The sequence below is a fragment of the Gleimia sp. 6138-11-ORH1 genome, from assembly GCF_024814355.1.
In the GTDB taxonomy this organism is placed as follows: Bacteria; Actinomycetota; Actinomycetes; order Actinomycetales; family Actinomycetaceae; genus Gleimia.
The window spans coordinates 171,525-229,195 of sequence record NZ_JANUXV010000002.1; the positions used below are offsets into that span (position 1 = coordinate 171,525).

Here is a 57,671-nt window from a genome sequence, read left to right on the forward strand (position 1 = left end):
TGCGACCAAATAAACCGTGGGGAAATACTTTTCCCGATTCCACGAATCAGCCGCCGTAAATAAATTCGGTACCTGCGGAGCATCCAGCTCCATTCCAGATTCCCAGACCGCGCGGATTGAAAGAAACTTATTCCCCGAAGTGAAGTGGAACTGGAATGGAACATTATTGATATAAGCCAACCCCGAGTTTTCAACCGTTTCTAAAGTGGCATCGAGTTTAGCTACCTGAGCACCAATACGCTCTAAAGTTACCGGACTAATCGGATCATTATTTTCTACGCAAGCTAAGTGCATTTCAGTGATTCCTCCAAGTAACCAGTTCCGGTGTTGCCCGATCTAAATCTTGAAATAAACCCATAATCATCGTTAAAGCAGTCTCGTAAAAAGACGCTAACTGACATTCAGTTGCCCCTTGGCTAACGATTAGATTAACTTCAGCTCCCACCGAAAAACGCTGGTAGTTATCCATTGGCAGCATATAGGCTTTTGGGCCGGAACGATGTAGGTTACACTCTTGCACTAAGCTAACCAACGCTGCGAAAGAATCATCGTCAGTGGAGATCCCCCGCCATTGCCCTCTGATCTGTAAAATGTTCTGATTATTTTGGTTAATGAAAATAACCCCGGATTCAGTGGGGTAAACCAGTTCGTTTTCGTGTTCTCTAAAGTCAAGATCAAAGTCGGTGCCAGCTAAAGAGTTCAGAAAACTCTCAAGGCGCTGACGGTCTACTGTAGAAGGTGGGTTCACTTGCCTGGTTCTTTCTTGGTCAGCAGAAATCAGTACGCTTATTCGAGTTTAGTCCAGTTTTCCAGTTAGTGCGCGCGCAAGACAGAAAAGCAGTGTTATGGTTAGGTGAAAAGCAATATCTTTATGCTAACTAGAGGTGGTTTTCGTGAGTGAACCAAACAGGTCTTTACCGAAAATGGCGGTAGAACAACAGAAAAACCGGTTTCAAGCTACCTCAGCAGCAGAATCCTCAGCGGCAGACCGCTCTCCCCTGTGGATAGATTTAGGGCCGGCAGACTGGCGTCGCCCGGTGCGCGTACTCTCATTTATTGCCACCACTATAGTTCTCATTTTAGTGGTGCGTTTTAGCTTAACTTCAGTCTTAGGGCAGGCTTTAGATCAGCTGGTTTTAGAACAGGCTAAATTTGCTTTCCCGCAGGCACGTACCTTAGCTTGGCCCATTGCGCGTTCAATTTCCGTGTTGGGAATAGTCTTTATTACCTGCGTGACTTTCTTAATAGCGATTGTGAAAAAACGCTTAGCTTTAGGGCTTCGGATGATCCTCTTGGTAGTTGGCGCTAACTTTTCCACCCAAGTCGTTAAACATTTCCTCCTTGACCGCCCCTACCTGGGAGTAGGGTTTGATCTACCAAATTCTCTTCCCTCCGGTCACGTCACCGTGGCGCTTTGCGTCGCAATAGCTTTAACAGTGGTTTCCCCACAGAAAATCCGTGTTCCTGTGGCCTTTTTAGGGATTGCTTTTGCTGCGGCGGTTTCTCTCAGCGTGGTTCTTTTGGGGTGGCACCGCCCCTCAGATGTGGTGGCAGCTGTTTTAATCACTTTCTGGTGGGCACTTATTTTGGTTCCTCATGAGCGCCCGCAGGGATTTGGAAATCGCATAAACACTTGGTTTTTAGTATTTAATTTAATAACTTTAGGGACTTTTTTAGCACTCGGTTGGTATCTCTTAGAAGATTTACGTAGCCTGGTTGCCCTGTTAGTATCTTTGCCGCGCGGGCCAGGAGAAGTTACCGAGGCCGGTATTCCGCTGGTAGTTTTCCAAGAATACGATTGGCTGGTGCATCTTTTTGCAATAAGTTCCTTAGTGGCTCTGATCGCTTTGGTAGGGTTTGTTATTCATTTTGTAGTGCTATTGGAATCAGGAAATAAAAACAAACACTATATCTAGTGACACGCCAAGGCAGATACCACTACATCTAGTTTTGCGGTAGTAAGGTTAGAAACCGTTACGGGAAGTTAAAGCCGACGCCCTCGGCCACCCTCCCCACCCGAAAACGAAACTAACCCAAGGAACTCACCATGAGCAAAACCCCTACCACAATCGACGTAATCTCCACCGTAGATGACTACCTCACCCGCTCCGACTGGCGCGTAAACGCCAACGCCAACCAAGACTACAGCCTGGGCGGACTAATCCTAAACAGTAGCGGAAAAATCATCGCCAACTACTGGCTCAACCAGGTGTACTCCCCCGCCGCCGGCACCGCCCACCGCGAAGGCGACATTCACATCCACGACCTAGATATGTTCGCTGGATACTGCGCCGGCTGGTCACTAAAACAACTCATTCAACAGGGCTTCAACGGCGTCTCGGGCGCAATCGCCGCCAACCCACCCCGCCACTTCAGCTCCGCCTGCGGGCAAATGGTGAACTTCCTGGGCACCTTACAAAACGAATGGGCAGGCGCCCAAGCCTTCTCATCAGTAGACACCTACCTGGCCCCCTTCGTCCGCCTAGATAAACTAACCTTCACCCAGGTAAAACAACACCTACAAGAAATGGTTTTCAACCTCAACGTCCCCTCACGCTGGGGATCACAATGCCCCTTCACCAACTTCACCTTCGACTGGACATGCCCCGCAGATTTAGCTGACGAACACCCCCTAATTGGTGACGAGCTATGCGACTTCACCTACGGAGATCTGCAACCTGAAATGGACCTAATTAACCGCGCTTTCATTGCCGTCATGTCTGAAGGGGACGCAGACGGCCGCGTATTCACTTTCCCAATCCCCACCTACAACATCACCCCAGACTTTAACTGGGAAGGCGAAAATGTGGACGCACTTTTTGCCATGACCGCAAAATACGGGCTTCCCTACTTCCAAAACTTCCTTAACTCAGACCTTGACCCCGGCATGATTCGCTCCATGTGCTGCCGCCTCCAACTGGATTTAAGAGAACTTCTCAAACGCGGCAACGGCTTATTTGGCTCTGCCGAACAAACCGGCTCAATCGGAGTAGTCACCCTCAACCTAGCGCGCCTGGGCTACCTCTACGCCGGCAACGAAACTGCTCTCTTACAGCGTTTAGATGAACTAATTAACTTAGCTTCTGAAACGCTTGAAACCAAACGCACAGTCATTGCCCACCACTTAGAAAACGGCTTATTCCCCTATTCAAAACGCTATTTAGGAACCTTAAATAACCACTTTTCCACTATCGGCGTAAACGGAATGAATGAGCTGATCCTCAACTTCACCGGTGGCGAATATGATTTAACTGACCACCGCGGACACAAACTAGCAATCCGGCTGATGGATCACATTAGAAACCGGATGATCGATTTACAAGAAGCCACCGGCAATCTCTATAACCTGGAAGCTACCCCCGCAGAGGGAACCACCTATCGTTTCGCTAAAGAGGATGCGAAACGCTTCCCTGGGATTATTCAAGCCGGAGTTGAAACCGCACCCTATTACACGAACTCTACCCAGCTTCCAGTCGGTTACACTGACGACCCATTCGAAGCTCTCACTTTGCAAGAGGAACTACAGGGCAAATACACCGGAGGAACAGTCCTTCACCTTTACATGGGGCAGCAGATTTCTTCACCGACTGCCTGCAAAACCTTGGTGAAACGGGCGCTATCAAACTTCAAGATCCCCTACATTACCATTACTCCCACCTTCTCTGTCTGCCCCGCACACGGCTATTTAAGTGGCGAATTTACTCACTGTCCTAAGTGCGCTGCCGCTGGTGAGCAAACTGAATGTGAAATTTGGACGCGAGTAATGGGCTATTTCCGCCCCTTAAAGTCCTTTAATATCGGCAAAAAATCCGAGTTCGCTGAGCGGGTGTCTTTCCGCGAACCAGTGCTTGCCTAACTGTATGCAACGGTAAGACTATGCTACAAATTGCGGGGATCCAGCCCCTTTCAACGGTGGACTGGCCAGGGAAACTGGTTTTAACAGTTTTCTGCCAGGGGTGCCCCTGGGCGTGCGTGTACTGTCAGAATCATCAGATTTTGGATCCGCGCACGCCCGGCCAAGTGCCCTGGGCGGATGTCTTGGATTTACTCAAAAAACGAGTTGGCCTTTTAGATGGGGTGGTTTTTTCCGGCGGGGAAGCCTGCCGGCAAGCAGCCCCTCTCCTGTCCGCCATGCAGCAGGTGAAAGACATGGGTTTTGCGGTGGGATTGCACACTGCGGGAGCATTCCCACGAGTATTAGAAACCGCTTTAAACTCAAATTTAGTGGACTGGGTGGGGTTGGATATTAAAGCGCCAGCCAGTTCCTATCCGCAGGTAGTTGGTAAGGCTGGTGGTAATCGCGCTTGGGAGAGTTTAGAAATTTTGCTCGAGGGCGCTCAACGGAACCTCTCTAGCTTATTCGACTACGAAGTGCGTTTAACTGTTTTCCCGCAGATGCCTTTTGACCCTGCGGAAGTGGTACGTACTTGCGCGAAAATGCAAGTACGTACCTTAGTGATTCAAAAAGCCCATTCGCAGGGGGCTTTACCTAAGTTCGCTAACACTTTCACGAGTTGGGATGCGCAGTACGAAAAAATAAAAGAAAACCTATCTCAAATCACGGACGTAAAACTGCTTTTTCGCTGACTTCCGCAGCTGAATTTTGCTTCTTTCCGAAGAAATCAGTATGCTGAAATTCCGGTCGAGCGTTTCGACGCGCCCTTCGGAAAGATCGGATTCTAATGAGCGATAACGCACTCAAATCAGGCATTTTTAAAGCCTTCACTTGGAAAGTTCACGGCGACGGTAAAAGCATCACTCCCGGAAGCGTAGTTTTACCTCATGAAAGACTCTCATGGCCTCGTACCATCGGAATTGGCAGTCAGCATGTCATTGCGATGTTCGGGGCTACTTTTTTGGTTCCCCTCCAAACCGGGTTCCCCGCAACTACCACACTATTCTTCACGGCGATTGGCACATTACTCTTCATCCTTATCACAGCCGGACGTTTACCCTCTTACCTGGGGTCTTCTTTCGCGCTAATCGCCCCGATTATTTTAGTTTCTAATTCCCTCGGCCCCAGCTACGCTTTAGGCGGCGTGGTAATGACCGGCTTGGCTTTAGCTGCGATTGGGCTGATTGTTCATTTCGCCGGGGTCCGCTGGATTGACGCGGCCATGCCCCCCATTGTGACTGGGGCGATTGTTGCTTTAATCGGCTTCAATTTAGCTCCTGTAGCTTGGATTAACGTCCAAGCAGGTCCGGTAACTGCCTTAGTTACCATCCTTTCGATCCTCTTATTCACCGTTCTTTTCAAAGGTTTAATTGGGCGTCTTTCGATTCTCTTTGGAGTTTTGATTGGCTTTGCCACCGCTATTTTCCGTCAAGAAGTTGATTGGTCTAAGGTTGCTGAAGCCCCTTGGTTTGGGCTTCCCCAGTTCCAAACCCCCCAATTTTCCATCTCTGTTTTAGGCTTATTCATTCCGGTAGTTTTCGTACTTGTAGCTGAAAACGTTGGCCACGTAAAATCGGTAGCTGCAATGACCGGACAAAACCTGGACGACATCACTGGACGGGCTCTTTTCGCTGACGGTTTGGCTACTGCGGTGGCCGGTTCCGGTGGTGGTTCTGGTACTACCACCTATGCGGAAAACATTGGCGTGATGGCAGCTACCCGCGTTTATTCAACTGCCGCTTATGTAATCGCCGCCCTATTCGCCTTAGGTCTTTCTATGCTCCCTAAATTCGGAGCAATCATTCAAGCCATTCCCCCGGGGGTACTGGGCGGGGCTGCCACAGTCCTATACGGCATGATCGGTATGTTGGGCGTTCGTATTTGGGTGCAAAATAGAGTTGATTTTGCAGATCCAGTCAACCTAAATACCGCTGCAGTTGCCATGGTTGTTGCAATCGCAGACTTCACTTGGAAGCCAGGCAACTTAGAATTTAAAGGAATCGCGATTGGTTCAGCCGCAGCTATTGTGGTTTACCACGTGATGCGGACACTTTCTAAACTACGCGGAACTAACTTAGAAGCTGCTTCCCCAGCTTCCGCACCAGCTGGTTCAGAGTTAGAACGTGAACCTTACGCGCAGCGAAAAGCCTAGTTTAAGACATTAAATTCCGCCCAGGTGCCAGTTCACTTGGGCGGAATTATTTTTTGCCGTTAAATTAAAGGTAGTAAGGAGTTAATTATGAAGATTGTTTCAACCAAACCCAAAAAATGGTTTCCACAGCAAGAAGTAAAGGTTAAACCGCATTTTCGTGGTTGGCAGCACGCTGTGGCAGTTCCCCTATCCCTGGCAACTGCGATTGTCCTCACCGTTTTAGCTCCCACTACGGCAACCCGCTGGGCATCTTTTGTTTACTTAGCTACTTCCCTGCTACTTTTTGGGATTTCGGCAATCTACCATCGTTTTTATTGGGAACCCAGTTGGGAAAAGTTCTGGCGCCGTTTAGACCACGCCAATATATTCTTACTGATTGCCGGAACCTACACACCTATTTGCGTCGCGCTACTGGCCCCTGCAGATAGTAAGTTCATTTTAAGTTTAGTGTGGGTAGCTACTATTCTTGGGGTAGTTTTCTCTGTCTTTTGGCCCCACGCACCCCGCTGGCTAATTTCTATTCTCTACATCGCTTTAGGGTGGGTTGGCATCTGGTATCTGCCGCAGCTTTGGGCTTCCGGCGGAGCTAAAGTAGTTATTCTAGTGGCTATCGGCGGCCTGCTCTACACTATCGGAGCAGTAGTCTACGCACTAAAGTGGCCCGACCCTTCACCGAAATGGTTCGGCTTCCACGAAATCTTCCACGCCTTCACAGTTTTAGCGTGGGTCTGTCAGTGCATTGCCGTGTTTTTCGCGGTTCTTTCCGTACCTGTCACCCTTTAACGACAGTCTTTAGGCGACTAAATGTTTTGAGGTATAAAGGATCCCCCGCGCACCCGTCAGAGCTATCCTATCCTTGCTGCCTTCCGGCCCTGGGGAGGTTCAGAAGATGACGTCACACGAGGGATCTTTTATAGAATACACCGTTTTCCAAAAAACCTGTAGTCGAAGCTAAAGTATCTACTTTTACCGGTAAACCTCTGTACCTACTCAAGGTCTTTCGGATTTAACGGTAGGCACTTCGGGTAGCTTTCTAAAATCACGTTTTCTTGGGCAACTAACTTCTTTAGTTCTTCCGCTGATTTCATTTCGCTAAAGGCGTCGCCCACAATCACGTGTAATGGCCCCACTACATTTGGGTCGTAAACAACGTGGGAGTTTTCAAAAAGTCTTGCCACTGAATATGCTTGAGCCAACTGTTTACCGTTAGTAACAATCCGCACACCGCCAAAGAAGGTGCCACTGTAGTTCGCTTTTTCTTGGAAATCTAAGCCAACCCCTTGTAAAGCACTGCCAACTTGGTCCGCTAAGCCCGGACGGGAAGTACCATTAAAAACCTTAATCGGAACTCCCTCTAAGGGGACTACTGCAGTATCTTTTGGAATACAGACTATGCTTCCAGGTTCTGCAAAACGCTGCACTTTATTGAAAGTATTGTAGTAGGGAAACTTAATAAATCCGACTAAGATAAGCACTGCCACCAGGGAAGTAATCCCCATGAAAGCGACGATCAGGTTAAAAACCTTACCTTGGCGACGCTGTCTGCGTTTGCGATACATCTGTCTTGGCGTTATTTCTGAGCCCATAAACAACCTTGGTTAGCACTTAAAATATACAGAATTAACTGTAACCTATTTTTTCATCACATAGCAGTGAATATAAAAGTGGGGATCCACTTTAACTCTCCCTTTTAAAGTGAATCCCCACACCAGTAAATATATCAAAGATGCTTTTATGAGAAAAATTATTTTCGGTGCCTTCCATCACTTTATTTCAAAATTCGCGCTAATTCCCGCCCGACTGCGCGAAATTACATTGAAATCATATATAACTTCGCGTATAAACACCCATACTTCAGTGTCTTCAGCAACGCAGTCAAGCAGTTTCACACCATTTAAATCAGCCAATAACGCCGCTTCTTCACACGCTAAAACCAGCGCTTCTTCCCTCCCATAATACTCTTTTAAAATCTGAGCAGCCCCCAAAGCAACCGCATCTGCCTTAACCTGCAGCACCTGTTTTTGCTGCCCCATAAAACCACTGAAAACTACCGTAGTTGCCACAATCAGTAATAAAGCAATCGTAGCAAGCTGAGAAATTGACGCACTTCCCGTTTCCACCGACAAATTATTTTCTTTCAAGACGTGTCACCACTTTACAGCTAACTGGCATCCAGTTAGAAAACCTATGTTGTAAAGTGGCTGTAACCTGCACATATCCTCCGGTAAGAAACTCAGAATTTAGCGTGTAATCATTAGTAAACGGGTAGGCTTCCTCTACCGCTATAGCTCTGCCCACCTGCCCCGCCACCACACAGGTGTTAGCACGTAATCCCACAATTGAAATCACTGCGATTAAGAAAACTGCAATGGCAACCACAGCGGGAATCGTCAATGCCGTTTCAGCAGTCACCATTCCCGCTGCCTGCAGATTCGCCTGCTCTACTTCTTCTTCTGGTTGCATTTTGATCCTGCTGGAAAACTTAACTGTACAAATTAAAAAGCTACGCCCAGAGCGTTTTCGATAATATTTAACAGCAGTTGCCGCACTCTATCAGAACGAATAATTGCCAATAAAAGCCCCGCAAAAGCTACAGCTGTAACAATCCCCACCGCATACTCAGCAGTCACTAAACCAGCTTCGCGCAGTTCCACAGAATCTACTTTTCTTTGGTTAAGGGAGTTTTTAGTTTCTCCTTCCATTTCAGCGAAAAACTTTTCTTCTTCTAACTTATGAGTTTCCATATCTCCTCCAAATTCATTTATTCCAGCAGGTATTTTTAGTTTCAACAAAATCTGTGAAGGTAACTATCCCGCCCTCGGAAAAATGTGGAAAAGTCGCTTCACTGCCACCTTGGGGACAAAAGTTCAATAAAAGACCCCCAACTCACCCCATAAAAAACGCACCGGCAACCGGCACCACCCCTAAAAACACAAAAGCCGGTAAAAAACACAAGCCCAACGGCAACGCCAACCACACCGCCAAACGCTGCGTGGCAACCTGCACCCGCTGTTCTCTTTCTTTACGAAGCCGCTGCGCAACTACCTCTAACCCCGCCACCGGATCAGCCCCGCGAATCCACGCCGGCAACAAAGCCAACCCCAAATGCCGCACTAAAGCACATTCTTGCGAATATAAGAAACCCTGCACCTCTGCCGCAGGCGCCCCCAACAAAAACAAACGCGCCACCACCTCTAAACCCGGATAAAGACAACTACGCCCCACCGTCTCTAAACTACGCGGCACCGCCAAACCAGCTTGCAGACAAGCCGCCAACAGACGAACCGCCACCACCGGATCAACTCCTAACTGCTTCGCCCCCGTAAGATTACGCACCAAATGCCGCACCCATAAACGCCCCGCCCCCCAAAAGGAAATCCCACCTATAAGAATCAATCCACCCAGCAACGAAGAAAAGAAAAACCCCACCGGATCCGCCCCCAGCAAATAAGCTGCCACCAAACCCAACCAAGGAAGAAAACCCAGTAGCCGAGCCGTTGCCTGCGGGCCAGCTTGCGCCACCTCTAAAAGGCGAGCAGCTTCTTCAGTATCTTCTAAAGAACCCACTATCGCTTCCAAGCTGTCAGCTAACCCAACCCCCATCTCTTCACTTAAAGACACCGCAGCTCTTACCGAGGGCGCAACCGCAGCAAACTCCGGTAAATCAAAGACAGATTGCCCCTCTTTAAAACCAAAGTCCGCTTTAAAACCAAAGTCCGCGAGCACTGCCGCCCAAGCATCCGGAACACTCATCCCAGCTCTTAAACAAGCTGCAACCGTAGTCACCAAATAGGCTGGAGCCACATCTGGAATAATCAGAGTTTGAGCTGGTTCTTCAGCGTCTTTAAGCCAGCGGCTTTTAACTATTTTTTGTGAATTTTTCCGTTGCAGATAGCCGGTAAAAATCAGCGTTGCGAAACTTGCAGCCCCTAAACTTAACCAGAAGATCACAGTTTTACTCCCGAAGGATTTAATCTTGCTAATAGTTCTTCCCAAGCAGACGGGTTCACTAAACCTGCCTGTGAATCCCACACCAAAGTTGCTGTTAAATCCCCTTGTTGGGTGCGCGTCGGTAAAGCTATTTGTGTTACCTGGCGAAGATTTTTAACTCGATTTACGTGTATGAAAGCGTCCAATCCGGCAACTGTTTGCGCCGCGATACTGGCGGAGCTTAGATTCGCTAAAGTTCCCAAAGCTTCCAGCCGGGCGGGTACATCGAGCGCCGAATTAGCGTGGATAGTTCCCCAGCTACCTTGATGCCCGGTGTTTAACGCCGCTAATAAATCGCGGATTTCTGCTCCGCGGCATTCCCCGAGCACAATCCGATCTGGGCGCATCCGCAAAGAGGTTTGTACCAGTTGCGATAGAGTTACTTCACCTTGTCCTTGCACATTTGCCTGTTTCGCCAAAAGGGTTACCACATGCGGATGATTGGGATTTAACTCAGGTACTTCTTCAATGACGATGATTCTTTGCTGCGGGCAGATTTCACTTAGGATCGCGGCCAGTAAGGTGGTTTTTCCACTTCCGGTGGCTCCACTGATTAAAGTCGAAGCTCGAGCTTCAATCAGTTGTTTCACCAACTTATAAGCTGGGTTAGGTAAGCTACCTTGAAAGTGTAGTTGTTCTAAGGAAAAACTCAGCGATCTTTTGGTGCGTAAAGAGATTAGTACACTTTGCGGAGCTAACGGAGAGATAACTGCATTCAGCCTGGTTCCATCTGGTAAAGTCCCATCCGCAATCGGTTTTGCTTCATCTAATCTGGTTCCCGCTACGGCTGCTAAGCGCACTGCCAGTTCACGAACTTGGGAAATTGTTAAGTCCAGGGGCGGAAGCTCCCTAAGGGCACCAGCTTTTTCTATAAAGAGCGTCTGCCCGTTAATCAGCACATCGGTAATCTGCGGATCTTCTAAAAGGGCGGCTATCTGACTTCCAGGGCCAGCCAAAAGTGCTTCCAACTCAACTAGGTTTTGTTCTAAATGCTGTCTGGAGCTGAAAATCGACTCCCCCATATTCAGTGCGTATCCTGCACTGTTTCCTTCGCTGAGGGCGGTGCGTGAACTACTATTTAACAGCATCTTTTCTCTCCAGTAGGTTTCTTAGTTCTTTCCAGCTGGTGATAAGTGTTAGGTTCCATTTTTGTTGTAGCTGTTCCACAGTTAAACAGCGCCTGCACATTTGGAAAAACAGTGGAAGTAGTTTTAGCCGCTTAAACAACCTACAGTAACCGTGTTTTGTAGTGGCAACTACTAACTGGGCGTCACTTTCTTTAGCTAAGTGAATAGTTGCGGCACTTAAACGTCCCGCATCTACCACTACCGGCGCCTGGGTTGCTAAAGTTCTGAGGATTTTAGCCAATTTATCTGCCGGGGCAGTTTTAAAGAAATCTGCGTCGATAACTACCTCTCCAGTGGGTAGTCTTTGCGGGATGAAATCTACCGCGGTTTCTTCTCCCTGCCAGGTAACTGTCGTGAAGGGAATTCTTAAACGCTCACTAAAACTTGGATCTTCAAGCAGATTAACGCGAATTAATCGGGTAGCTTCACGATTAGTTTGTGAGTTAGTAAATGAAGTTAAACGCGGGTGTGTAACAAGGCGGGTTACTCCACTTTTCCCAGTTACTCCCACCACGATTACCAGAGGGTTTATTGCTTTAGCTGCTTCAGGTGTACTGGCACAAAATGAGGTGCTCAGTTGGTAGAGTAAGTCCTCATCGCCGGGTATTTTTAAGTCTATTTCTAAACGCAGCACCCGCAGCTGTGGGTGTTTTAACGTTAGTTCCTGGTCAGTTATCAGCAGATCGACTTCACTAGTTACCGTTTTATAAGAGTCTAAACTGCGGGGATTTTTGGTTTGTTCCCAAACTTCTTGATCCCAGATTTTAGGTTGGAGGTTATATAGGTGAAGCCGGCTGGTAAGTAGATTCGCTGTTTCTTCTTGGCTAATCGCTAAATAGATGGTCATTTTTAGATTCAAGCATAGCTTTAGCAATGCTCCACCTGTATCTAAAAGCAACTGTGGATTATTTTCCTTAACTTTTACCTGTGCACAGTCTTAGAACGTTTTAGGAATCTTAAAGCATTTTGCAAGCACCTAAAGCGTCTCAGGCATTCGTCCCGCCTGCACCGCTTTTATTAAATCCTCAGTAGCTGGAAAACTCGCCAATAAGATGTCTGCCCACAGGGACAGCCAGGCAACCACTACTTCCTCACTATTAAAAGCTAACTTAGGTTCTAAAGCTTTCCCAGCTTCACTTTTTAACAGATTCACAATTTCCTGCACCTGCGGGAAATACCTATTCCAACCCACTCCAAATTGCAAACACCCCGTAGGTTCAAGCCCGCTAATAACTAACTGTTGGCGAATAAAAGTAAGCACCACCGGCAAATTCGCAGTTGTGAAAATCGGTGCTTGTAAGGCTTGTGCCAACTGTAATCCCAAACGCCAAAAAAGTGGTACCTCAGCGATTTTTCCCACGAATGCAAACTCTTGGAAATGACGACTCAGGGGAATACCCACCTCAGTTTTATCCAAAGGAAGTTGCGCAACAGCTAACTTATGAGCAGTTCCCAAAAAAGCTGGTAGCGCTAAAGGCTGCGCTGCCGGGGCTTTACCAACTACAGCTAAAACTCCCCCACTCTTTTCTCGCCGCGGATTAAGCGGAGGCCAAAACTGGCTAACCCACAACTGTAAACGCCAATAGTTATAACCAATCTGCATTTCCACAGATTTAACGTCCGCTTCTGCCTGTAAAGAGTCCGCCCTTAACTGAGCTAAGTCCAAGCGAACGCCCTCGGAAAATGCAATATCTTTTGCCAAGTGTAAATTGGTTTCCGCCCGCACTAACTCTGCGTTGCGCCGCAGCCCCTCTGCGAAACGCAACTTCCCCGCCAACTGATTAAACTGCTCTAAACGGGTTTGCAACTGCGATTTTTCTAAAAACTCAACCATTTCTCACCTAAACACTACTGTCTTAGCCCCTAGCTTCTCTGATAACGGTACAGTATTTTGTATGGAGCTAACGCGCGGAACCAGCCTTGAAAAGAAAAAAGCAAATATTGACTACCCCGGGTTGGGAATCTTCCTCACCTTTCCCATCGCACTGTATCTGATCTTCAATTCAGTTGCTCTTTTGACAGAAACCGGGGCTTTAGGAACTCCACTGGCCAGCCCAGCAGGTCACTTTTCCCTTTTAGTTGCCACCTTACTATTTGCAGCTATCTCATATTTACGCCGGCTCACTGACCTAAGCCTACTAATCATGACTTTTTGGACGGGGCTATTTGCTTTCCTCAGTCTGCTAGTCACCGTGTTTTCTTGGTCAAATCCAACTGATTTATCAATCACTTTCGGAAACATAATGATTTTGCTTAGTTGGAACCAACTGCCCCTTTTATTTCTGCTGATTGTGTTAGCCACCGTCAGCCCCCGAAAAGCTCCCAGAAGAAAAGCCTCCAGAGCTGCCCCGCCAAAACGCCTCTTTTCAACTTTCCAATCTTTCGCTCTGACCTTTTCATTAGGGTTAGTTTTATTTGGAATACTCTATCTCTTAGCCCCCCGCTCTTCGGCTCCACTAATCACCCGACACTACTTCCAACTGATTAACCTCAGCTTCTGGCAAATCGGTTTCCTACTATTAGCCGGTTGTTTAGTTTTTATCCTCGCTTGCCTCACCACCCGTTACCCGTTTACAAGTCACCTGAGCATTTGGGGGTCTTTAGTTTTACCCGGGTTGATTGTCTGCCCGCTCTACCTCACCTTATCTGGAGTATCAATCACCCCAAATCACCCGAATTTGATTGCGTTTTCATTTACGCTCCCCGTTGTGGGGGCTTTGGGAATATCCATCTCAGCTTTAGGTGCAATGCAGTCAGTCTACGGGCGTTAATAAAGCAAACTTGGCTTTAAGCGGATAAAACTACTAATAATCCAATCTTTTTCGGCAAGCCTCCCGCAGTTATCTAAGTTTTTTACTAAGTTTATTATTAGCCAATAAGGAGGTCTTCATGTCAGATGAAAAGCGCGACGAACTTGTCGAAAAAGAACTTAACACCCCTGAAACAGCTACGGAAGAAACTGCTAACTGGGATTTAGGTACCCCCGAAGCAGAAGTAGCTGCCACCGATCTGCTCTCTCCGGCAGTTGAAGAAGAAAACACTCAGCAAGAAAAAGCAGCAGATACGCCCGCTGAAGTAACCGAACCTGTTGTAGAACCTTCTACCAGTGGAGAAACCGCAGGAGAAGAATTAGCTGTCGATGCCCCCGTTTCCGAAACTCCAGTTGTGGAAGAGACAGTTTCTGAAGATGTTGTTTCTGAAGCTCCCTTGGCAGATGTTTTCTTATCCAAGGAAGAAAGCGACGCAGCTGACATTCCGCGTGATGTTTTGGCACTCCGCTCAATGCCGGATCCAGAACCCACCCGTCGCTCCTTCGATTTTTCTAAACTAAACGAAGCCGATACTAACGCTGAAACCGTAGAAAGCACCCCTGCAGCAGAAGAAACTGCCGCTTCCGGTGATAGTGCACCCACGGCAGAAACTCTAGTTATCGAAGAAGCCAGCCCAGTTGAAGCTGAAACTGAAGTTTCGCGGAAAGAAATTTTTGAACAGGCAAAGGCTGAAGCTGAAGAAGCTGTTTCTGCTTGGAAACCACGGGAAGACGACGCTCCTGTATCAGACAATACGGCTGCCCTGGTGTTATCAAATACGTCTGTTCCCCTTGTAGTTCCTTCCCGTTTAGGAGCACGCCTTTGGTCTTTCTTCATGACGTTGCTGGGAGCACCAGTTGTTTGGTACCTACTTTCTGATGGAGCGGCCCGCTTCACTTTAAGTGAAAACAGCCCTTACCAAACTGGGGTTTTAAATGTGGGCGCACTGGTCGAATTCGGTGCTGGCGTAATCCTGGCGGTAGTTATCTTAGGTTTCTTAGTGCGTTCTTCTTTGGGGGCACTATTTACCGGCCTGGTTCTTCTGACGATCGGCACAGTTTTCATTGCTATCCCCGGGCTTACTAAAGATTTCTTAGCTCCTGCAATCCAATGGCTGAAAGATTGGAATGACTTCGGTGCAAACGTAGCTCACCACATTAACTGGACCGGCTACACCGGCGCTATTTTCCTAGCTGGCCTGATGCTCTTTGTAATGGGGATTGTAGCGATTCTAGCGCGCCGTGATGGACGTAAAGAAACTGAAATTCGTAATCAGATTGAACGTTACGCTCCGCAGACGGCAAAGAAATAACTTCAATCTGCATAGCTAAGTTAAGCATTTAGCAACTTTTTGGGGGGGATGAACTTTAGTTCATCCCCCCCAACTTTAGCTCCGATTACACACACCCAACCGCCCAACTTTTTGTAGATTTTAAAAATTAGATTGGGCTTTTAGTGGGTTTCTTCGCTGGGGCAGATATCTGCCAGCGGGCATTTGCCGCACTGCGGGGTGCGCGCGTGGCAAATATTGCGTCCGTGTTCAATCATTCGGTGACAGAGTATGGTCCAATCATAGTTGGGCAATAAAGCGGCGATATCTTTTTCTATTGCCAAAGGTGTTTTTGCCTGACTCCATCCTAATCTGGTGGCGACTCGCCCCACGTGAGTATCGACAGTTATCGCAGGAATTCCAAAAGCGTTCCCTAAGACTACGTGAGCTGTTTTTCGCCCTACTCCCGGCAAGGTTTCTAATGCGGCGCGATCAACTGGTATTTCTGTCCCAAAGTTTACTACCAGCGCGTGAGATAACTCTTTGAGTTGTTGAGCCCGTTTATTTTGGAATCCTAAGACTCTGGTAATCCGCGCTAATTCTTCTATCGGCGCTGCCGCCATTGCTTCACTGGTGGGGTATTTGGCAAAAAGTTCGGGAGTTACTGTGTTTACTCTTTTATCGGTAGTTTGCGCACTTAAAACGGTGGCTACCAAAAGCTCAAAGGGGTTGCGGTATTCTAAGGCGCAGTGTGCATCTGGGTAGGTTTGTGCCAGCAGTTCAGCACCAAGGGCGGCGAGTTTCTGCTGTGCAGTCGCCGTAGTTCTTGAAGATTTTTTAGCTACCATGTTTTTTCTCTTCTGAGATTTGTCTCTTGTGCTGAGAGTTTCAGCTGGTTATAAAGCAATTTTCGGTAATTTTGGTTCGGAATGCGTAATTTTGTCCAAAAGTTCGCTAAGCTGGTGAGTGGTATCACAAGTTATGTGATTTTGTTGCCCTGCTTTTAGAAGTGGCAACTTAGCATATTTTAGTAGTAAGTAGAGATTGAGGTTATCGTGGAAGGCAATTACATTAGCCAAGTTCCTCTTTTTGAAGGTTTGGATGAGGAACAACAAGCATCTCTTCACGCCAAAATGGGACATAGCACCCTGCGTCGCGGTGAAGTTCTTTTTGAAGAGGGCGATCCAGGAACCCGCCTTTACATCATTACTGAAGGAAAGATTAAGCTGGGCCATACTTCTCCCGATGGCCGCGAGAATCTGCTTGCAGTATTGGGGCCGGGAGAAATTATTGGTGAATTGACGCTTTTCGATCCAGGGCCGCGTTCAACTACTGCCACTGCCGTTTCCCCAGTTACCTTGCTGTACTTAGATCACGCTGATTTGGTGACTACTTTGTACAACAATCCTTCGATGAGTAAGCATATGCTTCGCGCTTTGGCTCGTCGTATGCGTCGTACTAACGAGTCTTTAGCTGATTTGGTGTTCTCTGATGTTCCCGGTCGTGTAGCAAAAGCCCTGTTGGATTTGGCAGATCGGTTTGGCACTCAAACTGATGCGGGAATTCACGTTCCGCATGATTTAACTCAAGAGGAGTTGGCTCAGTTGGTGGGTGCTTCGCGTGAGACGGTAAATAAGTCTTTAGCTGATTTCGTTTCTCGTCGTTGGATTCAGTTGGAAGGCCGTGCAGTTACCTTGCTGGACGTGGATCGTTTGGCTCGGCGGGCACGCTAGTTCTGTTTTCTTTCCGAGGGCGGTTGGCTGAACTTTTTGTTTGCTAACCGCCCTCGGTTTTTGTGTTTTTTAGATTTATTTAAGTTGTTTGTAGCCGCGTTAGTTGTTTGCACGTCGTTTAGCTGTTGTAGTGGTAGGAAGCATAAAAATATCGCATACGAAAGCGCTTTCGTATGCGATATTTGTTTAGCTGTTATTCAGCGATTGGACGTTTCATGTAGGCTACCAGGTTGTCTGGGTTAGTTGGTGAAGGTACTACCTGTACCAGTTCCCAGCCGTCTTGACCCCATTGATCTAAAATCGCTTTAGTTACGTGTACCAGCAACGGTACTGTTGCGTATTCCCATTTTTGCATAGTTTTAGTTTAATCTACTTTAGGAATTCTGCCAGTTTTATTAGGCTCTAACGCGAGCGAGAACGTGTGGGATACGTGGTTCTCTGATTTCTAAAGCTAGTGGTTCTTCTGATTCTGTTAGCCATAGCCACCAGTTTTCTACGTCGGTGTAGTGTTTGAGCATGGCGCGTCTTTCTCTTTCGGTGAGTCCTCCCCAGACGCCGAAACGTACTTCGGATTCGAGGGCGTCAGCTAAACATTCCAGACGAACTTCACAGCTCATGCAGATGGAGCGAACTTGTCGTTGTTCTGCCCCTTGTACGAAAAGTGCGTCGGGTTTGTTTTGTGCGCAGAGTGCGCGCGCTGCCCAGCTTTGATCTGGATCTGCATTTGTGAAGCTCATGTTTACCCCGTTGTTAACTAGCTAAAATTAAAATGCTTATATCTGTGACGATACACACATACGCCCTAAAAAGCCAATTGAAAAGGATAATTTCAGGATTCTCTCAGCAACTTTAAGGGTACTTTCAGTTTCTTCAGGTGTTTTATAAGAAAAAACCAGTAATCTAGTATTATGTCGAAATCTAGCCATCGCAAAGTTCAGAAGAAACAGTACCTGACACTCATCGGTGCTTTTATAACTACCTCTGTGCTCTCAGGAATAGTAGCCGCTGGAATCGTTGCCCCCGCTGCCGCAGTAGTCGGAGTAACTGCAACCACCGCCCCGGAAGTTTTTGATAGCCTCCCCGCTGAATTTGAAGTGCTCCCACCTTCCGAAAAATCTACCATTCTCACTGCTGATGGAAAACTAATCGCCTCTTTCTACGCAGAAAACCGCATCGTTGTTCCCCTGGAAAACATCTCTGAAAACCTCCAAAAAGCAATCGTCGCGATTGAAGACAAACGCTTCTACGACCATAAGGGAATCGACCCTGACGGAATGGCTCGCGCTCTGGTGAATAACTTACAGAATCGTTCCACCCAGGGTGCTTCTACCCTCACACAACAGTTCGTGAAGAACACGCTTTTAGAAAACGGGTTACAAAAAGGTGACCAGAACCTAATCGACGAGGCAACTGAACAGACGCTAACTCGTAAACTCAAAGAACTGCGTTACGCCTTAGCTTTAGAACAGAAGTTGGACAAAAAACAGATTCTGGCTGGCTACTTAAATATCGCTCCCTTTGGACCTAACGTTTACGGAGCAGAAGCATCTTCTCAACGCTACTTCTCTCACTCTGCTACAGAGCTTTCCATCAGCGAAGCTGCACTTTTAGCGGGCCTAGTTAAATCCCCGGTTGAATATGACCCCCTCACTAACCCCGAAGCAGCTCAACAGCGACGCGACATTGTGCTTGATGAAATGCTCCGCCAAAATGTGATTACCGCTGAAGAACATGAAACCGCTAAGGGAACTGCGGTGGCTGACCTGCTCAAACCAAACCTGAAACCGCAAGGCTGTGGCGGTGCGGGTATCTACGCTTACTTCTGCGAGTACGTGATCCAAGATCTGCTTCGCAGCGACCAGCTGGGAGACACTATTGATGAGCGCCGCAGAAATCTTCAGCGCGGTGGCTACACCATTAAAACTACTATTGACTCACGTTTAGAAAACTTAGCTTACGAATCTGTCACTAACCGTGTTCCCGTGAACTTCCCTGATGACATTAAAGCCGTCATCGTTTCAACTGACCCACGTAATGGCCATATCAAAGCTATGGCACAAAATACGATTTACGAACCACCTAATGAAACCAACCCCGGCGCAACCTTTAACTCCCTTGCGGTGGGAAGAGAGCACGGCGGACAAAACGGTTTCGTTGCCGCTTCTACGTTAAAGCCCTTTACTCTCCTAGAGTTCTTCCGCAAAGGACATAGTGCCTGGGAACTTACCGGCGGGCGTAGTAAACAGTTCCGGTTCAACGAATTTAAAGCCTGCGGACAACCTCTCCAAAGCTCTGAAATTTGGGACGTGAACGAAGCCGGTTCCAAACCAGGTTCCTACAACGCGATTGGCGCTACCGTGAACTCAGTGAACCGTTCTTTCGCACATATGGCTACCCAGTTAGACCTGTGTGACATCATGAACGGAATGCGTGATCTGGGGATTAAACAACAAAACGGAGAAGCACATAATCCGAATCACCCCTCAAATCTGATTAACGCGGTAGCTCCCCCCCTGCAAATGTCCGGAGCTTACGGTGCTTTTGCGAACTCTGGGATTGTCTGCGAACCAATGGCAATTACGGAAGTGCTCGACAGAGATAAGAACCCGCTAGCGAAATTCGAACCCAAGTGCCGACAAGGAACTGACGAAGTTTCCGCTCGTAAGGTAACTACCGTATTAAACCGCACGGCAGCTTCCCCCTCATATTCAGCTGTACACATCGGGCGTCCTATCATTGCTAAGACCGGTACCGGTGAAGATAGCGCCAACCTATGGGTACTGGGCGGAACTCCGCAGTTAGTTACCGCCGCTTGGATTGGTCGTGAAGTTGAATCCTCTCGGACTCTTAACGGCATTACCCTTAATGGCGTTACCTATAATCCCGCTTACGGGATTAACGTAACTGCTCCGATGTGGCAAAACTATATGCTCAAAGCCCATGAGGGCGTAGAGGTCTTGGACTTCCAATACGGCGATATTGGGCAGCCTCCAAAACCAAAGCCAGAAAAAGCTCAGAAACCTAAAGACGATAAGAAGTCAGATGAAAAGAAATCTGATGAGAAGAAACCGTAAACTTGTTCCTTGGCTTAAGCCCCTTGCTGGCTTGGCTGTAGCTGGTTTAGGGGCTTTAGCTTGGACGCAGTTGGAACGCCGGTGGCCCGCTCTGCGCGAGTACACCATCGAAGTTCCTGGTTTAACTAATAGTTTCACCATTTTGCAAGTTGCTGACCCGCATTTTTACCCGGGGCAAGAATGGCTAGTGGCTTACTTTCATGAACTTGCCGAGTTGGACTTTGATTTCGTCGTAGCAACTGGCGACAATTTTGGTTCTTTAGAAGCGTTAGAAATGGTTGAAGCTGCTTTTGAACCGCTGTTGAAGAAACCCGGCGCGTTTGTTTTTGGCTCTAACGATTACTATTCCCCGTTAAAGAAATCGTGGACACGCTACCTGCGGAAAAATTCGCAGCCGCTGCAAACTGAGCGGACTGTCCCCGATCTGCCGTGGGAACAACTGTGCACGCTCTTTACTTCTGCCGGCTGGATTAACGCTAATAATGCTTCCGGAGTAGTTAAACTCCCCGCTACCGAAGTAGAAATTCGGGTGGTAGGAGTTGATGATCCGCATATTAAACGCGATCGTTTCCCAGCTGACTTCCCGCAGTTTTGGGAGCACCCAAACATTTTCAAACTGGGTTTAACGCACGCTCCCTATCAGCGTATTTTAAATGAGTTTGCTGCTGCTAAAGCTGATCTGGTGTTAGCGGGTCACACGCATGGCGGACAGCTTGCACTTCCCTTTATCGGTGCTTTGGTTACTAACTGTGATTTACCGCGTCAGTTAGCTAAGGGACTTTTCCTTTGGAAGCAGGCTGCTCATTTGCTTCCAGTTCACGTTAGTGCCGGATTGGGAACGTCCCCTTTTGCGCCGGTTAGGTTCGCCTGTCGTCCGGAGGCAACTTTATTACATCTGATACCTGAGTCCTAATCGTTTAGCAGCAACAGTGGTACACTTGTAAAGGCTTTCGGGGTATGGCGCAGCTTGGTAGCGCGCTTCGTTCGGGACGAAGAGGCCGTGGGTTCAAATCCCGCTACCCCGACCACTATTTCCGAGGGCGTTTTGCAACCTTTATCGTAATCTGAATCGTAGTTCAGTTTTCAAGTTTAGGTTTGCGGACGCCCTCGGATATTTTGTTTTCTCTTTAACTTCTTAACTGTTATTTCCCTGCCACCTGCTAAGTTGCCAAGTACAATGGAAGTACCTGGCTTGCCCAAGTCAGGTTGAGCGCAAGGAGGCGATCAGATGACTAAACGTACTATTTTAGTAGGGGTGGACGGTTCTTCCGAATCCTACAATGCAGTGGATTGGGCGGGTGCTTATGCACAGCATTACGGTGCTTCAGTACACGTGATTTGCACCTATGGGCTAGCTTCTTACACTTCTCCTTCCTTAGAACCTGGCTACGCGACTCTCAATGACGAGCAGCTCAGAGAAGCTGCTGAGCGTGCTGTAGCTGAAGGAGTAAGCCGACTACGCCCATTTAATGTTCCTGTTACCAGCTCCGTCGAAATTGGAGATGCTGCCGGGGTGTTGGTGGGACATTCCAGAGAAGTCGATATGGTAGTGGTTGGCTCTCGTGGGGGTGGCTCATTCCTAGACCGACTTTTAGGTTCCGTTTCAGCATCTCTACCAGTACATGCTGACTGTCCAGTAGTGGTTGTTCCAGAGCTTCTCACCGGCACTCCCTTTATGCCGTTGCGGCGGATTGTGGTGGGGGCTGACGGTTCCGAAGTTTCCACTAACGCGCTTCAAGCTGCAGTTGATGAAGCGATTAGCTGGGACGCTGAGCTAAGCGCAGTTTCTGCCCTGCCCTATTCCACCGGAGCTGGCATGTTCGCTTGGATGTTAGCAGCCGCAGACCGTGCTCTGTTACTTGATGAAATGCGAGCGGGGTTAGATAAGGCAATCACGGAAGCTCTGAAGGGAAGAGAGCTAAAAGTGAAGAAGCTGGTCATGGATGGTTCCCCCGCTGAGTTACTTACTGAGTTTTCAACTGCGGTTGATTTAATCGTCGTTGGGAACCGAGGGCGAAGCGGTATTCAAGGGATTATTTTAGGTTCCACCTCGCAAACTGTTTTAGAACACTCCACCTGTCCGGTAATGGTAGTTTCGTCTCGTAAACATGCTCGCACTGACGCTACCGATCCGGCGCAACCAAAGTGGGAACGCCGCTAAGTTGAGCTTGTTTTAGAGCTTTATAAGCGAAGTTTCCGGCAGAAACATTCAATACTTGCCGGAAACTTCGCTTACTGGTTGAGGTTATCGGCGCGTTGCCTGCACCTGCTATACTGGAAAACGACTTTTCTAGTTTTAGGAAAGTTAGATTGCCCTCGTAGCTCAGGGGATAGAGCACCGCTCTCCTAAAGCGGGTGTCGGACGTTCGAATCGTCTCGGGGGCACTTTCTAAATTTCGGTTGGTGAAGGACGATGTCTAAGACTTTTCATTCTTTTAAGCTCTACAATTTTCGCCTGATTTTCACTGCTGCTTTATTCTCTAGTATCGGAATGTGGTTGCAAATCTTTTCCCAAGATTGGCTGGTACTTACCCAATTAACTAATCGGGATATGACGCAAGTTGGCTTGATTACCGCAGTACAATTTTTACCGCAGCTTCTATTTGCACCTTTTTCAGGCGTAGTTGCCGACCGAGTTAATCGACGTCGTTTTCTTCAGTTTTGCCAAGCTACCGGCGGGATACTTTCACTCACCTTAGGTACGTTAATCGTGACTGGTTGGGTACAGCTTTGGCACGTGTATGTGATGGCCTTTTTAGTTGGTTCCCTGGGAGCTTTTGAAGGCCCCGCGCGAATGTCTTTCGTTTCTGAGGTAGTTCCAAAAACTTCCCTTCCTAATGCAGTTAGCCTGAACTCAACTGCATTCCATGCGGCCCGCATGGTGGGGCCAGCTTCAGCTGGGTTCATCATTGACTTTGCCGGCACCGGCTGGGTTTTCCTAATCGCAGGTTTGCTTTACACGATTCCGCCAGTGGCTTTCTTTTTCATTCGTGAAGCTGATTTGATTCCACGCACGGTGCTTCGCAAAGAAAAAGGACAGATTATCGAGGGATTCCGTTACGTCCGTCAGCGTCCAGAAATGCAAATCGTTCTTTTAGTGATTGCGGTAGTGGCTGGCCTGGGTTTAAACCTGCAAATGACGTCTGCTTTCATGGCAACTAACGTCTATGATAAAGCCGCTTCAGAGTATGGGATTTTTGGTAGTTTCATTGCTACCGGTGCGATTATTGGTTCGTTAGCTGCGGCTCGCCGGTCATCGTCGCGTCTGCGCACTGTGATTGTTGCTGCCGGTGTTTTCGGAGTAGCTGAAACTCTCTTAGCTTTAGCTCCCACTTTCACAACCTTTATTTTGTTGGCAATTCCGGTAGGTTTTAGTTCACTAACTCTACTTATTTCTGCGAATGTTTTTATGCAGCTAGCTGCTGAGGAGCATATTCGAGGGCGGGTACTGGCCCTTTACGGGATGATTTTCCTTGGAGTTTCCCCGGTTTGTTCTCCATTTATCGGCTGGGTAGCTACCTATTTTGGACCCCGCTGGTCAATTTTAGTCGGATCTCTTTCTTGTATTTTCATCTCTATTGTAGCTGCCCTTTGGGCATACCGGTTTAGAAAGAGTCAGGGGATTACTCCCAGACTATTTGACGTGTCCCCCTGGCGTCTTTACTCACGTGGTTAAGGGGTTTAGGCAGGTAGGTAACTAAAAGGAACTTTCTGTCTGCGGGGAAGCGTTTTCACGGGCTTAGTTTTCCGTTCCGCAAGCTGGGTTCTGGCGGGCTGGGTTCTGGCGGGCTGGGTTCTGGATGGGATTAGTTTCCCCGAGGGCTGTTTCTACTCTTTAAATGATAAAAGTTGTGGCTCTGAGCATTTTGCTCAGAGCCACAACTAATAAGAATACTGCGTACCCATTTTAGTTAGGGTAAATGTAGGTTACAGCTCCCTGTGCGGTAGTTGGATCAAAGAAACCGCGGTAGTCACCGATATTTGGGTTTCCGTTAAAGTTAGCTTCCATTACGCGAATGGAGTTAGCTGAATTAACTTCAACAACAACAGCAACGTGGTTGCCTGACCAAACTGCAATAGCACCAACCTGTGGGACGGTACCAACGCGGTAACCCTGTGCGGAGGCATTCCATGCCCAAGATGCTGCATTGCCCCAGTTATTACCAGCCCAAGGAGCTAAAGCTTTAGCGCCCCAGGTGCACTGACCCCATGGGTAAGCGTTGTGACCGTTATTTGCAGCCGGCTGAATAGAATAGTTAGCTGCCTGAGGGGTTCCCTCTGAAGCATTCTGATTTTCTAAAGCAACACGCTGGTGGTTACGGTTTGCGGCAATTTCGCGTTCGCGGCGTTCAGCTTCCTTTGCCCGTGCTTCTTCTGCTTCACGTTCTTTACGTTCGCGTTCAGCACGTTCTTCTTCTTCAACCTGATCCGGGGTAACTACTTCAACAGCTACCTGATCGGCAGATACCCACTGAAGATCAGCAGGTGCTTGAAGAGCGGGATTAGCTTCTGCCTGGAAAACAGCCTCAGTTACCAAAACTTCCTTAGAATCGTTCAGATCAAGGGAAGTTAGTTCCGCAGCATTGGCTACACCAGGTACAACTGCTGTCATAGCTACACCGGTTGCAGACAAAACTGCCAGAGAACGGACTGGGCTCATAGTGTTCGTCAAATCATGCAGCGGAGTCACTGGACGGCAAGCCCGACGGTGACGCGCCTTTGGTTTGGTGGAAATCACTCTATACTCCTTGTGGCCTACGAGGTAAGCTGTCGGGTTCAAGGTGGAGTACCTTGGTCTCTTACAAGACTTCACCCCAAGGGATAATCCCAAAGTTGGGTCCCCCGTACTCTAACATAAGTCTGTTTAACAACGATACCGTTAGAGTCTCAGCCAAATATCGATGTTAGTTCTACCTTTAGATGGAACCTATTCAATAGTATAACGATTTGGACACAGACGTCATACGTTTAAGCCGAATTATGAGACAAGTCAATTTACGCTTGCGATTAACACCACTAAAACCCTTGATTTTCCAGTATTTTCAACTAATCTTATTAAAAATTTCCACTAAAATAATCTCTTAAATAGCTAGGCGGACACCTCATTTTAGAGGTGTCCGCCTAGCCGAGAAGTTCCCAAAAGAGTTAAAGGAGCTACCAGCTTTAATGAGGCCCGCCTTGTTTTACAGCTTTAGCAAGGCGCCACTTTAACGAGTTACAAAAAAGTGAGCTTCCATCTCTTGAGGCAAGATAGCAACTTTTCGATCCTTAGACTCTTTAAGCTCCACCGAAATATCCGCAGAACCCTTTTGGAACGTCACGCAAATTTCACTTCCGGGACGCACTCCCATCGCCGCCAGCCCCTGCATAACTAACGAGTCAGCTTGGATTGGCTCCCCAATCCGAGCAATTTTAAGATTACAGATTGTTTGGGCGCCCTCGGCTGCTTCTTCACGTAACTTCGCAACGGAAACCCCAACAAAACCTCCCGCACTTGAAAGGGGGATAGGGTTACCGTAGGGATCATGCGTAACAGAATCAAGTAGTTTAAACAGTCGTTCCTCTACCGCGTCAGACATAACGTGTTCCCACCGGCAGGCCTCATCATGAGCTAAACGCCAATCTAAACCAATAATATCTACCAGCAAACGTTCTGCTAAACGGTGTTTGCGCATCACTTCAGTTGCCAACGCATACCCCACATCAGTGAGTTTAAGCCGACGGTCACTTTCAACGTGCACCAATCCGTCTCTTTCCATCCGGCTAATCGTTTGGGAAACTGTTGGCCCCGAGTGCCCCAGTCGCTCCACTATCCGCGCACGCATAGGAACAACATCAGCTTCCATTAGCTCGTAGATGGTTTTTAAATACATCTCAGTAGTATCAATTAGGTCACTCACGACTTTTGCCTCCAACTGATTTACTTGTCCTAACTAGTTCCACAATGCCATAAATTGATTCCTTTTCCAGCAGATATTTTTATGTTTCCAAAGGGCACCCCGATAACTTCTATCTTTTCCACAACGCATTTTTCTTTCACAAAGAATTTTCATTGTATTTTCAAGGTTTTTCACTAATGATGTACCTTCGTTTGGGGAGGGGCTTGTGTGGAGATTTCATTTTTCAGCTGCTGTTTTAAAGCACTTACCCCGTTAAATTTCCACTTACAAAAGCACAATAACGAAAGCTAGTCCTTACGAATAATGTTTAAGCTAGCTTATTTGTAGGCAAAATAAACTGCCGCGCTGGTTTCCCAGCGCGGCAGTAACCGACAGTGATTAAGCAGAAATTCCCAGTAAGAGAGTCTCAATAGGTTTCATCATGAAAAAGACCACGAAAAGAAGCCCGATCAGCCACATGAGTGGGTGAATCTTCGCGGCCCGTCCACGGGCTACCGTGGTAACGATGTAAGCAATGAAGCCGGCACCAATACCCACGGTGATTGAGTAAGCAAATGGCATGAATGCAATGGTGAGGAACGCTGGAATCGCGATTGCTGCGTCTTTCCAATCAATCTCTGCAACCTGCATCATCATTAGGAAGCCTACGAACACCAGAGCGGTTGAGGCAGCTTCAGATGGAATCATGGCAACTACTGGAGCAAATGGGATTGCCACGATAAATAGCGCGCCAGTCACGATTGAAGCTAAACCGGTGCGAGCGCCTTCACCTACGCCTGTAGCTGACTCAACGTAAGAGGTGTTAGATGATACGCCACCTAAACCACCGGCAACTGCTGAGAGGGAGTCCACCAGCAAGATGCGTTGGGTATGGGGTGGGTTACCATTTTCGTCCAATAGGTCACCCTCTTTACCGATAGCAACCATGGTACCCATGGTGTCAAAGAAGTCAGCCAGCATCAGAGTGAAAATCAAGAGGATAACTGCAACCACACCGAGTTTAGAGAAAGCTCCGAAGAAATCGATTGCTCCCAGGGTTGAAAAATCTGGGAAGCTCAGAACTGAGTCTTTTAGATGTGGCTCGGTAAGTCCCCAGCCAGTTGGGTTGGTGCCATCTGGCAGTTGCACTCCAAGAGGGTGGATTGCTTCAATAATGAAGCCGAGGGCGGTGGAAGAAAGAATACCGATTAGGATAGCCCCTTTTACCTGTCGCACGTACAGGAAAATGGTGACAAACAGACCAAAGACGAATACCAGGGCTGGCCAGCCAGCTAGGGAACCGCCGATTCCCAGTTCAACTGGAGTGCCCACACCCTTACGGATAATACCGGCATTTACCAGGCCAATCAGGGCAATAAATAAGCCGATACCTACTGAAATAGCTACTTTAAGCTGAGTAGGTACGGCGTTGAAAACTGCTTCACGGAAGCCGGTCAGTACCAGGACGGTAATCAGTACACCTTCCCAGAAGATTAGGCCCATAGCTTCTTGGAAAGTAAGATTTGAGCCCAGGACTAGGGTGAAGGCAACCATCGCGTTTAGGCCCATGCCGGCAGCTACTGCCAGCGGGTAGTTAGCGAAAACACCCATGGCAATGGACATGACTGCTGCGATTAAGGCGGTGCCTGCCGCGATAGCGGGAATAGACAGCTCAGTACCCTTGGTTGCGTTAGAGAGGATAATTGGGTTTAGAACTAAGATGTAAGCCATCGCGAAGAAGGTGACAATACCGCCACGTACTTCGCGTCCTACGGTAGAACCACGTTCAGTGATTCGGAAAAAAGCGTCTAAAGACGACCATTTCGTATGCTTGGTAGTTTCCACGACAGTAGGATGACAAATAATGACATCAGATTTCAATGTTGTGCCACATTGTGAACTCTCTACCTGAAAATATACTGAATAAGCTAGCGAAATTTTCTTAGAGCTGAGTCATTTCTAAATCTAGTTCATTTATCCGTGGAGGAGTGACTGGCCAGTCTGAACCTTGCTTAGCTACGTCCGTTTCTGAGTGTGCCCCGCAGCTGAAAGTGATCGGCACCAGCTTACCGTCCTCGGATGACCATTCGTTAGCACAAACTCCGAAATTATCTTTCAAAGGACCTTCGAGGGGAACCAAAAACCCGCAGGAAGAACAGGCGGAAGTTTGTTTCCGCAGTTTCGACTGGGTACGAGCAATTCGTTTCCAACGTAACGCGGTTTGCCCAATTCCTTTTGCAGACAGAGTCCTTAAACGCGAATAAGGCGGCACATCTGCTGGTTTACCGGCTTCTCGCAAGGTAGTGAGACGATCATCAACTGCCCTGTAGGGAAGAACATCATCAGGAGAAACGTCTCCGGGTTTCAACCGTTCTTCCCAAGGAATCCAAGCCGGCGCTAAAAGGGCTTGTTTACCGGGAAGTAAATCTATTTCACAAACGGTGACAACTTTAGAGCGGGGTGCGCGAGCTACGGTTACGACCCACTGCCAGCCTACATAACCGGGTTTTTCGCAATTGAAAAAATGGGTGTGTAACCGTTCGCCCTCAACTTTACCTCCCAGGTGAGCGCCTATTTCTGCCGCGGGCACCACTTCAGAGATTATTTCTAAAATCTGTTGCCGTGCCTGCGCTAAAACCTTATCGGCTTTAATTTGTTTTGGCTGCACACTTTCACGAGCTGTTTTACCTGCACTCGTGTCCGTAACTTCTTCACTCAACTGAGACTGCTTTTTTCTGGGCATTAGCCGTCACCTTTAGGCGTCAAAGTCATCAGCTACAGCTCTAAGTAGCTGCGCTATCTTATCTCCGTGTTCGGGGTATTTTCCACGGCGAAGCGAATCTGAGGACGCGTCTAATAGTTTAATTAGATCCTCTACAACGGTCACCATGTTTTGAGGTGAGCGTCGGCGTAGTTTTCGCAGTGAGGGTGCTTCTGGCACGATCGTTACGTGCAGAGCCTGCGGGCCGCGACGTCCATCAACCATTGAGAATTCAACGCGCGTACCATTTTTAATTGATTTTACGTCTGCTGGCAGCGCTGAAGCATGCAAGAACACGGATTCCCCTTCATCACTTTCGATGAAGCCGAACCCTTTTTCGACATCAAAAAACTTAATCTTACCGGTAGGCACTTTGCTCCTCCTGAGCCTCTACTTTTACATCTAGATTACCCTATGCCAAACAAGCATACCGTGCAAGTATGCAAACAGCAGTTATTGTTCTTTTTCTGGAACAAATGACAACCACCTATTAGTGGCACATAATTAGCTCATAACCTAAAAATAAGGTAGGCATTTATATGAAGTATCAACGTAGCTCACTCTTTTTATCTTTCTTAGTCGGACTATTCCTAACGTTAAGTTTACTTCCGGCTCAGGCAACTCGAAATATTATTATCAACGACCAGCTTACTGACCCCGAAGATTTCATAGGGATTCAGTACTCGCACCTGGTGCGTAAAAGCCTGGGTAAAGCCCAGGATAAAGGTGTGCAACTTTACTTTGTGGCCCTCCCAGTTATAGATGAACAACCTTTAACTACCTGGTGTGAAAATACTGCGCAAGCTTCCAATCTGCCCAACAATGCGCTTGTTTTTGCAATTGGGTATGAAAACCGCGTGTACGTCACCTGTAAAGGCTCTCAATTTCCAGTAGACGAGCAAGAAATTACTAAAGCGACCTCGCAGGCAATAAAAAAACTAAAAAATAATCCTCTGCAGCCTTCCGATTTAGCAGGGGCTTTTGATGCTTTCGCAATTTCTATTAGTGAAGGCGATATAAATGGTGCAGCCAGTTCCGCTAGCTCAGGTACTTCAACATCCTCAGGAAAAGTTACTTCTTTCATTAAGTACGGTGTGCTGGCTTCAGTTCCAGTAGCACTTTTTGCTTTCTTGAAGCTCCGCCGTAAACCGCGTCCCCATTCTGGTAGTCTTGCGTCTGTTAAAACTACTGAAGAACTGCTAAAGGAAACGGCTTCACAGCTGATGGAAACTGATAACTCCATTCGCGCTGCCGCGGACGATTTAGCGTTTGCCCAAGCACAGTTCGGACAGTTAGAAACTTCCGAGTTCGCTGAGGCTCTCACTGAAGCCCAAACCTATGTTTCTGATGCTTTTGTACTCCACAGTCAGCTGGTTGAGCAAACCGATCAACGTTTGAAACGCCAGCAGGCTACCCAGATTCTTGAACTGTTAGCAAAAGCAAATCAGGCCGTTGCAGATAAGGTGGAGCGTTTTAATAAGTTGCGCACGAATGGGGCCAATCTTCCGCAGACAATTACTGATTTGGAGTTGCAGATTAGTGAAGCTGAAGAAAAGAACCAGGTAGTTCGTGCAGAGATTGAAGCCTTACGCACCTTACATTCTGATGTAGTTTTACAGTCTTTATTTGATAATCCGCAAAATATTGACAATTTGTTAGCGGCTGCTAAGAATGCGCTGGAAGTAGCCAAAGCTGAGTTAGCGAAGCAGTCCACCTCTGGCGAACAGGCGGCCCTGCAGCAAGTTACTTTTGCGCAGCGTAGCTTCGGGCAGGCAATTTGGCAGATTAACGAGGTCATGTATGCTTCCCACGACTTGAATGAGGCGCCAACGCGGTTAGCTACCGCCATGTCATCTTTGGGTGCGGATATTCAAGATGCGCAGCGGTTGGCTCCTGGCCAAGCTGGCATACAGAGTTTAGTTACCTCTGCGCAAGAGGCTTTGACGCAGGCACAGCAGGCACTTTCGGGAGCTGGCGACGTGTTGGCAGCTTTAACTTCTTTACGTTTGGCCGAGGACGCTTTGGACGCGGCTTTAGCTCCTTTGCGCGCTGCCGATGAGCAAAGACAGCGCGCAGGTCAGCGGTTTAGTATTACCAACCAGGAAGTAACTGATTTGATCCGCCAAGCTGATGGTTATATTAACGCCCGCCGCGGGGGCGTCTCAGAACAGGCGCGAACTCATTTGGCCAACGCTGAGTTAGCGCAGCAACGTGCCGGACAACAATTACAGGCTTGTTTAAACGCTAATAAATTCGACCAGCAGTGTCTGGACGCTTGTTTTAACACTCTCTATCAGGCGAAAAGTTATGCGCAAGCGGCTTTATCAACTGCTTCTGAGAATGTGCGGACTTCCTATCAGCAGTACGGGCAACCGGGATACTCTCCTTCGTCTCCAAGAAACTCTCAGGCAGGGGGAATCGATCTGTTTTCGCTAATCATTGGTGGCATTCTTTCTTCCAGTGGTTCTAATCGAAGCAGTCATTCTTCTTCAAGTGGATCTGATTGGGATTTCTCTGGTGGGGGTTTTTCCGGTGGCGGATGGTCTTCCGGCAGTGGCGGATGGTCTTCTTCGTCCTCGGGAAGTTTCTAATTTTTCCGTTTTAGCGTAGTTATTAATTCTCGCTAGATAATGACATATGTCTTTTTCACCCCTACAATAAGAATAATTCGAGCGGGAGGATCCGCTCACTCCTTCAGAAAGGGATAAACATGGCAGAAAAACAATCTATCCTCGGTCGCATCACCCAGTTGGCTAAGGCAAATCTGAACGCGCTGTTAGACCGCGCTGAAGATCCACAAAAAATGCTAGACCAACTGGTCCGCGATTACACGAACTCTATTGTTGAAGCTGAAGAAGCAGTAGCGCAAACCGTTGGTAATCTTCGCCTTTCTGAAAAAGATTACGAAGAAGACCAAGCTGCAGTGCGCGAATGGGGCGCCAAAGCCGCTGCTGCGTCTCGTAAAGCTGAAGAAACTCGTGCAGCTGGGCGTGAAGATGAAGCAGCGAAATGGGATGCTTTAGCTCGCACTGCTTTGGCTAAGCAGCTTGATTTTGAAAAGGAAGTTCGCGACGCGGAACCTGTTTTGAAAGCACAGCGCGAAATCGTTGAAAAGCTAAAGAATGGTCTGAATTCTTCCCGCGCTAAGCTGGACCAGTTGAAGGATAAGCGCGATCAGCTGATTGCCCGTACTCGCACCGCTGAAGCTCAAGAGAAGCTGCACTCTACCGTTTCTTCTATTAACGTTCTAGATCCTGCTTCTGAACTTTCTCGTTTCGAGGATCGGGTTCGTCAGCAAGAAGCTCAAATCGCTGGCAAGCTAGAAATTGCGGCTGATTCTTTTGAAGCACGCTTTGAAGAACTAGAAGTTTCTGCAAACGACCTGGAAATTGAAGCACGCTTAGCTGCCTTGAAAAACCAGCAGTAATTAAAGTTTAGTAACTAAATAGTTTTCGCACCGTTTCTAACTTGAAACGGTGCGAAAACTTTAGGGTCTAGTTTTGCCCTCTCCCCTTTTGTTTTATCTGCGGTAAGTGGTCTGTAGACAAAAAGCCTGCGTGTTGCGCTTAATCTCTGCGCCTTAACTTTTTAAGAAACTACACGCTACTTCTAAGAACGTACTTTGGCTCCTGAAAAACGGACTTTTTCCAATACTTTTCGGGCAGTTCGGTCATCTACCACCAGGTCGGTGATGAGGCGCGCCCTTAAAGCCGCAATCAGAGGGATAGTTTTTGCCTCCCCCGCAACAATACAAAGACGCCTGGGGATCTTACGTAAAGTAGTTAAGTCAGGGCCGGAAGCGCGATCATTTATATCCAGGTCGGCAGAGCCGTCTTCACGTAAAAGAACAGTACAGACGTCGCCAACAACTCCTTCGGCGCGCAGCTGCGCAATCTCGTTAGGTTCAATGTAACCGGCTGAGTAGACGTGTGAGGGCATATCTCCGTCAAAGGCTCCCACTCCAAAGACAGCTAAATCAGCGTCCTCGATAGTATCTAGAACATAGCGGACGGAACGCTCACGCCAAAGCTGCGCTTTTGTAGCTGCGTAATCAAAGAAGGCGGGGACTGGGAAATGAATCATAGTAGCCCCGAATGCTTCCGCAGCTTGGGAAATGGTGGTGTCGATGTATCTTACTCCGGTGCCGGTGGATGAGCCGGCTCCGTTTAGCTGGACTACGGTTACTTCGGGGATCTCTACTGGCGGAAGATGTCTGGTGACTTCTGCCGTAGTATTTCCCCAGGCAACTGCCATAGTAGTTCCGGGTAGAACTAAATCTAAAAGTCTTTCAGCGGCAACTTTCGCAACGGAAGCTAACCGATTTACTCCGGTATCAAAATCTCTTACTCTGACAACGGTAGAGTTAATGCCGAAGATTCGATTCAGTTCTCCAGCTAAGGTGCCTCTTTCTCCCGGCGCGGGGGCAACTGAAATGCGCACCATACCGGTTTCGCGGGCGTAGGCAAGTAGACGCGAAACCGAGGAACGAGATACGCCCAGATGACGGGCAATGGTTTCCATCGTTTCGCCTTGTAGGTAATACATCGACGCTGCTTCGTGCGCGTCATTATCTCTAATGGTCACAATATATAGTGTGCCATGCACACATGACCAATTCCTACACAATTTCTCTCATCGGGCAAAATTCTCTTTAACAAATGCGCCACAATAGGTCTATTGGTATTCTTAACAGAGAACACCAGTTCAAAACTTCACACAAAAGTATGAATACTTTCCGTGGTTCACAATGATGCGGCCTAAGGATTCACTGTGAAGGTCTCGATAAACGCCGGAAATCCGGCTACACAAGGAAGTGACAACAATATGACTGAAAAGAAATATGTTCTTGCCATTGACCAGGGCACTACTTCTTCCCGCGCAATCGTTTTCGATCACGGCGGTAAGATCGTTTCCGTAGGTCAGTTGGAGCATGAGCAAATCTTCCCTAAGGCAGGTTGGGTAGAACACAACCCAGTAGAAATTTGGGATAACATTCGCGAAGCAGTCGCCCAGGCTCTTTCTAAAGCACAGATTAACCGCCACGACCTGGCAGCAGTTGGTATCACCAACCAGCGTGAAACCACCGTTGTATGGGATAAGAACACCGGCGAACCAGTCTACAACGCAATCGTATGGCAAGATACCCGTACTGCTGAAATCGTCCGCGAACTAGCAGGTTCCGAGGGCGCTGAAAAGTACAAGGAAATCTGTGGCCTGCCACTGGCAACCTACTTCTCTGGCCCAAAGATCAAGTGGATCCTCGACAATGTTGCAGGCGCACGTGAAAAGGCAGAAGCCGGCGACCTGCTCTTTGGTAACACCGACACCTGGACCCTTTGGAACCTAACCGGCGGCCCTAACGGTGGCGTACACGCAACTGACGTTTCTAACGCATCCCGCACTATGCTAATGGACCTAAAGACCCTGTCATGGCGTGAAGATATCTGCGCTGACATGGGTATTCCTATGTCTATGCTGCCAACTATTCGTTCTTCCTCTGAAGTTTACGGCTACGGACGTAAGAACGGACTGCTGGTTGATACCCCAATCTCAGGTATCCTAGGCGACCAGCAGGCAGCTACTTTCGGGCAGGCATGTTTCGAAAAGGGTATGGCTAAGAATACCTACGGCACCGGCTGCTTCATGTTGATGAACACCGGTGAAGAACCAGTTCAGTCTGAAAACGGCTTGCTCACCACCTTGTGCTACAAGATCGGTGAAGCTCCTGCTGTATACGCACTGGAAGGCTCTATCGCAGTTACCGGCTCTTTGGTACAGTGGCTCCGCGACAACCTGAAGATGTTCTCTTCCGCTCCGGAAATTGAAAGCCTGGCTCGTTCCGTTGATGACAACGGTGGCGTCTACTTCGTACCAGCTTTCTCAGGTCTCTTCGCTCCCTACTGGAAAGATGACGCCCGCGGCGCAATTGTTGGCCTCACCCGTTTCAACAACGCTGGCCACATCGCTCGCGCAACTTTGGAAGCTACCGCTTTCCAAACCCGCGAAGTATTGGACGCTATGAATGCTGACTCCGGCGTTGCACTCACCGAACTTCGTGTTGATGGCGGCATGATTGCGAACGAACTGCTCATGCAGTTCCAGGCAGATATCCTGGGCGTAGACGTAGTTGCTCCAGAAGTGGCAGAAACCACTGCACTCGGCGCAGCTTACGCAGCTGGTATCGCAGTTGGCTTCTGGCAGGGCGAACAGGACGTTATCGACAACTGGGCAGAAGGCAAGCGCTGGAGCCCATCCATGGACGCGGCAGAACGTGACCGCACCTACCGTCTGTGGAAGAAGGCTGTAACCCGCACCTTCGACTGGGTAGATGACGACGTACGTAACGCCTGATTAGTTTAACTAAAGGTGGGGGTGAGACTTTAAGTCTCACCCCCACCTTTATAGGCATTTAGTTAGCTTTATTGACGTTTAGTTAGCTTTATAAGCATTTAGTCAGCTTTATTGACGTTTAGTTAGCGGGAAAGTAATCGTCTCCCGAATTCCCTCGCCAGTTAAAGCCATCAAAAGACGGTCTAAGCCCATCCCCATACCACCGGTAGGTGGCATACCCTGCTCCATAGCTTCAAGGAAGTCCTCATCCAAAATCATAGCTTCGGGATCCCCATTAGCAGCCGCTAAAGCTTGTTCCTCAAAACGCTGCCGTTGAATCACAGGATCAACTAACTCAGAATATGCAGTTGCCAGTTCAAAACCGCGCACATACAAATCCCATTTTTCAACTCGGCCAGGTAAGCTGCGATGCTGACGCACCAGCGGAGAAGTATCTACCGGGTAGTCCCGCACAAAGGTAGGTAGGTAGAGGTGGTCGCCTACCAGAGCTTCAAAAATCTCTTCCGCAATCTTTCCAGCCACCGCATGATCGGCGTAGCCAATTTCTCTTTCGTCAGCAATCTGACGCAAACGCTCAATCGGAGTCATAGGACTAATTTCTTCACCCAAAGCCTCAGAAATACAGTCATAGAAAGAAATGCTGGCCCACTGTCCGGAAAGGTCATATTCAGAACCGTCGCTAAGAATAACCTTTTCCGTTCCGAAAGTATCGCGAGCTGCTTTTTGAATGAACTCCTGAGTACGCTTCGCCATAGTGTCATAAGTGCCGTAGGCTTCATAGGCTTCAAGCATAGTGAATTCTGGAGAATGAGAAGAATCCGCTCCTTCATTGCGGAAGTTACGGTTGATTTCAAAGACCTTCTCAACCCCACCCACTACAGCGCGCTTCAAGAAAAGCTCAGGGGCGATCCGTAAGAAAAGCTCCGTATCAAAAGCATTCATATGCGTCTTAAAAGGACGAGCCGCTGCCCCGCCGTGAATGTTCTGCAACATCGGAGTTTCAATTTCGATGAACCCTGCTTCATGGAAGTAATCACGTAAAGAACGCACTACCCCAGCGCGGAAACGCACCATTTCCCGAGCAGCTGGGCGAACAATCATATCCAAATAGCGGCGGCGGATACGGACTTCCTCAGAAAGAGTCATTTCCGTGCCGTCCTCGGCAACAAATGTCTTTGGAAGGGGACGGATTGCCTTAGCTGCCAACTTCCAAGCCGGAACCTCAGCGGTAGGAACCGCGAAAACAGAAAGTTCCCCGCGCTTAGAACGCATCACCGGCCCGTACACGAACAGATGGTCACCCAGATCAACGTCAGTCTTGAACGCTTTAAGAGAATCCAAACCAACTTCAGCTGCAGAAAGCATAATCTGAATCCGGTTTCCCTCACCGTCTTGTAAAACGACGAACTGTAGCTTACCAGAGCCACGTACCAGCATTACTCGCCCAGCAATCCCCACTGGTTCAGGTGATTTTTCGTCAATCACTAAATGCTGGTAATCAGCTACCACCTGTTTAATAGTAGTAGTCAGCGGCAGTTCTACCGGATAGGGGTCGTTTCCTTCAGCTAAGAGGCGAGCTCTTTTTTCAGCTCGGACTCGAATCTGTTCCGGCGCTTCATTATCAACGCCAGCTTGCACTAAGTTCTCTTTATTTTCCACGGTATCTATCCTAGCGTTCTTAACCTAACTTAGGAATTAGCGAAACAGTTTTCTAAACTGACCACCCTAAGTTAGCGAATTTTTCCTGCCGACTGTAAAGGCTCCGTCCCACCGGTTGCATCCGCCAGTTCAGCGGGAATAATCCCCGCCTGATTCCCCAAATGAAGTGGCTGGTTATTTTCATCAACTAAAACAACAGAGGGTTTAAACGTGCGGGCTAAGGAGTCTGGCACCTGCGCGTAAGCAATGATGATAGCAATGTCACCGGGATCAACTAAATGCGCGGCAGCTCCATTCAACTGTACGATTCCAGAACCTTCCTCACCGCGAATAGTATAGGTGGAGAGGCGGGCACCGTTGGTTACATTAACAATGTCTACTTTTTGCCCTTCAAGAATATTTGCAGCGTCTAAAAGCGCCCCGTCTACTGTAATAGAGCCAACGTAGTGCAAATCAGCACCGGTTACGGTAACGCGATGGATCTTCCCGATCATCATTTCGCGGGTAAATTCAGTCATTTATTTTACCTCTACTAAGTAGTTGTCGATTAGTCGGGTATTTCCCACTTTTGCAGCAATCGCCAGTACAGCAGGCCCCTGCGTTACCGGTTGGAAAGTTACTCCGTCTACCAATGCAATGTAATCTAACTTTAGGGTAGCTGGCGAATCGACAGCAGCAGATGCTTCAAAAATCACAGTTTCAGCGGCTTTCAGAATCGCTCCGGCTCCTTCTCCGGCTTCTGCCGCCTGCGCGCCAGCTTGTAAAGCAGCTGATAGGCAAAGCGCCAGTTTACGTTCGGCTTCACTCAAATATGCGTTACGAGATGACATGGCCAGCCCATCTGCTTCCCGCACAATCGGGGCAGCTACAATCTCTACCGGCATATCTAAGTCTTCTACCATCTGGCGGATTAACGCCAGTTGCTGTGCGTCTTTCTGTCCGAAAACAGCCACTTTAGGGTGCACCAGATTAATCACCTTATGGACAATTTGTAGCACTCCCCCAAAATGAGAGGGCCGAGTAGCGCCCTCGAGAACTTTTGCGGTAGGCCCCGGATCAAGGGTGACGCGCGCCGGATGCGGATAGATTTCCGCTGGGGTGGGGGCGAAAACTAAATCTGCCCCCACTTCGGCAAGCAGTTCAAGATCGCGTTCTAACTGGCGCGGGTAGGCGTCAAAGTCTTCTCCGGGAGCAAATTGTGTGGGATTAACGAAGATAGAAACTACAATATAGTCGGCTTTTTCCCGCGCAGTTTCCACCAGCGAAAGGTGCCCAGCATGAAGTGCTCCCATCGTCATCACTAAACCAACGGTGGATCGGGGGCTTAGGGACTGGAGGGTTTCTTTTAACGCGGCACGGGTAGTGACTAGCTGGGGGCGTTGCGGCTGGGTCATAGCGGACTCCTTATGCTTCGGTTCGCTACTATTTTAGCCCGGGGAGCTTCTTACTGAGCATTCAAGGCAGTGTGGATTGCACGATACTGCGCGTCACTAAGTTGCCCGTTCGCGTAAGCTAAGTTAGCTGTTGCTGCGGCAAGTTCTCTATAGGATAGTTTTATTTCTTTTACCGAGGGCGCCGCCAGAGCCTCCAAATGAGCGGTGAGGGTAGCCACGTCAGCGCGCCGAACTGGGCCAGTTAAACCACTGGCTCCTTCTGTAAGTGCACGTTCCGCGGCGGCTTCAACCAGGGGGCGGAGGTATCCAGCCGGTTCAGCGATACCGGCCTCAGCCAGCACCTGGAGGGCTTGGACTACCAGCGTATTTAGGTGATTGGCAGCGTGAGCTAAACCAGCATGATAGAGTTTTCGCTGACTATCAGCCACTATTTGCGGTAGGCACCCCATTTCAATTAAAAGCGCCTGCCCAATGGGTTGTGCTACCGCGGAAGCAGTTACCGCAGCCGGGCAGTCTTCTAAACGCGCTAAATCTAATGAGGTTCCCGTGAACGTCATCGCAAGGTGAAGCGCCAGGGTAAGAGCCCCCGCGCGACTGGCTGCTTCCAGGGCATCTAACCCATGGGCGCCACTAAAGTGCGCTACGATTTGCCCTGGCCTCCATGCGTTTAAGGCTCCCAGCCCAGCAACTACAGGTTTAATCTGATCGTCAGGGACAGTAATAATCACCAGTTCAGCGGTGGCGCAAATTGTTTCTGCTGGAAGGATCGGCACTTCCGGTAGCAGCACTTCCAGGCGTTCTTGGTTTTCTGTTTTAGTACTGGAAGTTACGCCAATGATTTGGTGTTGCACGCGCCGCAGGGCCGCAGCAAGGATGACACCCACTTTTCCACTGCCAATTACACCTACTTTTAAGCGCCCCGGGGCAGGTGGATTAGGGTTGGTTGAACTGTAGTTCATGGTGGTTTATAACCCGACCATTTCTGCTTCACAGCGCTGCGATAAGAAAGCTCGTAAAGCGGCAGCTTCCTCATCATAAAGTCCTCTGATAGTTCCCTCAGTGGCGGAAGAAGCAGTGTAAATTTGGATGGAACTGAGATTAAAATAGCGCATTAGAGGACCTTGGGATGCTTCAACGTATTGGATCCGCCCATAGGGAATCGCGAAAACATTCTTGAAGAAAATACCTTTTTTAATGAGAAGTTCATTTTGTTGAGGCGCGTAACGAAACGCTTTCACCCGCGGGTAAATCAACAGCATCCGTAAGAGGGAGACTACCGAGATTACGGCAACACCAACCCAGATCCAGGGGTTTACTAAAACACTCAAGGGAATCAAAATAAGGTAGAAACCCAGGAGCACTATGAGACTGCGAATTAGCTGCACTTTAGCAAGCTCTTGCGGTAACGCGCGGAATTCAATGTCATCAAAGGTAAATATATCCGCCATAGCCGGCCTTTCAGTTTCTTAAATCTAAAGTAGTTATCTGGTGGTTTTAGGGTTCTTCCTAGAATGAGTTTTCCGGGACGGAAACATCGGAAGAATCTTGATACGTCTGAGCGGATTCCAACCCAGTTTGTACGCGCTGATGCCAACTTGCCGGGTTTTCTAGAATACGTTGCTTTATTGAACGACGGTTTAGTTCTTGGAAAAGGTCTACTGCTACCTGTTCATCTAGGTTTCCAGTTGCCCCATCCAAACCAGAGAACACATTTCCCACCATGTTCAGCTGTACTTGCGCTAGTTTCCGCCAGCGCGCAAAAGGCCCCTGCTGCAGGTAGCAAGATTGCATCCGCGAATAAGAGGTAATCGACAGGCTACGAGTTATTCTTCCTGAACGGACCAGAAGAACTTTCTCAGTCAGGCAAAACGCGTTACGCACATAGGTAAGCGGTTGGAAAATCCTGGATCTTTTTGGGTTATTCACATAACCGTCGCCGTCTCCGGCGCCCTCGAGACCTACCTGCAGAGTCTGAATCGGATTTTCCACCCCTAAATCGGGGAAAATCATCCACACGGCGCGGAACATTTCTTCTTTGGTGCCAACTGGGAGCAGTATATTAATATCCGCTTTCTGGTCTGAGCTTGCACCTTGGAAAGCTGCTTGCGTGAAGTGTACCTTGTACCAGCCGAAAAACCGCCAGAAGAAAGGTTGGGTTATTTGAACTGCGTGGATTCGATGCGGAGCAATAGTTTGAGAGCGAGTTTCTAATAGGCCAGCGCGAATCCGAATCCCGTCTTCTGCCAGGTAAGCACGGAAGTTAAAGTTGCTTGCAGTCGAGTTGAAAATGTATGCGATAGAGCCAAAACCTATCGACCCGATCGCCAGTAGGCTTCCCAGGCCCGCTCCGAAACTAAAGAAAAGGATATACGCCACCGCGAATGAAGCTACACCTAAGGCTAATGAGATAAGCACCCCTATATTCACCAATTGGGAAAGTAGTAGTCGCGTGACGGGCACTGAGAAAATCAAGTTCCCTTCTATCTCCGCATTTGTGATCGCGTCTATCTCCGTGTAGCTGATTTCTTTTGAAGCAGCCGCCCCCAGGTCAGACTGGGTGTTTTCCAACGCCAGATTTTGCGCTGGGGTTACGGCAGTTAAGTTCTCATCCTCGAGGGCGGTGTGGTTAAGCTGGGCTGCTTTCGCAGCTTTTAGATGCTGGAGGATTTCGAGTCTAACCGATTCAAGTTCACTGGTTTTAAGTAGCCCAAGGATTAGGTTTGAATCTGACCCGCCCGCAACTTCAATATCGATTTTTCCCAGCCCAAAAATTCGGCCAAATAATGGGTGGGTGATATTTACTGCCTGGATTCGGTTTAATTTCGCGATTCTTTGACTGTGGAAGATTATTCCTTCTTTGAAATAAACCGCTTCGGAAGTAATCGCGTAACGCATTTTCCGCCAGGCCACAAAAGAATAGATGCCCACCAGTAGGGAGATAAGAAAAGCTCCGCTAAAAACTGCAAAAACAATTACCGTGATCGTAGAGTACCCGGCGTAGGCGGGACTCCATAGAACATCTGAGGAGAACAACCTAGAGAGCTCTCGATAGGACTGCCAGGTTAATACGCCGATAATCGCAACAAAAGTAGACCAGGTATTTGCCAGTGGGGTTAGGGGGTGTAAAGCACGCCAAACCTGCGGGTCTAAACCAATTTCGATAACTGACTCTTGCTTCGCCATTAGAGTACTGCCATTTCTGCTTCGCCGCGTTCGGAAAGATAACTGCGTAGTTCTACCGCTTCGTCTTTAGGAATACCCGGAATCGTCACATTTGTGGAAGCTGATGCGGTATTTATCGAAAGACTAGCCATCCCATATTTACGTAAGATTGGGCCCTCTATTAAATCAACAAATTGGATTCTTCCATAAGGGATAACTTCCAGCGTTTTAAACATAATCCCTTCTTTATAGAAAAGTTCCTTTTCTCCCAACGCGTACTGCGTTGCTTTTACCTGCCGGCGAATTAAAACCGCTGGCCAAATATGCAAGATGGGAATAACTAAAGCAGCTACCCAAAACCACTTAGAAACCGCCATCGCGAAAATTATTGCCAGCACTGTGAAGAAAACTGCGAACATAACTGTCCCGATTAAACGAACTTTCACTAAATTCGCTGAAACGTGCTTAAACTCTACCTCTGTAGGTGCGTATAAAGAAGACATATAAAGCCCTTCATTTAATGTGTCTTTCCCATTATGCCTCTTACACCTTAAAATCAGCATAAAATAACACGTTATTTTAAATAGGTTCGATATTTTTATACGGGCAGCGGCTTACCAGTTTTCTATATTTCGCGCCTTTATTGTAAATCAGTTTTATTATGGAAATATGACATCATTTAACTCTAATTCACCTGCTGAGGAAGCTCGTCTTCTGGTTGTTGACGATGAGCCAAATATTCGTGACCTTTTGGCTTCTTCACTTCGTTTCGCTGGATTTGAAGTCATAGTTGGCTCAGACGGTGCTTCCGCTTTCAATTTAGCCACCACTGAGCATCCTGACCTGGTAGTACTTGATGTCATGCTTCCTGACATGGATGGTTTTACGGTAACTCGGCGTCTACGTGACGCGGGAGTCCGCACTCCGGTACTTTTCCTCACCGCCAGAGACGATATGCGCGACAAGATCCAGGGTCTGACTGTAGGTGGAGATGACTACGTTACTAAACCTTTCGGCCTAGAAGAAGTAGTAGCCCGAATCCGCGCAATTTTAAGAAGAACTAAAGAAAATAGTGAAGCTGGGATCCTCAAACTTGCTGATATCGTCCTGGACGAAAATGCTTACGAAGTGCAGCGTGCTGGGCATAAGATCGATCTTTCCCCCACCGAGTTCAAACTTCTCCGCTACCTGATGATTAACGAAGGTCGCGTAGTTTCTAAAAATCAGATTCTTGATCACGTTTGGGAATATGATTGGGAGGGCGACTCAGCAATTGTTGAATCCTACATTTCTTATTTACGCCGCAAACTCTCCGTTCCCGGTAACTGCGGTGATTTAATCCAAACTCGCCGTGGCGTAGGCTACATGATACGCTCGCAGGAAAACTGAGTTTTATAGCGCCCTCGGGATTTTTCGCTACTTAGTATTCCATTAGCTATTGAAGCTCCGGTAACCTTATGTCACAGCAAAAGCGGTCTTTTATTAAGAGAATCTCCACCTGGTGGAGTAGATTCTCTTTGCGAACCCGTTTAGTGACTCTATTTACCGCGATCCTAACTCTTTGTTTCACCTTTGCGATCACGGCAATACTGGGAATTCTGCAGTCTCATTTAGTAAGTCAGCTGGATACGGAACTAAAAATCTCAGCTAAGTCAGTAGCTGTAGAAGCATCTTCTTCACTGCTGCGTAATGAGTCCACCGCAATCCCCACTAACTATTACGTGCGGATCGATTCTTTAAGTGAACCTACGGAAGAGTTCATTAACCCCACCATTGAAGAACATTACGGGCACCCAAATCGCGACACTTTGCTGGCTTTTGGGGATATTCCAGAAAACTCCATCACTACTCCCACCTCAATTGGTTCTTCCCTCCCCGGTTCATACTGGCGGGCGGTGGCCGTACCCATTGCTACCGCTGATGGGAAACAGTTCGGGGTGGTTACAGTTGCCCTTCCGATGACTGGGATTTCTAAAACTCTACTTAACTCGATTACCTATTTTGTGATTCTCACTTTAGTGGTGATTCCCCTTGGCGCATTTGGGTCTTTCGCGATGGTACGTCATTCCCTCCGTCCTCTGCGGCGGATTGAAACTGTGGCTGCACAAATCGCCGCTGGGGACCTGTCGCAACGTATTGCGATTAGAACTTCAACCACAGAAGTGGGTTCTCTCTCTGCTTCTTTAAATAAAATGCTCACCCAAATTGAGCAATCTATGGATCAGCGCGATAAAGCCCGCGAGCGAATTGAAAGATTCATTTCTGATGCGTCCCATGAACTGCGCACTCCTTTGGCGACTTTGCAAGGTTATGCGCAGCTTTATCGAATGGGTGGAATTAAGTCTGAGAATATTTCTGATGTGATGGGTCGATTTGAGTCAGAAGCGACTCGAATGAATCATTTGGTTGAGGATATGCTTCGCTTGGCGCGTCTTGATGAACAGCGAAAAACAGTTAAGGAATCAGTTGATTTAATGTCTTTCGCGCAAACTGCTGCTTTAGATTTAAAGGCGTTAGACGCCACCCGAGAGGTTGAAGTAATCTCTGCGATGCCTTGGGATGAGTTAATAATCGAAGCGGATAAAGATCAGATTAGTCAGGTGCAGACGAATATTATCAGTAATATCGTGCGTTACACGCCAGCGGGAAGCCCGGTTGAGATTGTCATTGATAGGACTGATGAGATGGCGATTTTAGAGTTTCGTGATCATGGTCCGGGGATTTCGGCTGAGAATCAAGAGAGAGTTTTTGGGCGTTTTTATCGGGTTGATAAGTCGCGGTCTCGTGAGTCAGGGGGATCTGGTTTAGGTTTGTCGATTGTTTCTTCGATTATGGGCTTACACGCTGGGAAAGCTAGTATTTCCAGTACTTTCGGTGGGGGCGTTACGGTACGTTTAGAGTTTCCGCTCCCTAAAAATTGATATTGTATTTTGTTACTTTTCTTATTTTTGGCTTTAAAATTCGGTTTTTTCGTTGGAAAGTCATAGGATTATCCTGTGCAAGAGAAATTTTCACGGCGCTGCACCCCCCGTTGGTTACTGCGCTCATTTGTAGACTCGATGCTAGCCTGTGGAGCTACCGCTTCTGAGGATGCACTTTCAATCGCTGGCGAAAAACTACTGTTTCGTTGGGGATCACCAGACCGTGTCTTTCACGATACCCACTATTTAGCTTCAGTTATTAGTCATATTGACGAGCTGGCTGATAATTGCCACGATCCGAATCTATTGCAAATCGTGGCTTGGTATGTGGGGACTGTGAAACCAGTTTCGGTTTATTTATCTGCGGAAGAATTTGCTGCCCGGATTGAGCAGTGTCAGCTTTACCTTGAAGAGTCTTGTTTAGGTTTAGGTATTGCAGTTGCAAAGGTGGAGCGTTTAAAAGAGTTATTGACTTTGATGCTCTGTCATAATCCCTCTCCTCATGAGGTTGATGCGACGGTCTTAAATGATGCTGATTTGGCTGTTTTAGCTGGTACGCCGCAAGAGTATAAAAAATATCGGTTAGCTATCCAAGAAGAGAATAAGAATCTTCCTGAAGTGGATTATTTACGTAAAAGACGTCGTTATGTGAAGTCTCTGCTGCAGCAGAAAAATATTTTTAAGTCTCCTGTGGGGGCGCAGTGGGAAGTTGGTGCACGGCAAAATCTTGAAGCTGAGTTAGCTAATTTAGATTCGGCTTTATGCAGTTTAGATCCTACCTGTGAGTCCGATCCTGACTGGATTGAAAATGATGCTTTTACTCCTGCTGCTAGTGTTTCAACCCTTATCTTTAAACGTTCAAATGTGGAAACTCCAGCTGAAGCTGAGTTAGAAACCACCAGTTGTGCACTACCTAAGTTTGTTTCTGAAGATTTTGAGGAATTAGTTGAAGATACTTCTTCTTTGGAGTTTGAACCGACAGTTTTAGATAAGCGGGCTAATGAGTGCGTGAAACGTTTATCTGCAAAAGAGTTGGCTCGGCAGGCTTCGAAGCGTAATCAGCAAGAAACCGGCGAGTAGTTTACTGCTTTCGGGGTTATGTCCCCAGGGAAGAAAAACTTACTTTTGTCCACATATTTTTAGGGCTGTTTTCGCCCTCCGAATCCAACACCTGGAAAACTAAAAACGTTCCCCCTTACACCTACTGTAAAAGATAGGAAAGAATATGAGCGTTTTTCACGTTAATATCGCAGAAGTATCGCGCACCTCAGCTTTGGTACACGCTTCAGTTGAAAGTGTTCGCACCGAAGTTGCCACGCTAATGGCTAACCTCAACGCTTTAGAGGCTTCGTGGAGTGGCCAAGCTGCCGTACAGTTTCATCAGCTCACCCAAGAATGGCAGACCACGCAAAGCCAGGTTGAAGCGGCTTTAGATGAAATTGGGTCTCGACTTCAGTTGGCTGCTAACCAGTACGCTGAGGCAGAGACGCAGGCTACCGGATTATTTTCTTAAACCCATTTAATGGGGGTAACCCCCTGGACACTTAGATGCTGATTAGCTCGGGAGAAAGGTTTCGATCCGAAGAAACCTTTACGGGCAGATAAAGGCGACGGGTGAGCTGATTCTATAACCAGGATGTTTTCTCTGGCAGGAATCAGCTTACGCACCTGCTGGGCGTGGGCTCCCCAAAGAATAACCACCAGCGGACTTTCACGGGAAACCAACGCCCGTACTGCTTGATTGGTGATTTCTTCCCACCCCAGGTTCTGGTGTGCCCCGGGGTTTCCCTCAGCGACAGTTAATACCCGATTAAGTAAACATACCCCCTGCGCAGCCCAATCTGAGAGATCTGGGCTGCGCAGATTATTCGCTGTCACTGTTTCCGTAGGTAGCTTTGTAGAATTTTCAAACCCTGCAAAAAGAGTATCTGTATTATCTTCGCTAGCGTTTATCTTTAAATCAGAAATCAGCTCAGTAAAAATATTGCGTAGACTTGCTGGGAGCTTCGCAGTAGCGGCAACTGAGAAACTTAAACCCACCGCATTTCCTAAAGTCGGGTATGGGTCTTGTCCAATAATCAGGACTTTGACTTCTGCAAATGGGTATCGGAAACAACGCAGCACATCTTTTTCTGCCGGAAGCACTACTTCTCCGGCAGCGATTCGGCTAGAAATTTTTGCTTCTAATGTGGCAAGTTGAGGTTTCACCGCGGCTAATACTTGTTTCCAGCCGGCATCTATTGTTTCTACACCAAAAAGATCACTCATCTTTCTAGTGTAAATCTACCCACTCACAACTTACTGTCCGGCGTGTCAAACCGTTTAAATGATAAGGAAATAATAGCCTTAAAAGATGAATACTCAGTATCCAGAAGATGAATTTGATGAAGCTGGTAAGCAATACCCTGTAGGAGCTTATCGAGAAGCACCCTCTAAGTGGAAAGCGGTTTTACCTTTCCTACTGGTGTTACTACTTGCTCCCCTCTTAGCTTGGGCAGCAGTTTCTCTGCTCACCAGTGGTAGCCAAAATCAAGCAAATCAGTCTGCAACTAATCCATCCGCCAGCCAAAAGAGCGGGCAAACAGCAGAAAAAACTGCAGAACAAAAGGCTGCGGAAGAAAAAGCCGCCGCAGATAAAGCAGCTGCCGATAAAGCTGCCGCTGATAAAGCTGCAGAAGAAAAAGCCGCCGCTGAAAAAGAGGCAGCAGAGAAAGCCGCCGCAGAAAAAGCAGCTGCGGAAGTTAAAAAGGATACTGCAGTAGTAGTTCTTAACGGCACCAATGTAAATGGTTTAGCTGGCGGAGCAGTTACGAAACTCCAAGCTGCCGGATTCTCAAATCTGCGTCCCGATAATGCACAGGGCTGGCAGACGCAAGTTTCCACCGTTTACTTCCAGGCAGGTAATGAAAGTACCGCCAAAGCAGTTGGCGAAGCACTGGGAATCAGCAACGTAGTTGAATCTGCTGATTCTATCGAGGCAGTTACGGTAGTTCTAAAGAACGATTACCAGCCATAAACATAACTTAAAAAGTGGGTTACGTACTTTACGTAACCCACTTTTTTCTTCCCAAATGACTCCGCGTACCATCCACCCGAAGGTACGTCATTGCAAAAATAACCCTTCACCCGCCCCACCACCAAAGGTACGTCATTGCAAAAATAACCCTTCACCCGCCCCACCACCAAAGGTACATCATTGCAAAACACACCTTATTTGCGCCCTCGGAAAATATAAAAAGATAACTCACAACCCAACCAAATCTGCTCGCCTTGCACTCTCTGCCAGAGAGTGCCAGAATTGGGATTAGCACTCGCAACGGTAGAGTGATAACAACCTTAGTTTCTACCCGCAAACCTGCGGAAATAGAAACCCTAACCGTTACCGCGAAGGGAACACACATATGGCAAAGATGATTGCATTTGACGAAGAAGCACGCCGGGCAATGGAACGCGGCTTGAACATCCTAGCTGACACCGTAAAAGTCACCTTAGGACCCAAAGGCCGCAACGTAGTTCTAGAAAAGAAGTGGGGCGCACCCACTATCACTAAAGACGGCGTATCTGTAGCCAAGGAAATCGAACTTTCCGAACCATACGAAAAAATCGGTGCCGAACTGGTTAAAGAAGTTGCTAAAAAAACTGACGACGTAGCAGGTGACGGCACCACCACCGCAACCGTCCTCGCCCAGGCACTGGTACGCGAAGGCCTACGCAACGTAGCAGCTGGCGCAAACCCCATCGCCCTTAAGCGTGGCATCGACATTGCAGTAACAAAAATCGTTGAAAAACTACACGAAGCCGCAAAAGAAATCGAAACCACCGACCAAATCGCCGCAACCGCTTCCATCTCTGCAAACGACCCAGCAATTGGTCGCCTAATCGCAGAAGCCATGGAAAAGGTCGGTAAAGAAGGCGTTATCACCGTTGAAGAAACCAACTCCTTCGAAACCGTATTAGAAACCACCGAAGGTATGCGTTTTGACAAGGGCTTCCTCTCCCCCTACTTCGTAACCGACCCGGAACGCCAAGAAGCCGTCCTAGAAGACGCATACGTGCTACTGGTAGAAGGCAAAGTATCCAACGTAAAAGACCTGCTCCCACTGCTAGAAAAAGTAATGCAAGCAGGTAAGCCACTAACTATCATCGCTGATGACATTGAAGGTGAAGCACTGGCCACCCTGGTTGTGAACAAGATTCGCGGTCTATTCAAGTCCGTAGCCGTTAAAGCCCCTGGCTTCGGCGATCGCCGTAAGGCGATGCTACAGGACATGGCAATCCTCACCGGCGGCCAGGTAATTTCCGAAACCGTGGGTCTGTCCCTCGAAACTGCTGACCTGGACGTGCTTGGCCGCGCCCGCAAGGTAGTTGTCACCAAGGACGAAACCACCATCGTTGAAGGCGCTGGCACTAAGGACGCGATTGACGCTCGTGTAGCACAGATCCGCACTGAGATTGCTAACTCCGATTCCGAATACGATAAGGAAAAGCTTTCAGAACGCCTTGCTAAACTATCCGGTGGCGTAGCCGTAATCAAGTCCGGTGCAGCTACTGAAGTTGAACTTAAAGAACGTAAGCACCGCATTGAAGACGCAGTTCGTAACGCTAAAGCAGCTGCTGAAGAAGGTATCGTTCCCGGCGGTGGCGTAGCTCTAATCCAAGCTGCTAAGGCCCTGTCTGAGCTAACCCTCTCTGGCGATGAAGCAACCGGTGCGGGAATCGTCGCAGTAGCAGTACAGGCTCCGCTGAAGCAGATTGCGATTAACGCTGGTTTAGAAGGTGGCGTAGTTGTTGATAAGGTACAGCACCTACCTGAAGGAGAAGGCTTCAACGCAGCTACCGGCGTTTACGAAAACATGCTGGCAGCTGACATTGCTGACCCAGTGAAGGTAACTCGTTCTGCTTTGCAAAACGCAGCTTCCATTGCGGGTATGTTCCTCACCACTGAAGCGATCGTAGCTGAAAAGCCTGAACCAGTAGCTCCTGCAGCAGCTGGTGCCGGCGACGAAATGGCTGGCATGTACTAATCGAGTAGTACTTCGGTTATTACTTAAAAGGTGGGCTCCTCTTTTGAGGGGCCCACCTTAATACCCATTTATTTAAAGGTACGTGCTTGCATTTTTCCGCGCGATAGCTTGGAAAAATGCAAGCACGTACCTTTGTTTTCTTCGGGGGTTGCAAATCGCCCTCGGGAATCATCGTTTACTAAGCCGGGTGTCCGACCCGTGACGATAGTTCCCGAGGGCGACAGTCAGTGGTTAAGTTAAATCAGATCTTAGTTGGTTCAATCTTCCAAACTTCGTTCGCGTAATCGCGAATAGTGCGGTCAGAAGAGAAACGACCTGACAGGGTGATGTTTTGCCAACACATCTGTGCCCAGTGGCGGCGATCTGCGTAATCAAAAGCCATCCGATCGCGAGCTTCTCGGTAAGCTGCAAAGTCGCCCAGCAGGTAGTAAACGTCTGCTGGTTCCCAGCCGTTAGAGTTAAGCAGTGACCAGCGCAGGTCGTGGAACATACCGGTGTTGCCATCATCCAAAGTGCCGTCAATAAACGCATCCAAAACTCGTTTCAAGCCCGGGATAGTTTCGTAGCAGTGCATTGGATTGTAAGTCTTACGCAGTTCAGGGAGTTCTTCTTCTTTAGCTCCGAAGATGTAGGCATTATCTGCCCCCACGGCTTCGAGGATTTCTACGTTAGCTCCGTCTAAAGTACCTAGGGTAAGGGCACCGTTCATCATGAACTTCATGTTAGAAGTACCTGAGGCTTCCTTACCAGCGGTAGAGATCTGTTCAGATACATCCGCTGCGGGAATAATCTTTTCAGCTGGGGAGACGTTGTAGTTTTCAACGAAAACAACCTTGAGGCGGCCGTCTACATCTGCGTCGTTATTAACTACTCGGCCAACTTCGTTAATCAGTTTAATAATCGCTTTAGCGCGCACGTACCCGGGAGCTGCTTTAGCGCCGAAGATGAATACGCGCTTTGGTACGTCCAGGCGAGGGTTTTCTTTAATCCTGAAGTATAGGTCCATTACGTACATGATGTTCAGCAGCTGACGCTTGTATTCGTGCAGGCGCTTAATCTGTACGTCGAAAATCGCTTCTGGATCAATTTCGATGCCTTGACGCTTGTAGATCCAGTTAGCGAATTCAACCTTATTCTCATGCTTAATCTGATTCAGGCGATCGTAAATTTCATCGTTACCGGCGGTAGCGTAATCAGCTAAAGCATCCAGGTCAGTTACCCATGCGTCTGAACCGGTCACTTCGGTGAGCAGTGCGGAGAGGCGAGGGTTACACTGGTTTAACCAGCGGCGAGGGGTTACCCCGTTAGTCTTATTGTTGAACTTTTCGGGCCAAATTTCATGCCATTCGCCCAGGGTTTCACGCTTGATAATTTCGGTGTGCAAAGCGGCTACCCCGTTGATGGAGAAAGCAGCGTAGCAGGCGATCCAAGCCATGTGTACCAGTCCGTTAGAAACTGGAGCCATGTAGTTTACGCGGCCTTCGTCCAGTCCGCGCCCGTACATTTCTTCACGGAAACGACGGTCAATTTCCCAAACGATTTCCATTACGCGGGGGAAGAGACGGTCGAAAATGGAGATTTCCCAAGTTTCCAAAGCTTCTGCCAAAACGGTGTGGTTGGTGTATGCGAAGGTTTCGGAAACGATCTGCCAAGCCTTTTCCCACCCCATGCCGTGTTCGTCCATGAGGATACGCATTAGTTCTGGGATAGCTAATACTGGGTGGGTGTCGTTTAGCTGAATGCTGTTGTATTTTGCGAAGGAATCTAACGAACCGTGTTGGGCAACGTGGTTTTCGATGATTTCTTGTAGTGATGCAGAGCAGAAGAAGTACTGTTGGCGTACGCGTAGAACTTTACCTTCGTAGGTTGAGTCATTTGGGTAGAGCACGCGGGAGATGTCCATGGTGCGTTCGCGGTCTACAATCGCGTCGGTAAAACGCTGGGAGTTGAATGCTGCGTAGTCGAATTCTTCGATTGGTTCGGCTTTCCAGAGGCGTAAGGTTCCTACGTTGTCGGTGCCGTAACCGGTGATGGGGAGGTCGTAAGGTACTGCACGTACTTTTAGGTCGGCGTAGTTTACGAACCGAGTTTCTTCCTGACGGCGAATGATGAAGGGGTATTCTTCTTCCATCCATGCGTCTGGTTTTTCTGTTTGGAAACCGGAGGAGAATACTTGTTTAAAAAGACCGTAGCGGTAGAGGATACCGTAGCCAACTACCGGCAGGTCTTGGGTGGCGCAAGAGTCTAAGAAGCAAGCTGCCAGGCGGCCTAAACCACCGTTTCCTAAGGCTGCGTCTGGTTCTTGTTCTAAAATGTCGGTGAGGTTTTGCCCAAAAGCGTTAGTGACTTTTTCGGCTTCGTCCATGAGCCCTAAATTAAGTAGGTTATTTAAGAGGGCGCGTCCCATCAGGAATTCTGCAGATAGGTAGTGTTGGCGGCGTCCGGCTTTGTATTTTTCGGTGGTTGCGTGCCATTTGTCTGCGATTTGGTCTACGACAGTGGCTGAAAGTCCCTGCCAGTAGTCCATTGGGGTGGCGGCGTTAGTTGGGCGACCAGAAATCGCGCGGATCTGCGTTTCTGCGGCCCCTTTAAAATCTGGTGCCATGAGTTTTATCCTCTACTTAAGTTACCGGGTAATTCAGCAAGGTCTGAAAAACTTTGCAAGGATTACCAGTTTCTTACATTTTTGATACGGAGTTAGTTTATCGAGGATTAACGATTTTGCCCACCTCAATTTAACGTCATTTGCCTCTCAGTTAAGATTTTGCCTTAGAAAGACACGAAAAATCTTTTTAAGTAACATCTGGTTTTTCTAAATACTGTGTGTAAAGACAGTTTTTAAACACATTTCAAAAAACTGTGTTTCACATTTTTTGCGGCTTAACTTAGCCAAACCTTTTTTGGACTCATCTTTTTTAACTAATTTCAAGAATCCTTGAAAATCCTTACAGTTGTAGCGATTTAGTGGGGGTAGAAAATTCTAAAGGAAAATAAAGAAAATCTGGTTTAACTTAAATCGAAATTACGTAATTACTTGTGGATTTTTCTAAGCAGAAACTTAGTTGCAAACATTGGAAAAACGCGTAGTTTTTAACTATCAGGCCTGTTCGCAGCGCCAAATCGATAATCGAAAATATCTTTTAGGAGTCATCATGTCTACCCCAGAAATCAACTGTGCAACTACTACTTGTTCCTTTAACAATGACGGCTGTGGAGCCTTCGCTGCCACCATGGGCACTAAAGGCTGCGTTACTTTCTTACAGATTGGAACTCGCCCAGCAGTAAAGCATGAAGCTATCGTGGGAGCTTGCCAGCGCACCGATTGCACTTTTAACCACGATCTTGCTTGCGACGCTACTTCCGTCAAAGTTGAAAACGCTAAGTGCCTTACTTTCTCTGCAAAATAATTTCACCTTTTATATCTTCCGGCTAACCAACTATCGGGTCTTCTGTTGGTTAGCCGGATTTTTCTTTGCAGCGTGAGTTTTACTCTTTAGCGCAAGTTTTATTCTGTGAGTGAACTTTTATTCCCAACGTGACCGATTGCTCTTTCATAAATAATCACAGAAACATTCCTACAAAAAAGAAACTATCTATGCGAAACTAAAATTATGAAAAATAGCATCTATGACTTTGTAGTAACCGACCTAAAGGGCGACCCCCACGACCTCTCCCAATACCAGGGCAAAGCTATCCTAATTGTAAACACCGCTTCAAAATGTGGTTTCACAGTTCAATACGATGGACTACAGGCACTTTGGGAAGAATTTAAAGACCAGGGCCTAGTAATTCTAGGTTTCCCCTGCAACCAATTTAAACAACAAGAATCCGGCTCTGCGGATGAAATTCAAGAATTCTGCCGCTTAAACTTTGGCGTCACATTCCCCCTAATGGCAAAGATAGACGTGAACGGAGATAACCAAGCAGAAATCTATGCTTGGTTAAAGCAGAAAGCTCCCGGAATACTCACCCCCGACATTAAATGGAACTTCACTAAGTTCCTAATCTCTCCCGATGGAGTCACCATTAAGAGATTCTCCCCCACCTCCACCCCAGCCACGATTCGCCCCTGGGTACAAAAGGTACTGGGAATCGGATCCTAAAAGTCTTGTTTATACAAACGATCTAACTGAATAAACCCACTGGTTTCGGCGTAGCGAATAGTTCGCTACGCCGAAACCAATTTACCCGCCACCCCTTACCCGCCTACCAATCAGGGGATTATCAGGGGAATCCCCGATACAAAACCCCCACCTTAGCCCATAAACTTAATAAGTAAACTGAATTTCTATATCTAAAGAGGGAAAATGACTCAGCAAGATAATGTCGCCCCCATCGCTCAACTACGTGGCGTATCAAAAATCTACGGACAAGGAAGCACCGAAGTTAAAGCTCTCCACGGTGTAAGCGTTGATTTTCACGCCGGAAAATTCACTGCCATCATGGGCCCTTCCGGTTCAGGAAAGTCAACCATGTTGCACACCCTGGCAGGACTAGATTCCGTCACCGCTGGAACTATCACTATTGCCGGTAAACAGATTACCGGACTATCCGACAAGGAACTTACTCATTTCCGACGCGACCACATCGGCTTCATCTTCCAATCCTTCAACTTAATCCCCACCCTCACAGCTAAAGATAATATTGAACTCCCCATGCGTTTAGCTGGAGCTAAAATCGACAAAAACTGGCTGGAACAAGTAGTCGCTTCCCTAGAACTAACTGAACGCCTAACTCATAAGCCCTACCAGTTATCCGGAGGCCAGCAACAGCGCGTTGCTGTAGCTCGCGCCCTGGTAGCTCGCCCCGCCATTCTAGTGGCCGACGAACCAACCGGTAACCTTGACTCTAAGACCAGCTCGGAAGTACTCAGCCTGCTGCGCAATGCAGTAGACCAGCTACAACAAACCGTTATTATGGTTACCCACGACCGTCACGCTGCAGCTATTGCAGACCGCGTCCTGGTTGTTAGAGACGGGCAGATTGTTGCCGACCTCGACCACCCAACTGCAGACCAGATTGCGCAGGTAGCGTAAGCATGAAAGGTCTCTTAAAAGCAAATGTGAAAAGCCACGCCAGCAGGTATGTGGCAACCTCAATCGCAATTGCCTTAGCAACCGCATTCATTCTGGCTTGCTTAGGAATTGCCAACGGCTTCTACAAATCTATTGAACGTTCCCTGGCAAATGACTCCTTAGGAGCAGACGTAGTAATCAGCCTCCACAATGACGCTCCAGCAGATTCAAAAGCTCTTTTAGAGGCTGATAAAACCCTGCGTGAAAATAAAACCTACGATAAGATTCGCACCGTTTACTTCGTTTTTTCACGCCTCGAAAATAACGGTTTCCAAATAAACGCTCGCATTCTTGAAACCCCACAAGAACCATTTAAGTTTTTAGATTTAGAAGCCGGTAAGACCCCTTCTGCCGCAGACGAAGCAGCTATTGACCGTAACATTGCTAAAGCCCTACGCGTAGACTTAAACGACACTATCACTGTCGAAGGATACGACTCAGAAGCTAATGAACCGGTAGAAAAGACTCTGCGTATTACCGGCATCTACCCAGCGGGAACAATTTCTATCCCCACTGTCACAACATCTGCGGAAACAGCAAAATTATTCAACAACGCTGAAACCCGCCCTACCTACATCCTTTTAGCTGGAACTGACGTAACTTCAGTTACCCAAACTTTAACTGAAGCGGGAAAAATCAAAGATTTAGATATCCAAACGCAAACTTCCTTCGTAACAAACTCAGTTGATAAGTTCACTAACGGAACTGGAGTCATGCTAGCTATCCTGGTGACTTTCCCAGCTTTAGCGATCATTACCGCAATCATCGTTGTTTCCACCACATTCAATGTGCTCTTAGCTCAGCGTAAACGTGAACTGGCACTACTACGCGCCATTGGGGCTACCAGCCAGCAAATCCGAAACCTAGCCTTAAAAGAAGCATTACTGGTGGGCACATTCTCTGCGCTCATGGGGGTAATAGCAGGTACTCTCCTGTCAGGTGTACTTAACTACTTCACTGGTTTAACAGTTACTTGGCAAGAATCGTTCCTCACAGCTTCCCCAGCGGCGGTTGCAATCTCCTTCACATTAGGTCTACTAATTGCCTTAATCGCAAGTTTCGGCCCGGCTCGCCGCATCGCCGGAGTCTCCCCAATGGTGGCTCTACACCCAGAAGACCCAAACGCCATGAACACCAAAAAACGTACCTTCAGGGCCGTAATTGGAAGCGTCATTTTCGCCCTCGGAACTGGCACTATGCTGGGCGCAATCTACACTTTGGACGGGGGAAACCGTTTCGCCTTAGCCTTTGTAGGGGGAATGATTTCTTTCTTAGGCGCACTCTTCCTTATCGGGATTCTCATGCCAAAACTCAGCTCCGCATTAGGGCGTTTAATCGGTAAACTTTCTTTAACTACCCAACTTGCCAGCGAAAATACGGTGCGTAACCCGACTCGCACCGGAGCAACCGGCACCGCCCTATTCTTGGGAGTAACCTTAGTGGTTATGATCATGGTGGGAGCCGAATCTGTCCGCCACACTGTTTTAGCTGAAATCGATTCCAAACGCCCAGTTGATGCGGTAGCAGTTGCCTCTGCGGACACGGAATTCTCAGCGGCGGACATTGAACGGATTAAGTCACTGCAATACGTGCAGGGCGCATTACCCACTGACCAATTCCTAACCAGCATTGCGATAGATGAACAACCAACACAGATGGCTTCGATCCTCAAAAACGTAGACTTAGCTGACTACGCTCACTCTGAAGTGCGCCAGCCAAGTGACTCGGAAATTCTGGTTCCTAATGGTGAGTTCCTCCCCGCTTCTAAGGAAGTTACGGTAGCTACCGGTTCTGTGCAGCTTAAGCTGAAACCAGTTCCTGCTGGTGTCCCCGGCTATGTGGTTTCAAAAACTAACTTTGAGAAGTTAGCGGCTGAAGTCCCTAAAGCACAACCGTGGATTCCCGAGCCAGGTTCTAAAACTACACCAAACTTAGGGGAAATCTCCGCTCCCGTAGCTCAGCGCGTTGTTTACCTTAAGATTGACAACAACATTCCTTCTGACGAAGTTAATAGTCTTTTCAATAAGATTTCTAACAATAATGAGTTCATTAATGTTGGGGGCGGTTTAACTGACCGTCTGCTTTACACCAAAATATTGAATATCATGCTTGGCGGCGTCATTGGAATGCTAGCTGTCTCAGTGTTCGTGGCTTTAGTGGGGGTAACTAATACTCTGGCACTTTCCGTTGTGGAACGCCGCCGCGAAAGTGCTCTGCTGCGCGCTCTGGGAATGACCCGCGCGTCTGTGCGCAATATGCTCAGTATCGAAGCGCTTTTGATTGGGTTAAGTTCCCTGCTCTTAGGCATCTTGTTGGGAACTTTCTACGGTTGGGCTGGCTTCATGGCTCTCCCGCTTAACGAAATCGTTGATAGCTCCTCTTTGCAGATTCCGTGGCTACAGATTCTGGGAATTTCTGCCACCGTGATTTTGGCAGCTCTTCTGGCCTCCCTTGCTCCGGGTCGTAAAGCCGCTAAAGCTCATCCGGTAGAAGCCATGGCAGATGTAAGCTAACGGTCTTAAACTAAGCTGCTAATAAAGGTACGTGCTTGTGTTTTTTAGCGATATTTCGCGCAAAAACACAAGCACGTACCTTTCGTTATGGGCTAGAAGCGTTTGACTACACCCAGCCAGCTAAAAGTTCTTCAGCTTCCACTGCGAGGGCGTTAATACAAGCCGCTTCCCCATTCGCCCACGGGACGTAGTGGAAGTTCTTCCCCCCAGCAGCTTCATAAGTTTCCCTATTAAGCACCGCAATCTCTTCAAGAGTTTCTAAACAATCCGCCATAAACCCCGGGCAGATTACATCCAGGCGCTCAGTGCCGGCTTCGCCCAGTTCAGCAACCGTGTCAATCGTTGTCGGTCCAATCCACTTAGCGGGACCGAAAACCGACTGGTAGGTGACCAGTAGACCGCCCTCGGGAATATTTAATCTCTCAGCCAGCGCTTTAGCACCCGCCTCACATTCTTCCCAGTAGGGGTCTCCCGCATCATGCATAGCTTGCGGAATCGAATGGTAAGAAGCTACCACCCGGTCACCGCCCGCAAAATTGGGGCGGCCAGCCGTTTCCCAGTGGGATTCTAAAGCCACTGCCAAAGACTCAATGTAAGCAGTTGCGGTAGGAAAAGAGCGGAGCAGACGCAGGCTCGGCAGGTTGCGTTTGCGTCGCGTCCAGCGCGCCACCTGATCGTAAACTGCGCCCACAGTCGAAGCCGAGTACTGCGGGTAGGCCGGTAGGATCGCAATCTGCTGGTAGCCGGCAACAGTTAGCTGTTCCAGGACGTCTTGCAGCTGCTGGTCTCCGTAACACATTCCGTAGGTGACGTGGGCGCGCCCTTGGAAATGTGTTGCCAGCCCCTCCACCTGCGCCAAGGTGCCGGTCAGCAGCGGAGAG

General features: G+C 48.1%; 54 protein-coding genes, 2 tRNA genes, 1 other RNA gene and 1 riboswitch (2 of these 58 cut by a window edge). Of the genes, 27 read left to right on the plus strand and 30 right to left on the minus strand.

Going from position 1 to position 57,671, the window contains the following annotated elements; all coding sequences use genetic code 11:
• Together NXS08_RS04420 and NXS08_RS04425 are read right to left on the minus strand one after the other, a co-directional pair.
• Nucleotides 1–294, minus strand: the 5' portion of a protein-coding gene (locus NXS08_RS04420) for a YbjN domain-containing protein (protein ID WP_259137722.1). 159 nt of this gene lie to the left of the window's left edge; the window shows 294 of its 453 coding nt (coding positions 1–294); its start codon is at nt 292–294; the stop codon falls past the left edge of the window.
• A 1-nt stretch (nt 295) separates the two neighbouring features.
• Nucleotides 296–748, minus strand: a complete 453-nt coding sequence (locus NXS08_RS04425; protein ID WP_259137724.1) for a YbjN domain-containing protein — start codon at nt 746–748, stop codon at nt 296–298.
• Nucleotides 749–893: 145 nt separating this feature from the next.
• Here NXS08_RS04425 and NXS08_RS04430 point away from each other — a divergent pair, with 145 nt between their 5' ends.
• From NXS08_RS04430 to NXS08_RS04450, 5 genes are all read left to right on the plus strand, one after another.
• On the plus strand, nt 894–1,916 hold the full coding sequence (locus NXS08_RS04430) for a phosphatase PAP2 family protein (RefSeq protein WP_259137727.1): 1,023 nt from the start codon (nt 894–896) through the stop codon (nt 1,914–1,916).
• Between the two features lie 131 nt (nt 1,917–2,047).
• On the plus strand, nt 2,048–3,856 hold the full coding sequence (locus tag NXS08_RS04435; RefSeq protein ID WP_259137729.1) for a ribonucleoside triphosphate reductase: 1,809 nt from the start codon (nt 2,048–2,050) through the stop codon (nt 3,854–3,856).
• A 20-nt stretch (nt 3,857–3,876) separates the two neighbouring features.
• On the plus strand, nt 3,877–4,587 hold the full coding sequence (locus tag NXS08_RS04440; protein ID WP_259137733.1) for an anaerobic ribonucleoside-triphosphate reductase activating protein: 711 nt from the start codon (nt 3,877–3,879) through the stop codon (nt 4,585–4,587).
• A gap of 95 nt (nt 4,588–4,682) precedes the next feature.
• Entirely contained in the window at nt 4,683–6,047 is a 1,365-nt protein-coding gene (locus NXS08_RS04445; protein ID WP_259137735.1) for a uracil-xanthine permease family protein, read from the plus strand.
• Between the two features lie 87 nt (nt 6,048–6,134).
• Nucleotides 6,135–6,830 (plus strand): hemolysin III family protein, encoded by a 696-nt coding sequence (locus NXS08_RS04450; RefSeq protein ID WP_259137737.1) that lies wholly within the window; start codon nt 6,135–6,137, stop codon nt 6,828–6,830.
• A gap of 33 nt (nt 6,831–6,863) precedes the next feature.
• On the opposite strand, the gene ffs is transcribed toward NXS08_RS04450, so the two are convergent.
• The 9 genes from ffs to NXS08_RS04495 all read right to left on the minus strand — a co-directional run bounded on the left by ffs (nt 6,864) and on the right by NXS08_RS04495 (nt 12,998).
• Nucleotides 6,864–6,959: signal recognition particle sRNA small type (gene ffs / locus NXS08_RS04455), an RNA gene on the minus strand.
• Between the two features lie 74 nt (nt 6,960–7,033).
• Nucleotides 7,034–7,633: a LytR C-terminal domain-containing protein gene (locus NXS08_RS04460; RefSeq protein ID WP_259137739.1), complete on the minus strand. Its 600-nt coding sequence runs from the start codon at nt 7,631–7,633 to the stop codon at nt 7,034–7,036.
• A gap of 177 nt (nt 7,634–7,810) precedes the next feature.
• Nucleotides 7,811–8,188: a hypothetical protein gene (locus NXS08_RS04465; RefSeq protein WP_259137741.1), complete on the minus strand. Its 378-nt coding sequence runs from the start codon at nt 8,186–8,188 to the stop codon at nt 7,811–7,813.
• Nucleotides 8,175–8,510, minus strand: a complete 336-nt coding sequence (locus NXS08_RS04470) for a hypothetical protein (protein WP_259137743.1) — start codon at nt 8,508–8,510, stop codon at nt 8,175–8,177. The genes NXS08_RS04465 and NXS08_RS04470 overlap by 14 nt, the downstream gene beginning before the upstream one ends.
• Nucleotides 8,511–8,542: 32 nt before the next feature.
• Nucleotides 8,543–8,791 (minus strand): DUF4244 domain-containing protein, encoded by a 249-nt coding sequence (locus tag NXS08_RS04475; protein ID WP_259137745.1) that lies wholly within the window; start codon nt 8,789–8,791, stop codon nt 8,543–8,545.
• 142 nt (nt 8,792–8,933) lie between these two features.
• A complete protein-coding gene (locus NXS08_RS04480; RefSeq protein ID WP_259137748.1) occupies nt 8,934–9,998 on the minus strand; it encodes a type II secretion system F family protein in 1,065 nt (354 codons plus the stop codon).
• Nucleotides 9,995–11,125, minus strand: coding sequence for a CpaF family protein (locus tag NXS08_RS04485; protein ID WP_259137750.1), 1,131 nt, complete (start codon nt 11,123–11,125; stop codon nt 9,995–9,997). Before NXS08_RS04485 ends, NXS08_RS04480 begins: the two co-directional genes overlap by 4 nt.
• The gene (locus tag NXS08_RS04490; RefSeq protein ID WP_259137752.1) at nt 11,112–12,011 is read right to left on the minus strand and encodes a hypothetical protein; all 900 of its coding nucleotides are present in this window, start codon (nt 12,009–12,011) and stop codon (nt 11,112–11,114) included. Before NXS08_RS04490 ends, NXS08_RS04485 begins: the two co-directional genes overlap by 14 nt.
• Before the next feature lie 129 nt (nt 12,012–12,140).
• On the minus strand, nt 12,141–12,998 hold the full coding sequence (locus NXS08_RS04495; protein ID WP_259137754.1) for a hypothetical protein: 858 nt from the start codon (nt 12,996–12,998) through the stop codon (nt 12,141–12,143).
• A gap of 61 nt (nt 12,999–13,059) precedes the next feature.
• Between NXS08_RS04495 and NXS08_RS04500 the strand changes: the two genes are divergently transcribed.
• Together NXS08_RS04500 and NXS08_RS04505 are read left to right on the plus strand one after the other, a co-directional pair.
• On the plus strand, nt 13,060–13,935 hold the full coding sequence (locus NXS08_RS04500; protein WP_259137757.1) for a hypothetical protein: 876 nt from the start codon (nt 13,060–13,062) through the stop codon (nt 13,933–13,935).
• A 118-nt stretch (nt 13,936–14,053) separates the two neighbouring features.
• A complete protein-coding gene (locus NXS08_RS04505) occupies nt 14,054–15,286 on the plus strand; it encodes a hypothetical protein (RefSeq protein WP_259137759.1) in 1,233 nt (410 codons plus the stop codon).
• 140 nt (nt 15,287–15,426) lie between these two features.
• On the opposite strand, the gene nth is transcribed toward NXS08_RS04505, so the two are convergent.
• Nucleotides 15,427–16,092 (minus strand): endonuclease III, encoded by a 666-nt coding sequence (nth, locus tag NXS08_RS04510; protein ID WP_259137761.1) that lies wholly within the window; start codon nt 16,090–16,092, stop codon nt 15,427–15,429.
• A gap of 207 nt (nt 16,093–16,299) precedes the next feature.
• Between nth and NXS08_RS04515 the strand changes: the two genes are divergently transcribed.
• Complete coding sequence (locus tag NXS08_RS04515) at nt 16,300–16,977, plus strand: Crp/Fnr family transcriptional regulator (protein WP_259137763.1); 678 nt, start codon at nt 16,300–16,302, stop codon at nt 16,975–16,977.
• Nucleotides 16,978–17,170: 193 nt separating this feature from the next.
• Here the strand turns inward: NXS08_RS04515 and NXS08_RS04520 are convergent, their stop codons facing one another.
• Together NXS08_RS04520 and NXS08_RS04525 are read right to left on the minus strand one after the other, a co-directional pair.
• On the minus strand, nt 17,171–17,332 hold the full coding sequence (locus tag NXS08_RS04520; RefSeq protein WP_259137766.1) for a DUF4177 domain-containing protein: 162 nt from the start codon (nt 17,330–17,332) through the stop codon (nt 17,171–17,173).
• A 40-nt stretch (nt 17,333–17,372) separates the two neighbouring features.
• Nucleotides 17,373–17,714 (minus strand): WhiB family transcriptional regulator, encoded by a 342-nt coding sequence (locus NXS08_RS04525; RefSeq protein WP_259137768.1) that lies wholly within the window; start codon nt 17,712–17,714, stop codon nt 17,373–17,375.
• 171 nt (nt 17,715–17,885) lie between these two features.
• On the opposite strand from NXS08_RS04525, the gene NXS08_RS04530 reads away from it, so the two are divergent.
• From NXS08_RS04530 to NXS08_RS04555, 6 genes are all read left to right on the plus strand, one after another.
• The gene (locus tag NXS08_RS04530; RefSeq protein WP_259137771.1) at nt 17,886–20,051 is read left to right on the plus strand and encodes a transglycosylase domain-containing protein; all 2,166 of its coding nucleotides are present in this window, start codon (nt 17,886–17,888) and stop codon (nt 20,049–20,051) included.
• Nucleotides 20,035–20,964, plus strand: coding sequence for a metallophosphoesterase (locus NXS08_RS04535; RefSeq protein ID WP_259137774.1), 930 nt, complete (start codon nt 20,035–20,037; stop codon nt 20,962–20,964). Before NXS08_RS04530 ends, NXS08_RS04535 begins: the two co-directional genes overlap by 17 nt.
• Before the next feature lie 38 nt (nt 20,965–21,002).
• Nucleotides 21,003–21,079 (plus strand) — tRNA-Pro (locus NXS08_RS04540).
• Nucleotides 21,080–21,279: 200 nt separating this feature from the next.
• Nucleotides 21,280–22,212 (plus strand): universal stress protein, encoded by a 933-nt coding sequence (locus NXS08_RS04545; protein WP_259137776.1) that lies wholly within the window; start codon nt 21,280–21,282, stop codon nt 22,210–22,212.
• A gap of 151 nt (nt 22,213–22,363) precedes the next feature.
• A tRNA-Arg gene (locus NXS08_RS04550) sits at nt 22,364–22,436 on the plus strand.
• A 28-nt stretch (nt 22,437–22,464) separates the two neighbouring features.
• Nucleotides 22,465–23,727: an MFS transporter gene (locus tag NXS08_RS04555; protein ID WP_259137782.1), complete on the plus strand. Its 1,263-nt coding sequence runs from the start codon at nt 22,465–22,467 to the stop codon at nt 23,725–23,727.
• 231 nt (nt 23,728–23,958) lie between these two features.
• Here the strand turns inward: NXS08_RS04555 and NXS08_RS04560 are convergent, their stop codons facing one another.
• The 5 genes from NXS08_RS04560 to NXS08_RS04585 form a co-directional block, all read right to left on the minus strand.
• The gene (locus NXS08_RS04560; protein ID WP_259137784.1) at nt 23,959–24,789 is read right to left on the minus strand and encodes a CHAP domain-containing protein; all 831 of its coding nucleotides are present in this window, start codon (nt 24,787–24,789) and stop codon (nt 23,959–23,961) included.
• Nucleotides 24,789–24,922: riboswitch (cyclic di-AMP (ydaO/yuaA leader) on the minus strand. (Overlaps the previous gene by 1 nt.)
• Before the next feature lie 336 nt (nt 24,923–25,258).
• On the minus strand, nt 25,259–25,951 hold the full coding sequence (locus NXS08_RS07355; RefSeq protein ID WP_310546944.1) for a metal-dependent transcriptional regulator: 693 nt from the start codon (nt 25,949–25,951) through the stop codon (nt 25,259–25,261).
• 378 nt (nt 25,952–26,329) lie between these two features.
• Nucleotides 26,330–27,775, minus strand: a complete 1,446-nt coding sequence (locus NXS08_RS04575; RefSeq protein WP_259137787.1) for an NCS2 family permease — start codon at nt 27,773–27,775, stop codon at nt 26,330–26,332.
• Between the two features lie 97 nt (nt 27,776–27,872).
• Nucleotides 27,873–28,673, minus strand: a complete 801-nt coding sequence (locus NXS08_RS04580; protein ID WP_259137789.1) for a DUF3027 domain-containing protein — start codon at nt 28,671–28,673, stop codon at nt 27,873–27,875.
• 12 nt (nt 28,674–28,685) lie between these two features.
• On the minus strand, nt 28,686–29,063 hold the full coding sequence (locus tag NXS08_RS04585; protein ID WP_259137791.1) for a cold-shock protein: 378 nt from the start codon (nt 29,061–29,063) through the stop codon (nt 28,686–28,688).
• 167 nt (nt 29,064–29,230) lie between these two features.
• On the opposite strand from NXS08_RS04585, the gene NXS08_RS04590 reads away from it, so the two are divergent.
• A complete protein-coding gene (locus tag NXS08_RS04590; RefSeq protein WP_259137793.1) occupies nt 29,231–31,282 on the plus strand; it encodes a hypothetical protein in 2,052 nt (683 codons plus the stop codon).
• A gap of 119 nt (nt 31,283–31,401) precedes the next feature.
• Nucleotides 31,402–32,118 (plus strand): PspA/IM30 family protein, encoded by a 717-nt coding sequence (locus NXS08_RS04595; protein ID WP_259137795.1) that lies wholly within the window; start codon nt 31,402–31,404, stop codon nt 32,116–32,118.
• A 182-nt stretch (nt 32,119–32,300) separates the two neighbouring features.
• Here the strand turns inward: NXS08_RS04595 and NXS08_RS04600 are convergent, their stop codons facing one another.
• Nucleotides 32,301–33,236, minus strand: a complete 936-nt coding sequence (locus NXS08_RS04600; RefSeq protein ID WP_259138042.1) for a sugar-binding transcriptional regulator — start codon at nt 33,234–33,236, stop codon at nt 32,301–32,303.
• A gap of 279 nt (nt 33,237–33,515) precedes the next feature.
• On the opposite strand from NXS08_RS04600, the gene glpK reads away from it, so the two are divergent.
• Entirely contained in the window at nt 33,516–35,042 is a 1,527-nt protein-coding gene (glpK, locus tag NXS08_RS04605; RefSeq protein ID WP_259137797.1) for a glycerol kinase GlpK, read from the plus strand.
• 108 nt (nt 35,043–35,150) lie between these two features.
• On the opposite strand, the gene lysS is transcribed toward glpK, so the two are convergent.
• The 7 genes from lysS to NXS08_RS04640 form a co-directional block, all read right to left on the minus strand.
• A complete protein-coding gene (lysS, locus tag NXS08_RS04610; RefSeq protein ID WP_259137800.1) occupies nt 35,151–36,701 on the minus strand; it encodes a lysine--tRNA ligase in 1,551 nt (516 codons plus the stop codon).
• A gap of 71 nt (nt 36,702–36,772) precedes the next feature.
• Nucleotides 36,773–37,219: an aspartate 1-decarboxylase gene (panD, locus tag NXS08_RS04615; protein WP_259137803.1), complete on the minus strand. Its 447-nt coding sequence runs from the start codon at nt 37,217–37,219 to the stop codon at nt 36,773–36,775.
• The gene (gene panC, locus NXS08_RS04620; RefSeq protein ID WP_259137805.1) at nt 37,220–38,095 is read right to left on the minus strand and encodes a pantoate--beta-alanine ligase; all 876 of its coding nucleotides are present in this window, start codon (nt 38,093–38,095) and stop codon (nt 37,220–37,222) included. It abuts the gene before it with no gap.
• A gap of 50 nt (nt 38,096–38,145) precedes the next feature.
• Nucleotides 38,146–39,054 carry a Rossmann-like and DUF2520 domain-containing protein gene (locus NXS08_RS04625; RefSeq protein ID WP_259137807.1) on the minus strand — a complete coding sequence of 303 codons (909 nt, stop codon included), beginning with the start codon at nt 39,052–39,054 and terminating at the stop codon, nt 38,146–38,148.
• A 6-nt stretch (nt 39,055–39,060) separates the two neighbouring features.
• Nucleotides 39,061–39,543, minus strand: a complete 483-nt coding sequence (locus NXS08_RS04630) for a PH domain-containing protein (protein WP_259137810.1) — start codon at nt 39,541–39,543, stop codon at nt 39,061–39,063.
• Between the two features lie 58 nt (nt 39,544–39,601).
• On the minus strand, nt 39,602–41,278 hold the full coding sequence (locus NXS08_RS04635; protein ID WP_259137814.1) for a PH domain-containing protein: 1,677 nt from the start codon (nt 41,276–41,278) through the stop codon (nt 39,602–39,604).
• Nucleotides 41,278–41,760 carry a PH domain-containing protein gene (locus tag NXS08_RS04640; protein WP_259137816.1) on the minus strand — a complete coding sequence of 161 codons (483 nt, stop codon included), beginning with the start codon at nt 41,758–41,760 and terminating at the stop codon, nt 41,278–41,280. Before NXS08_RS04640 ends, NXS08_RS04635 begins: the two co-directional genes overlap by 1 nt.
• Before the next feature lie 166 nt (nt 41,761–41,926).
• Here NXS08_RS04640 and NXS08_RS04645 point away from each other — a divergent pair, with 166 nt between their 5' ends.
• From NXS08_RS04645 to NXS08_RS04660, 4 genes are all read left to right on the plus strand, one after another.
• A complete protein-coding gene (locus NXS08_RS04645; RefSeq protein WP_259137818.1) occupies nt 41,927–42,646 on the plus strand; it encodes a response regulator transcription factor in 720 nt (239 codons plus the stop codon).
• A 128-nt stretch (nt 42,647–42,774) separates the two neighbouring features.
• Complete coding sequence (locus NXS08_RS04650; protein ID WP_259137822.1) at nt 42,775–44,178, plus strand: cell wall metabolism sensor histidine kinase WalK; 1,404 nt, start codon at nt 42,775–42,777, stop codon at nt 44,176–44,178.
• Between the two features lie 75 nt (nt 44,179–44,253).
• Nucleotides 44,254–45,258, plus strand: coding sequence for a hypothetical protein (locus tag NXS08_RS04655; protein WP_259137825.1), 1,005 nt, complete (start codon nt 44,254–44,256; stop codon nt 45,256–45,258).
• A gap of 145 nt (nt 45,259–45,403) precedes the next feature.
• Nucleotides 45,404–45,691 carry a WXG100 family type VII secretion target gene (locus tag NXS08_RS04660; protein WP_259137828.1) on the plus strand — a complete coding sequence of 96 codons (288 nt, stop codon included), beginning with the start codon at nt 45,404–45,406 and terminating at the stop codon, nt 45,689–45,691.
• Here the strand turns inward: NXS08_RS04660 and NXS08_RS04665 are convergent.
• Nucleotides 45,688–46,446, minus strand: coding sequence for a uracil-DNA glycosylase (locus tag NXS08_RS04665; RefSeq protein ID WP_259137831.1), 759 nt, complete (start codon nt 46,444–46,446; stop codon nt 45,688–45,690). The genes NXS08_RS04660 and NXS08_RS04665 overlap by 4 nt on opposite strands.
• 85 nt (nt 46,447–46,531) lie before the next feature.
• Between NXS08_RS04665 and NXS08_RS04670 the strand changes: the two genes are divergently transcribed.
• Nucleotides 46,532–47,194, plus strand: coding sequence for a LytR C-terminal domain-containing protein (locus NXS08_RS04670; protein ID WP_259137833.1), 663 nt, complete (start codon nt 46,532–46,534; stop codon nt 47,192–47,194).
• A 385-nt stretch (nt 47,195–47,579) separates the two neighbouring features.
• Nucleotides 47,580–49,202 (plus strand): chaperonin GroEL, encoded by a 1,623-nt coding sequence (gene groL, locus NXS08_RS04675; RefSeq protein WP_259137835.1) that lies wholly within the window; start codon nt 47,580–47,582, stop codon nt 49,200–49,202.
• A gap of 241 nt (nt 49,203–49,443) precedes the next feature.
• Here groL and NXS08_RS04680 read toward each other — a convergent pair whose 3' ends face one another.
• Nucleotides 49,444–51,807 (minus strand): glycogen/starch/alpha-glucan phosphorylase, encoded by a 2,364-nt coding sequence (locus NXS08_RS04680; RefSeq protein WP_259137838.1) that lies wholly within the window; start codon nt 51,805–51,807, stop codon nt 49,444–49,446.
• A 457-nt stretch (nt 51,808–52,264) separates the two neighbouring features.
• On the opposite strand from NXS08_RS04680, the gene NXS08_RS04685 reads away from it, so the two are divergent.
• The 4 genes from NXS08_RS04685 to NXS08_RS04700 all read left to right on the plus strand — a co-directional run bounded on the left by NXS08_RS04685 (nt 52,265) and on the right by NXS08_RS04700 (nt 56,790).
• Complete coding sequence (locus NXS08_RS04685) at nt 52,265–52,609, plus strand: DUF1540 domain-containing protein (protein WP_259137841.1); 345 nt, start codon at nt 52,265–52,267, stop codon at nt 52,607–52,609.
• Between the two features lie 204 nt (nt 52,610–52,813).
• Nucleotides 52,814–53,305: a glutathione peroxidase gene (locus NXS08_RS04690; protein ID WP_259137844.1), complete on the plus strand. Its 492-nt coding sequence runs from the start codon at nt 52,814–52,816 to the stop codon at nt 53,303–53,305.
• A gap of 204 nt (nt 53,306–53,509) precedes the next feature.
• Nucleotides 53,510–54,238 (plus strand): ABC transporter ATP-binding protein, encoded by a 729-nt coding sequence (locus NXS08_RS04695; protein ID WP_259137847.1) that lies wholly within the window; start codon nt 53,510–53,512, stop codon nt 54,236–54,238.
• Nucleotides 54,239–54,240: 2 nt separating this feature from the next.
• Nucleotides 54,241–56,790 (plus strand): FtsX-like permease family protein, encoded by a 2,550-nt coding sequence (locus tag NXS08_RS04700; protein ID WP_259137849.1) that lies wholly within the window; start codon nt 54,241–54,243, stop codon nt 56,788–56,790.
• 106 nt (nt 56,791–56,896) lie between these two features.
• On the opposite strand, the gene hemH is transcribed toward NXS08_RS04700, so the two are convergent.
• Nucleotides 56,897–57,671 carry the 3' portion of a ferrochelatase gene (gene hemH / locus NXS08_RS04705; RefSeq protein WP_259137852.1) on the minus strand. It continues 230 nt past the right edge of the window, so 775 of the gene's 1,005 nt are visible here — the last part of the coding sequence; its start codon lies beyond the right edge, outside the window; it ends in the stop codon at nt 56,897–56,899.

What these genes read in the sequence shown, in the direction of transcription:
- NXS08_RS04700 (WP_259137849.1), top strand. Translation starts at nt 54,241, where the DNA reads ATGAAAGGTCTCTTAAAAGCAAATGTGAAAAGCCACGCCAGCAGGTAT.
- NXS08_RS04680 (WP_259137838.1), bottom strand. Translation starts at nt 51,807, where the DNA reads ATGGCACCAGATTTTAAAGGGGCCGCAGAAACGCAGATCCGCGCGATT.
- NXS08_RS04545 (WP_259137776.1), top strand. Translation starts at nt 21,280, where the DNA reads ATGACTAAACGTACTATTTTAGTAGGGGTGGACGGTTCTTCCGAATCC.
- NXS08_RS04600 (WP_259138042.1), bottom strand. Translation starts at nt 33,236, where the DNA reads ATGTATTACCTACAAGGCGAAACGATGGAAACCATTGCCCGTCATCTG.
- NXS08_RS04635 (WP_259137814.1), bottom strand. Translation starts at nt 41,278, where the DNA reads ATGGCGAAGCAAGAGTCAGTTATCGAAATTGGTTTAGACCCGCAGGTT.
- NXS08_RS04640 (WP_259137816.1), bottom strand. Translation starts at nt 41,760, where the DNA reads ATGTCTTCTTTATACGCACCTACAGAGGTAGAGTTTAAGCACGTTTCA.
- NXS08_RS04695 (WP_259137847.1), top strand. Translation starts at nt 53,510, where the DNA reads ATGACTCAGCAAGATAATGTCGCCCCCATCGCTCAACTACGTGGCGTA.
- NXS08_RS04595 (WP_259137795.1), top strand. Translation starts at nt 31,402, where the DNA reads ATGGCAGAAAAACAATCTATCCTCGGTCGCATCACCCAGTTGGCTAAG.
- NXS08_RS04525 (WP_259137768.1), bottom strand. Translation starts at nt 17,714, where the DNA reads ATGAGCTTCACAAATGCAGATCCAGATCAAAGCTGGGCAGCGCGCGCA.
- glpK (WP_259137797.1), top strand. Translation starts at nt 33,516, where the DNA reads ATGACTGAAAAGAAATATGTTCTTGCCATTGACCAGGGCACTACTTCT.
- NXS08_RS04495 (WP_259137754.1), bottom strand. Translation starts at nt 12,998, where the DNA reads ATGGTTGAGTTTTTAGAAAAATCGCAGTTGCAAACCCGTTTAGAGCAG.
- NXS08_RS04485 (WP_259137750.1), bottom strand. Translation starts at nt 11,125, where the DNA reads ATGCTGTTAAATAGTAGTTCACGCACCGCCCTCAGCGAAGGAAACAGT.
- NXS08_RS04590 (WP_259137793.1), top strand. Translation starts at nt 29,231, where the DNA reads ATGAAGTATCAACGTAGCTCACTCTTTTTATCTTTCTTAGTCGGACTA.
- nth (WP_259137761.1), bottom strand. Translation starts at nt 16,092, where the DNA reads ATGGTAGCTAAAAAATCTTCAAGAACTACGGCGACTGCACAGCAGAAA.
- NXS08_RS04535 (WP_259137774.1), top strand. Translation starts at nt 20,035, where the DNA reads ATGAGAAGAAACCGTAAACTTGTTCCTTGGCTTAAGCCCCTTGCTGGC.
- panC (WP_259137805.1), bottom strand. Translation starts at nt 38,095, where the DNA reads ATGACCCAGCCGCAACGCCCCCAGCTAGTCACTACCCGTGCCGCGTTA.
- NXS08_RS04665 (WP_259137831.1), bottom strand. Translation starts at nt 46,446, where the DNA reads ATGAGTGATCTTTTTGGTGTAGAAACAATAGATGCCGGCTGGAAACAA.
- NXS08_RS04460 (WP_259137739.1), bottom strand. Translation starts at nt 7,633, where the DNA reads ATGGGCTCAGAAATAACGCCAAGACAGATGTATCGCAAACGCAGACAG.
- NXS08_RS04520 (WP_259137766.1), bottom strand. Translation starts at nt 17,332, where the DNA reads ATGCAAAAATGGGAATACGCAACAGTACCGTTGCTGGTACACGTAACT.
- NXS08_RS04505 (WP_259137759.1), top strand. Translation starts at nt 14,054, where the DNA reads ATGTCAGATGAAAAGCGCGACGAACTTGTCGAAAAAGAACTTAACACC.
- NXS08_RS04660 (WP_259137828.1), top strand. Translation starts at nt 45,404, where the DNA reads ATGAGCGTTTTTCACGTTAATATCGCAGAAGTATCGCGCACCTCAGCT.
- NXS08_RS04630 (WP_259137810.1), bottom strand. Translation starts at nt 39,543, where the DNA reads ATGGCGGATATATTTACCTTTGATGACATTGAATTCCGCGCGTTACCG.
- NXS08_RS04670 (WP_259137833.1), top strand. Translation starts at nt 46,532, where the DNA reads ATGAATACTCAGTATCCAGAAGATGAATTTGATGAAGCTGGTAAGCAA.
- NXS08_RS04555 (WP_259137782.1), top strand. Translation starts at nt 22,465, where the DNA reads ATGTCTAAGACTTTTCATTCTTTTAAGCTCTACAATTTTCGCCTGATT.
- panD (WP_259137803.1), bottom strand. Translation starts at nt 37,219, where the DNA reads ATGACTGAATTTACCCGCGAAATGATGATCGGGAAGATCCATCGCGTT.
- groL (WP_259137835.1), top strand. Translation starts at nt 47,580, where the DNA reads ATGGCAAAGATGATTGCATTTGACGAAGAAGCACGCCGGGCAATGGAA.
- NXS08_RS04530 (WP_259137771.1), top strand. Translation starts at nt 17,886, where the DNA reads ATGTCGAAATCTAGCCATCGCAAAGTTCAGAAGAAACAGTACCTGACA.
- NXS08_RS04440 (WP_259137733.1), top strand. Translation starts at nt 3,877, where the DNA reads ATGCTACAAATTGCGGGGATCCAGCCCCTTTCAACGGTGGACTGGCCA.
- NXS08_RS04470 (WP_259137743.1), bottom strand. Translation starts at nt 8,510, where the DNA reads ATGCAACCAGAAGAAGAAGTAGAGCAGGCGAATCTGCAGGCAGCGGGA.
- NXS08_RS04435 (WP_259137729.1), top strand. Translation starts at nt 2,048, where the DNA reads ATGAGCAAAACCCCTACCACAATCGACGTAATCTCCACCGTAGATGAC.
- NXS08_RS04475 (WP_259137745.1), bottom strand. Translation starts at nt 8,791, where the DNA reads ATGGAAACTCATAAGTTAGAAGAAGAAAAGTTTTTCGCTGAAATGGAA.
- NXS08_RS04580 (WP_259137789.1), bottom strand. Translation starts at nt 28,673, where the DNA reads ATGCCCAGAAAAAAGCAGTCTCAGTTGAGTGAAGAAGTTACGGACACG.
- NXS08_RS04445 (WP_259137735.1), top strand. Translation starts at nt 4,683, where the DNA reads ATGAGCGATAACGCACTCAAATCAGGCATTTTTAAAGCCTTCACTTGG.
- NXS08_RS04450 (WP_259137737.1), top strand. Translation starts at nt 6,135, where the DNA reads ATGAAGATTGTTTCAACCAAACCCAAAAAATGGTTTCCACAGCAAGAA.
- NXS08_RS04645 (WP_259137818.1), top strand. Translation starts at nt 41,927, where the DNA reads ATGACATCATTTAACTCTAATTCACCTGCTGAGGAAGCTCGTCTTCTG.
- NXS08_RS04690 (WP_259137844.1), top strand. Translation starts at nt 52,814, where the DNA reads ATGAAAAATAGCATCTATGACTTTGTAGTAACCGACCTAAAGGGCGAC.
- NXS08_RS04625 (WP_259137807.1), bottom strand. Translation starts at nt 39,054, where the DNA reads ATGAACTACAGTTCAACCAACCCTAATCCACCTGCCCCGGGGCGCTTA.
- NXS08_RS04490 (WP_259137752.1), bottom strand. Translation starts at nt 12,011, where the DNA reads ATGACCATCTATTTAGCGATTAGCCAAGAAGAAACAGCGAATCTACTT.
- NXS08_RS04500 (WP_259137757.1), top strand. Translation starts at nt 13,060, where the DNA reads ATGGAGCTAACGCGCGGAACCAGCCTTGAAAAGAAAAAAGCAAATATT.